40 protein-coding genes and 5 pseudogenes are annotated in these 42,618 nt (G+C 51.8%); 24 read left to right on the top strand and 21 right to left on the bottom strand.

Annotation, left to right across the window (positions count from 1 at the left end; genetic code table 11):
• Window positions 1-96: transposase domain-containing protein (locus F7Q90_RS13965; RefSeq protein ID WP_151160719.1), on the top strand; the 96-nt coding region annotated here is incomplete at its 5' end.
• Between the two features lie 98 nt (window positions 97-194).
• Here the strand turns inward: F7Q90_RS13965 and F7Q90_RS13970 are convergent.
• A complete protein-coding gene (locus F7Q90_RS13970) occupies window positions 195-2,627 on the bottom strand; it encodes a bifunctional aspartate kinase/homoserine dehydrogenase II (RefSeq protein ID WP_006121312.1) in 2,433 nt (810 codons plus the stop codon).
• A gap of 2 nt (window positions 2,628-2,629) precedes the next feature.
• Window positions 2,630-3,790 carry a cystathionine gamma-synthase gene (metB, locus tag F7Q90_RS13975; protein ID WP_006121311.1) on the bottom strand — a complete coding sequence of 387 codons (1,161 nt, stop codon included), beginning with the start codon at window positions 3,788-3,790 and terminating at the stop codon, window positions 2,630-2,632.
• 269 nt (window positions 3,791-4,059) lie between these two features.
• On the opposite strand from metB, the gene metJ reads away from it, so the two are divergent.
• Window positions 4,060-4,377: a met regulon transcriptional regulator MetJ gene (gene metJ, locus F7Q90_RS13980; protein ID WP_006121309.1), complete on the top strand. Its 318-nt coding sequence runs from the start codon at window positions 4,060-4,062 to the stop codon at window positions 4,375-4,377.
• 74 nt (window positions 4,378-4,451) lie between these two features.
• Here metJ and rpmE read toward each other — a convergent pair whose 3' ends face one another.
• Window positions 4,452-4,667, bottom strand: coding sequence for a 50S ribosomal protein L31 (gene rpmE, locus F7Q90_RS13985; RefSeq protein WP_006121308.1), 216 nt, complete (start codon window positions 4,665-4,667; stop codon window positions 4,452-4,454).
• Window positions 4,668-4,891: 224 nt separating this feature from the next.
• Here rpmE and priA point away from each other — a divergent pair, with 224 nt between their 5' ends.
• The 6 genes from priA (at window position 4,892) to rraA (ending at window position 11,997) form a co-directional block, all read left to right on the top strand.
• Complete coding sequence (gene priA, locus F7Q90_RS13990) at window positions 4,892-7,087, top strand: primosomal protein N' (protein WP_006121307.1); 2,196 nt, start codon at window positions 4,892-4,894, stop codon at window positions 7,085-7,087.
• Between the two features lie 164 nt (window positions 7,088-7,251).
• Window positions 7,252-8,286, top strand: coding sequence for a DNA-binding transcriptional regulator CytR (cytR, locus tag F7Q90_RS13995; protein ID WP_006121306.1), 1,035 nt, complete (start codon window positions 7,252-7,254; stop codon window positions 8,284-8,286).
• A 156-nt stretch (window positions 8,287-8,442) separates the two neighbouring features.
• Window positions 8,443-9,384: a cell division protein FtsN gene (ftsN, locus tag F7Q90_RS14000; RefSeq protein ID WP_006121304.1), complete on the top strand. Its 942-nt coding sequence runs from the start codon at window positions 8,443-8,445 to the stop codon at window positions 9,382-9,384.
• 88 nt (window positions 9,385-9,472) lie between these two features.
• Window positions 9,473-10,003 (top strand): ATP-dependent protease subunit HslV, encoded by a 531-nt coding sequence (gene hslV, locus F7Q90_RS14005; RefSeq protein ID WP_006121303.1) that lies wholly within the window; start codon window positions 9,473-9,475, stop codon window positions 10,001-10,003.
• A 10-nt stretch (window positions 10,004-10,013) separates the two neighbouring features.
• Window positions 10,014-11,351: an HslU--HslV peptidase ATPase subunit gene (hslU, locus tag F7Q90_RS14010; protein ID WP_006121302.1), complete on the top strand. Its 1,338-nt coding sequence runs from the start codon at window positions 10,014-10,016 to the stop codon at window positions 11,349-11,351.
• Between the two features lie 160 nt (window positions 11,352-11,511).
• Window positions 11,512-11,997 (top strand): ribonuclease E activity regulator RraA, encoded by a 486-nt coding sequence (gene rraA / locus F7Q90_RS14015; RefSeq protein WP_006121301.1) that lies wholly within the window; start codon window positions 11,512-11,514, stop codon window positions 11,995-11,997.
• 54 nt (window positions 11,998-12,051) lie between these two features.
• On the opposite strand, the gene zapB is transcribed toward rraA, so the two are convergent.
• A complete protein-coding gene (gene zapB, locus F7Q90_RS14020; RefSeq protein WP_006121300.1) occupies window positions 12,052-12,291 on the bottom strand; it encodes a cell division protein ZapB in 240 nt (79 codons plus the stop codon).
• A gap of 419 nt (window positions 12,292-12,710) precedes the next feature.
• On the opposite strand from zapB, the gene F7Q90_RS14025 reads away from it, so the two are divergent.
• The 3 genes from F7Q90_RS14025 (at window position 12,711) to glpX (ending at window position 16,205) form a co-directional block, all read left to right on the top strand.
• Window positions 12,711-13,559, top strand: a complete 849-nt coding sequence (locus F7Q90_RS14025) for an MIP/aquaporin family protein (protein ID WP_006121298.1) — start codon at window positions 12,711-12,713, stop codon at window positions 13,557-13,559.
• Window positions 13,560-13,588: 29 nt separating this feature from the next.
• Window positions 13,589-15,100, top strand: a complete 1,512-nt coding sequence (gene glpK / locus F7Q90_RS14030) for a glycerol kinase GlpK (RefSeq protein WP_006121297.1) — start codon at window positions 13,589-13,591, stop codon at window positions 15,098-15,100.
• Window positions 15,101-15,194: 94 nt separating this feature from the next.
• The gene (gene glpX / locus F7Q90_RS14035) at window positions 15,195-16,205 is read left to right on the top strand and encodes a class II fructose-bisphosphatase (RefSeq protein WP_006121296.1); all 1,011 of its coding nucleotides are present in this window, start codon (window positions 15,195-15,197) and stop codon (window positions 16,203-16,205) included.
• Here glpX and emrD read toward each other — a convergent pair.
• Window positions 16,195-17,388 carry a multidrug efflux MFS transporter EmrD gene (gene emrD / locus F7Q90_RS14040; protein WP_269466941.1) on the bottom strand — a complete coding sequence of 398 codons (1,194 nt, stop codon included), beginning with the start codon at window positions 17,386-17,388 and terminating at the stop codon, window positions 16,195-16,197. The genes glpX and emrD overlap by 11 nt on opposite strands.
• 270 nt (window positions 17,389-17,658) lie before the next feature.
• Here emrD and fpr point away from each other — a divergent pair, with 270 nt between their 5' ends.
• Entirely contained in the window at window positions 17,659-18,405 is a 747-nt protein-coding gene (gene fpr / locus F7Q90_RS14045; RefSeq protein ID WP_006121294.1) for a ferredoxin--NADP(+) reductase, read from the top strand.
• Here the strand turns inward: fpr and F7Q90_RS14050 are convergent.
• Window positions 18,396-18,830 carry a DUF805 domain-containing protein gene (locus F7Q90_RS14050; protein WP_006121293.1) on the bottom strand — a complete coding sequence of 145 codons (435 nt, stop codon included), beginning with the start codon at window positions 18,828-18,830 and terminating at the stop codon, window positions 18,396-18,398. The two genes, fpr and F7Q90_RS14050, sit on opposite strands and share 10 nt — an antisense overlap.
• A 98-nt stretch (window positions 18,831-18,928) precedes the next feature.
• Here F7Q90_RS14050 and F7Q90_RS14055 point away from each other — a divergent pair, with 98 nt between their 5' ends.
• Entirely contained in the window at window positions 18,929-19,519 is a 591-nt protein-coding gene (locus F7Q90_RS14055) for a DUF1454 family protein (RefSeq protein WP_006121292.1), read from the top strand.
• A 120-nt stretch (window positions 19,520-19,639) separates the two neighbouring features.
• Window positions 19,640-20,407: a triose-phosphate isomerase gene (tpiA, locus tag F7Q90_RS14060; RefSeq protein WP_006121290.1), complete on the top strand. Its 768-nt coding sequence runs from the start codon at window positions 19,640-19,642 to the stop codon at window positions 20,405-20,407.
• 31 nt (window positions 20,408-20,438) lie between these two features.
• On the opposite strand, the pseudogene F7Q90_RS14065 reads toward tpiA, so the two are convergent.
• From F7Q90_RS14065 to cpxP, 6 genes and pseudogenes are all read right to left on the bottom strand, one after another.
• Window positions 20,439-21,252 (bottom strand): annotated as a pseudogene (locus tag F7Q90_RS14065) (CDP-diacylglycerol diphosphatase).
• Window positions 21,253-21,360: 108 nt separating this feature from the next.
• Complete coding sequence (locus tag F7Q90_RS14070) at window positions 21,361-22,350, bottom strand: sulfate ABC transporter substrate-binding protein (protein WP_006121289.1); 990 nt, start codon at window positions 22,348-22,350, stop codon at window positions 21,361-21,363.
• Window positions 22,351-22,488: 138 nt separating this feature from the next.
• Window positions 22,489-23,451 (bottom strand): 6-phosphofructokinase, encoded by a 963-nt coding sequence (pfkA, locus tag F7Q90_RS14075; RefSeq protein ID WP_006121288.1) that lies wholly within the window; start codon window positions 23,449-23,451, stop codon window positions 22,489-22,491.
• 205 nt (window positions 23,452-23,656) lie between these two features.
• The gene (gene fieF, locus F7Q90_RS14080; protein WP_006121287.1) at window positions 23,657-24,559 is read right to left on the bottom strand and encodes a CDF family cation-efflux transporter FieF; all 903 of its coding nucleotides are present in this window, start codon (window positions 24,557-24,559) and stop codon (window positions 23,657-23,659) included.
• A gap of 231 nt (window positions 24,560-24,790) precedes the next feature.
• Complete coding sequence (locus tag F7Q90_RS14085) at window positions 24,791-24,955, bottom strand: KGG domain-containing protein (RefSeq protein WP_006121285.1); 165 nt, start codon at window positions 24,953-24,955, stop codon at window positions 24,791-24,793.
• A 627-nt stretch (window positions 24,956-25,582) separates the two neighbouring features.
• On the bottom strand, window positions 25,583-26,092 hold the full coding sequence (cpxP, locus tag F7Q90_RS14090) for a cell-envelope stress modulator CpxP (RefSeq protein ID WP_006121284.1): 510 nt from the start codon (window positions 26,090-26,092) through the stop codon (window positions 25,583-25,585).
• A gap of 148 nt (window positions 26,093-26,240) precedes the next feature.
• On the opposite strand from cpxP, the gene cpxR reads away from it, so the two are divergent.
• Genes cpxR through trmL form a run of 3 tightly spaced genes read left to right on the top strand, consistent with a single transcriptional unit; the run spans window position 26,241 to window position 28,824 of the window.
• Complete coding sequence (cpxR, locus tag F7Q90_RS14095) at window positions 26,241-26,939, top strand: envelope stress response regulator transcription factor CpxR (protein ID WP_006121283.1); 699 nt, start codon at window positions 26,241-26,243, stop codon at window positions 26,937-26,939.
• The gene (cpxA, locus tag F7Q90_RS14100) at window positions 26,936-28,315 is read left to right on the top strand and encodes an envelope stress sensor histidine kinase CpxA (RefSeq protein WP_006121282.1); all 1,380 of its coding nucleotides are present in this window, start codon (window positions 26,936-26,938) and stop codon (window positions 28,313-28,315) included. The genes cpxR and cpxA overlap by 4 nt, the downstream gene beginning before the upstream one ends.
• Window positions 28,316-28,350: 35 nt before the next feature.
• Window positions 28,351-28,824 (top strand): tRNA (uridine(34)/cytosine(34)/5-carboxymethylaminomethyluridine(34)-2'-O)-methyltransferase TrmL, encoded by a 474-nt coding sequence (trmL, locus tag F7Q90_RS14105; protein WP_006121281.1) that lies wholly within the window; start codon window positions 28,351-28,353, stop codon window positions 28,822-28,824.
• On the opposite strand, the gene cysE is transcribed toward trmL, so the two are convergent.
• The 5 genes from cysE to F7Q90_RS14130 form a co-directional block, all read right to left on the bottom strand.
• Window positions 28,821-29,642 (bottom strand): serine O-acetyltransferase, encoded by an 822-nt coding sequence (cysE, locus tag F7Q90_RS14110; RefSeq protein ID WP_006121280.1) that lies wholly within the window; start codon window positions 29,640-29,642, stop codon window positions 28,821-28,823. The genes trmL and cysE overlap by 4 nt on opposite strands.
• Before the next feature lie 66 nt (window positions 29,643-29,708).
• Window positions 29,709-30,725, bottom strand: coding sequence for an NAD(P)H-dependent glycerol-3-phosphate dehydrogenase (gene gpsA / locus F7Q90_RS14115; RefSeq protein WP_006121279.1), 1,017 nt, complete (start codon window positions 30,723-30,725; stop codon window positions 29,709-29,711).
• Window positions 30,725-31,189, bottom strand: coding sequence for a protein-export chaperone SecB (gene secB, locus F7Q90_RS14120; RefSeq protein ID WP_006121277.1), 465 nt, complete (start codon window positions 31,187-31,189; stop codon window positions 30,725-30,727). The genes gpsA and secB overlap by 1 nt, the downstream gene beginning before the upstream one ends.
• Window positions 31,190-31,227: 38 nt before the next feature.
• Window positions 31,228-31,482: a glutaredoxin 3 gene (gene grxC, locus F7Q90_RS14125; protein ID WP_006121276.1), complete on the bottom strand. Its 255-nt coding sequence runs from the start codon at window positions 31,480-31,482 to the stop codon at window positions 31,228-31,230.
• Window positions 31,483-31,498: 16 nt separating this feature from the next.
• Window positions 31,499-31,930, bottom strand: coding sequence for a rhodanese-like domain-containing protein (locus F7Q90_RS14130; protein WP_006121275.1), 432 nt, complete (start codon window positions 31,928-31,930; stop codon window positions 31,499-31,501).
• A gap of 252 nt (window positions 31,931-32,182) precedes the next feature.
• Here F7Q90_RS14130 and envC point away from each other — a divergent pair, with 252 nt between their 5' ends.
• Genes envC through F7Q90_RS14145 form a run of 3 tightly spaced genes read left to right on the top strand, consistent with a single transcriptional unit; the run spans window position 32,183 to window position 35,542 of the window.
• Window positions 32,183-33,484 (top strand): murein hydrolase activator EnvC, encoded by a 1,302-nt coding sequence (gene envC / locus F7Q90_RS14135; RefSeq protein WP_006121274.1) that lies wholly within the window; start codon window positions 32,183-32,185, stop codon window positions 33,482-33,484.
• Window positions 33,485-34,396: a divergent polysaccharide deacetylase family protein gene (locus F7Q90_RS14140; RefSeq protein WP_006121273.1), complete on the top strand. Its 912-nt coding sequence runs from the start codon at window positions 33,485-33,487 to the stop codon at window positions 34,394-34,396.
• 45 nt (window positions 34,397-34,441) lie between these two features.
• Window positions 34,442-35,542: a glycosyltransferase family 9 protein gene (locus F7Q90_RS14145; protein ID WP_006121272.1), complete on the top strand. Its 1,101-nt coding sequence runs from the start codon at window positions 34,442-34,444 to the stop codon at window positions 35,540-35,542.
• 110 nt (window positions 35,543-35,652) lie between these two features.
• Here the strand turns inward: F7Q90_RS14145 and F7Q90_RS14150 are convergent, their stop codons facing one another.
• The 4 genes from F7Q90_RS14150 to rfaD are packed head-to-tail and all read right to left on the bottom strand — an operon-like array spanning window position 35,653 to window position 39,715.
• A complete protein-coding gene (locus tag F7Q90_RS14150) occupies window positions 35,653-36,732 on the bottom strand; it encodes a glycosyltransferase family 9 protein (RefSeq protein ID WP_006121271.1) in 1,080 nt (359 codons plus the stop codon).
• Between the two features lie 13 nt (window positions 36,733-36,745).
• On the bottom strand, window positions 36,746-37,720 hold the full coding sequence (gene rfaC / locus F7Q90_RS14155) for a lipopolysaccharide heptosyltransferase RfaC (RefSeq protein WP_006121270.1): 975 nt from the start codon (window positions 37,718-37,720) through the stop codon (window positions 36,746-36,748).
• Window positions 37,708-38,766 carry an ADP-heptose--LPS heptosyltransferase RfaF gene (rfaF, locus tag F7Q90_RS14160; protein WP_006121269.1) on the bottom strand — a complete coding sequence of 353 codons (1,059 nt, stop codon included), beginning with the start codon at window positions 38,764-38,766 and terminating at the stop codon, window positions 37,708-37,710. Before rfaF ends, rfaC begins: the two co-directional genes overlap by 13 nt.
• A gap of 16 nt (window positions 38,767-38,782) precedes the next feature.
• Window positions 38,783-39,715: an ADP-glyceromanno-heptose 6-epimerase gene (rfaD, locus tag F7Q90_RS14165; RefSeq protein ID WP_006121268.1), complete on the bottom strand. Its 933-nt coding sequence runs from the start codon at window positions 39,713-39,715 to the stop codon at window positions 38,783-38,785.
• Between the two features lie 227 nt (window positions 39,716-39,942).
• Here rfaD and F7Q90_RS14170 point away from each other — a divergent pair.
• The 4 pseudogenes from F7Q90_RS14170 to F7Q90_RS14185 all read left to right on the top strand — a co-directional run.
• Window positions 39,943-40,465 (top strand): annotated as a pseudogene (locus tag F7Q90_RS14170) (aminotransferase class I/II-fold pyridoxal phosphate-dependent enzyme); the annotation flags it as partial.
• 183 nt (window positions 40,466-40,648) lie between these two features.
• Window positions 40,649-41,325 (top strand): annotated as a pseudogene (locus F7Q90_RS14175) (aminotransferase class I/II-fold pyridoxal phosphate-dependent enzyme); the annotation flags it as partial.
• Between the two features lie 9 nt (window positions 41,326-41,334).
• Window positions 41,335-42,335, top strand: a pseudogene (tdh, locus tag F7Q90_RS14180) (L-threonine 3-dehydrogenase).
• A gap of 109 nt (window positions 42,336-42,444) precedes the next feature.
• Window positions 42,445-42,618 (top strand): annotated as a pseudogene (locus F7Q90_RS14185) (IS630 family transposase); the annotation flags it as partial.

Here is a 42,618-nt window from a genome sequence, read left to right on the forward strand (position 1 = left end):
ACGTGGTTGCGTTACGTCATCGGTCATATACAGGACTGGCCGGTGAACCGGGTCCGCGATCTGCTGCCATGGAAGGTCGAGCTTCCCTCTGCCTGAACGTCAATACGGTCTGAATGCGACGCTTACCGTTATGACATCGGCGAGCAGAAACAGGGCAAAAAAACAGGTGCCGGAGCACCTGTGTTGAAACCTGTTTAGAGGAGTTGCGCGAGGCGATTGATATCAGACTGTATCACGCCTGCCGTGACGTCACGACCCGCGCCAGGTCCGCGAATCACCAGAGGATTATCGCGGTACCAGCGGCTGTCGATGGCAAACACATTATCGCAGGGCAGTAAGGCTGCCAGAGGATGCTCAGGACGAACGGCTTCCACACCCACACGTGCTTTGCCATTGGCATCAAACCGTGCCACGTAACGCAGGACCAGCCCCATTTCCTGAGCGGCTTCAAACCGTTGCAGCATCTGCTCGTTAAGTTCGTCACCGTTCTCGAAGAAATGGTCGACGGATTCATCACAGTTCTGGGGCACCAGTGACTCGACGCGTACCTGATCGGGTTCAATGTTATAGCCCGCTTCACGGGCCAAAATGACCAGCTTACGCATCACATCCTCGCCAGACAGATCAACACGCGGATCCGGCTCGGTTAAGCCCTGCTGCCATGCCTGATCCACCAGTTCGGTAAAGGGCACCGACCCGTCAAACTGCAGGAACAGCCAGGACAATGTGCCAGAGAAAATACCGCTAATCGACAGAATGGTATCGCCACTTTCACGCAGATCCCGCACCGTATGGTTGATGGGTAAACCTGCGCCTACGGTGGCGTTATATAACCAGTGACGCCCGGTTTTTTCGAAGGCATCGCGAATCTCACGCCAGGTTTGCGTATCGGACGCGCCCGCAATCTTATTAGCGCTAATCACGTGGAAGCCATGACTGGCAAAATCCAGATACTGCTGTGCCAGTGGTTTACTGGCGGTGACGTCCAGCACCACAAGATCATCGTAAGGATGCGCCCGCATCCACAGAAACAGCGATTCTTCATCACGTGTTTCCGCTTCATCGTCAAAGAAGGCCAGCGCGCGGCTGGCATCAAGCCCGTCATAGTTCAGCAGGCTGCGTTGACTGTCGACCACACCCGCCAGCACAAATTCAAAACCGGTTCGTGCTGACAAGGTTTCCTGCTCACGCGCAAACAGTTCCAGCCAGCGTGAGCCGATATTGCCTTTGCCAAACAGCATCAGGCCAATTCGCTTTTCGGCACGAAACAGGGAGCTGTGTAAGCCCTGAATTAAATGCTGCGTCGGCCCCACGCGCAGGACCGCCACCACGCTGATATGTTCTGGCGACTGACAAACAAACTCAACCGGCTGATCTTTCAACTGCTGCCAGAAACGGTGCGTATGCAACGGATTACGAGTTACGCCTGCTCCGACCAGCGCCACCAGCGCTAAGCCATCACGTAACTGTAAATGCCCGGGTAAGCCTGCGTCCTGTAACAATGTGAAGGCGCTGTTAACCACTTCAGAGGTGTAACAGAGTTGCAGCAGCTGACGATCAGGATGAACGCCCATTGCCAGTGGGCGCATCTGCGCGCGCGTGAGCAACTGATCGATCTCTTTGCGCAGGAGCGTAAAATCGTGCTGCCCGGGAAGCTGGATTTCGACCAGACACACATCATCGTGACTGGTCACAATGCGTGCGCCCGTTCCGGAAGCGAGGACGCGCTCAATACGGGTTGAGCCCTGTTCTGGCTGATAGCTACAGCGCAACTGCAAATCGATGTCGCTGCCGGAAACGGGCTGTAAGGTGCGGGTATGCAGCACCGGTGCGGCGAGACGCGCCAGTTCACTGGCCTCATCAAGACGCAACAGCGGCAGCAGACAGGCATCAGAAACTTTACGTGGATCGGCACTGTAAACACCCGCCACATCACTCCAGATAGTGACGCGTCCCACACCGGCCAGCGCACCAATTTGTGTGGCGGAGTAATCAGAGCCATTACGCCCCAGCAACACGGTTTCACCCGCATCGTTGGCGCAGATAAAGCCCGTCACCACGATACGTTTATGGGGATGCTGGGCCAGCAGCGTTTGTAACAACGGCCAGGATTTTCCTTCATCAACCTGAGGCTGCGCGGCACGTTCTGCACGCAGAAAATCGCGCGCATCCAGCCAGCAGGCCTGCAGGTCGTGTTGATTCAGCACAGCGGACATTAAACGTGCCGACCAGACTTCACCATGGCCCACGACTTCCGCATAAACCGCGTCGGTAACGGTACCATCGAGTAATCCGGCAAGCTTCTCAAGATCGCGAATAAAGGCCGATATTAAAGGTTCGGCGATTTCGGCAGGCAACAGGGCACTGATGAGCTCACTCTGATAACGACGTAATGTCTGCTGCACCTGATGCGCGGACAAGCGGTCACTCTGGCTCAGTTTCAGCCAGCTAATCAGCTGATTGGTCGTTGAACCTGCGGCTGAGACCACCATCATGTCGCCTGGCTGGCTGTAATCCGCCATGATGCTGGCAACACGCTGGTAGCAGCGTGCATCGGCAAGGCTGCTGCCACCAAACTTGTGGAGCTGTCTGTTGTTTGGCGTTCCTGCGCCTGCTGAAATCGTCATGGTTAATCCTCTGCTGCGATCCGGAATGCATTATCCAAATCGGCAATTAAATCTTCGTGGTCTTCAATCCCCACAGAAATACGGAGCAATGTTTCAGAAATACCTGCTGCGGCACGGGCTTCTGCAGACATGCCAGCGTGCGTCATGGTCGCGGTATGCGAGATTAAGCTCTCAACGCCACCCAGTGATTCAGCCAGCGTAAACAGTTCAAGCGCTTTCAGGAAACGACGCAAACGCGCTTCATCGCCATCGAGTTCGAAACTGAGCATGGCGCCAAACCCACGCTGCTGACGCGCAGCGACTTCATGCCCGGCATTTTCTGGCAGAGAAGGATGATACAACTTTTTCACCAGGGGCTGCTGCTTCAGATAAGCAACAATTTCTAACGCATTACGCTGAGCAGCGGCCATACGCGGCCCCAGCGTACGCATACCACGTAACAGCAGGTAGCTGTCAAAAGCGGAACCGGTCACGCCAATATTATTCGCCCACCACGCCAGATCGGTCGCGACCTGAGGATCTTTGGCAATGACAGCGCCAGCCACGACATCGGAGTGCCCGTTTAAATATTTGGTACAGGAGTGAATAACCAGATCTGCGCCCAGCGCCAGCGGGTTTTGCAGCGTCGGACTCATAAAGGTGTTGTCCACAACGCTTACTGCGCCTACTTTGCGCGCGGCGTCGCAGATGGCCGCGATATCGACGACACGCAGCAGCGGGTTACTGGGGCTTTCTACTAATACGAGCTGAGGTTTCTCGTCCAGCGCAGCCTGTAGCGCGGCACTGTCGCCTTGATCGACAAACTTCACCCGATAAGCACCGCGCTTGCTTAAACTATCGAACAGACGGTAGCTGCCGCCATAGCAGTCGTGCGGTGCCACCAGCAAATCGCCAGGCTTCAGGAAAACCGTTGTGACCAGATGAATGGCGGACATGCCGGTATTAGTCAATACCGCGCCCGCCCCGCCTTCCAGCTCTGCCAGCGCGCGTTGCACAACGTCGCGCGTAGGATTACCACGACGAGAATAATCGTGGGCTCGCGGCTCATTGAAATCATGGAAGTTATAGGTGCTGGAAAGGTGGATGGGCGGGACAACGCATCCATATTGCTCGTCGTCATTCAAACCGCTGCGCACTGCGATGGTTGCCTGTTTACGCGTCATAGGGCTAACTGTTCCTGAAGTGAGAAATAAACTGACCACAGGATATCAGCTTACATTTAGACGTCAATACATCTGGACATCCAAATGTCTTTGCGTATAGATTGAGCATGGCCGCAATAACCGCTAAAATTATGCGCCCATGCTGGCGTTCAACCCATTTTCTTCCTGTGTTGGACGAAGAAACCCGCCAGAGAAGGGGTCCGGTAGAAGAAAATCAGGCATAATCGGCTGATTTCGTAACTTTTAACTTTTATTGATTAAGGTATCCCATGGCTGAATGGAACGGCGAATATATCAGCCCGTACGCTGAGCACGGCAAGAAGAGCGAACAGGTTAAAAAAATCACGGTTTCTATTCCGTTGAGCGTGTTAAAGATTTTGACTGACGAACGGACACGTCGTCAGGTGAATAACCTGCGCCATGCGACCAACAGTGAGCTCCTGTGCGAAGCCTTCTTGCATGCTTTTACCGGACAACCGTTACCAAATGATGTCGATTTGCGTAAAGAACGTAACGACGAAATCCCGGAAGAAGCGAAGAAAATTATGCGCGAGATGGGCATTGACCCGGACACCTGGGAATACTGAGTCAGCCAGACATAAAAAAACCCAGCCTGAGCTGGGTTTTTCTTGCCGCCGAACAAATGTTCGAATGCCGTTTCTTATTTTTTGGTGCCTGGCACGCTGAAACGCTTGTTGAAGCGGTCAACGCGGCCACCAGTGGCAACTTCACGCTGCTTACCGGTGTAGAACGGGTGGCACTTACCACAAACGTCCAGGTTCAGTTCGTGAGTCAGCGTAGAGCGAGTGTGAATCACGTTACCGCAAGTACAGTTGATGGTAACTGCTTCGTATTTAGGGTGAATACCTTGTTTCATGGGAAACCTCATAGAAGGCCGTGTCGCTCTCCGCGCTAGGACGAAACCTGCGCAGCACCACACGCGATTGAACATTAATGGTGTACTCCGGTAAGGTCTTTCCTACCGAAGGCGGCATATTATACAGGCTAATGTTTGCTGCTGCAAATGTCGCCTGAGATATCCGTCCTGTGCGCCAGCGTGTACACTAATCGCCCTGTCAGATGAACCGGAAAGAGAAAGTTATGCCCGTTGTTCAGGTTGCCCTGCCCGTTCCCCTTCCCCGCCTTTTTGACTATCTGCCGCCTGAGGGTGTGCAGCCGGTGACTGGCGGTCGCGTGATCGTGCCGTTTGGTAACCGGAAAATGATCGGCATTGTGGTGGCGTTCTCTGACAGCAGCGATCTGGCGACCTCACAGCTTAAACAGGTGCTTACCGTCCTGGACAGGGAATCCCTGTTTCCGTCCTCTCTGTGGCGCATTCTTCACTGGGCAGCCGACTATTATCACTCTCCGCTGGGTGAGGTGCTCAGCCATGCCATTCCGGTACTCCTCAGACAAGGTAAACCGGCTCAGGATGATCCCCTGTGGCGCTGGGAAATCACGGAACAGGGCCGCGCGACGTCCCCGGAAAGTCTTAAACGCGCGCCCAGGCAGCAGCAAGGTCTGGCGGTGCTGCGCCAGCAACCGCTCTATCGTCATGAAGTCAGTGAACATGACCTGACCGAGGCGGCTATGCAGGCGTTGCGCGCGAAAGGGCTTTGCGAATTGCACGAACACCAGCCGCAAATGCATGACTGGCGAACCGCGTTTGCGGTAAAGGGTGAGCGTCTGCGCCTGAACACCGATCAGGCGACTGCGGTGGGCGCCATTCGGGGAGAAGATGAGCACTACGCCGCCTGGCTGCTGGCAGGAATTACAGGTTCCGGTAAAACCGAGGTGTATCTCAGCGTACTGGAAAATGTGCTGGCGCGGGGGAAACAGGCACTGGTGCTGGTACCGGAAATTGGCCTGACGCCACAAACTATTGCCCGTTTCCGTGAACGTTTTGACGCGCCGGTGGATGTCCTGCATTCGGGACTTAATGACAGCGAGCGTCTGTCCGTGTGGCTGCGGGCGCGACGGGGGGAAAACGCCATCATTATTGGTACGCGTTCCGCGCTCTTTACCCCCATGGCGCGACCGGGCGTGATCATTATTGATGAAGAGCACGACAGTTCCTATAAGCAACAGGAAGGCTGGCGCTATCAGGCACGGGATCTGGCTGTCTTCCGCGCGCATGAAGAAGACATTCCTGTTGTCATGGGATCCGCAACGCCGGCACTGGAAACTCTGCATAACGTGCGTAACGGTAAATATCGCCAGCTTGATCTGATGAAGCGTGCCGGCAATGCTAAACCGGCACTGCAGCAGTTGATCGACCTGAAAGGGGCACAACTTACTGGTGGCCTGGCACCCGCCCTGATCTTCAAAATGCGTCAGCACCTGAAAGCCGATAACCAGGTTCTGCTGTTTCTGAACCGCCGCGGTTTTTCGCCGGCTCTGCTCTGTCACGATTGCGGCTGGATCGCCGAATGCCAGCGCTGCGACCGTTATTACACGCTGCATCAGCATCACCGCCAGTTGCGTTGCCACCACTGTGACAGTCAACGACCGTTGCCGCATCAGTGCCCGCAATGTGGTTCAACACATTTACTGCCGGTCGGTGTGGGCACGGAACAGCTGGAGCAACAGCTCGGCACCCTTTTTCCCGGCGTCCCTGTCTCACGCATTGACCGTGATACCACCAGCCGAAAAGGCGCTCTTGAACAGCACCTCGCCGACGTTCATCGCGGGGGCGCGCGTATTCTGGTTGGCACGCAGATGCTGGCAAAAGGTCATCATTTCCCAGATGTCACCTTAGTGTCGCTGCTGGATGTAGACGGTGCCTTGTTCTCAGCCGATTTCCGTGCTGCGGAGCGCTTTGCTCAACTGTATACCCAGGTGGCCGGACGTGCCGGACGTGCCGGTAAGCAAGGTGAGGTTTTACTGCAAACCCATCATCCTGATCATCCCCTGCTGCAAACGCTGCTGCATCAGGGCTACTTCGCTTTCGCACAACAAACGTTGCTGGAACGCCAGTCGGTCTTTTTACCTCCCTGGACGCACCATGCCTTATTCCGGGCAGAAGACATGGATAATCATCAGGCTGCAGAATTTCTGCAACAGCTACGCAATATGCTGGAAGCCAGCCCGCATAACGATGCGTCAATGTGGTTTATGGGCCCGTTACCTGCCTTGCAGCCCAAACGCAGTGGCCGCTGGCGCTGGCAGTTACTGGTTCAGCATCCCTCGCGTAAACGCCTGCAACAGTTGCTGAGCAGTTCGTTACCGCTGGTCACAACCTTGCCTGCCTCACGAAAGGTGAAGTGGACGCTGGATGTCGATCCTACCGAAAGTTAAGGCCGGCCAGGTTGCGAGCGGGATCGAAATACGTCGCATAAGTCACAATTTTTATGCAAATTAAGTAACAGCCTTGTTGGCCAATCGATAACAATAGTGCCCGGCTTGTTTTTATACCCGTCGATACGAACGTTGAATGCGCGATTACGCATCAGGAGCATGTGTTGGATCAGAATCAACCGCCGGCCGCCGCCACCATGAAAGACGTCGCAGAAAAAGCCGGCGTCTCCACTGCTACCGTGTCGCGTGCGCTGATGAATCCCGAAAAAGTCTCTTCGGCCACCCGTCAAAAGGTGGAACAGGCCGTCGCGGCCGTAGGCTATGCGTCGCAAAGCATGACACGACATTCCCGGCGCAACGACACACAAACGATTTTGTTGATCGTCCCCAATATCTGCGATCCCTTTTTCAGCGACATTATTCGCGGCGTTGAAGTCGCCGCCTCAGAAGCCGGTTATCTCGTGCTTATCGGCGATTGTGCGCATCAGAAACCGCAGGCGTGGACATTTCTCAACCTGATACTGACACGTCAGATTGATGGCATGGTGCTGCTGGGCGCGCAGTTGCCTTTTGACGTCAGCCCGGACGAACAACGTAATCTTCCGCCCATGGTGATGGCGATTGAGTTCGATCCCGAGATGTCGTTGCCGACGGTGAATATCGACAATCTTACCGCCTCATTTGTTGCCGTTAACCATCTGCTGGAGTTAGGCCATAAACGCATCGCCTGCCTGGCCGGTCCGGAAGATGTCGCCCTGTGTCAGTATCGTCTGCAGGGCTACGTACAGGCGTTACGACGCAGCGGGATTAGCGTCGATCCGACCTGTATTGTTCGGGGAGATTTCACTTTCGAATCAGGTGTGGCCGCGATCAATCAGCTCATGACCTTAGCCGAGCCCCCGCAGGCCCTGTTTTGTCACAGCGATATCATGGCCATCGGTGCCATCAGTCAGGCAAAAAAACTGGGCTTACGTGTGCCGGAAGACCTGTCCGTGGTGGGATTCGATGACATCGAGCTGTCGCGCTACTGCGAACCGCCGCTGACCACGGTGAAACAACCCTGTTTTGACATTGGCCGGGAAGCGGTGCTGCTACTGCTGAACGAACTTCAGGGGAAAGGCACGCGGAGCGGGTCAAAGTTACTCGACGCAGAATTAGTGATACGCGGTAGCACAACATTGGCAAAAATGGGGCGTTGATACAGAAAATGTTCCGCTATTTTCAGGAGATTCTTAGGGCTATCATTGCTGGTCAAAGTTCCAGCCCTTAAGTAACATGGCGGGCTCCTTGCCGGGCGTGTGGTAACAACGGATTCGCCCACATGGCATCATATTTTGAAGGGTATCAGGACGAGAGTGGCACAAAAAGATTATGTAGGCCGCGGGCGTTCAACAGGGACGCGTCGCAAGAAAAGCCCCAGCCGTGGTAAAAAAACGAAAAGCGGTTCAGGCACCTCTAAACTTATGATTGTACTGGCGGTGGCTGTATTAGTGACCTTTGCCGGTGGTTTATGGTTCCTTGCGCATCATAAGAAGGAAGATGTGCCGGTCATTACGGATCATAAAGCCAACGGTAATGGCTTGCCGCCCAAGCCTGAAGAACGCTGGAAATACATAAAAGAGCTTGAAAATCGTCAGGTTACCGTTCCAACGCCCAGCGAACCAACCTCGGGTGGCGAAGTCCAGTCACATACCCAGTTGACGGATGAGCAACGTCAGTTGCTGGAACAAATGCAGGCAGATATGCGCCAACAGCCTACCCAGTTGAACGAAGTCCCGTGGAACGAGCAAACCCCGGCACAGCGGCAGCAAACGCTGCAACATCAACAACAGGTTCAGCAATACCAGCATCAACAACAGGTGCAACAATTCCAGCGTCAGCAACAGCAGGTGCAGCAACGTCAGCAACAGGTACAACAGCCGCGTCAGCAGATTCAGGAACAACATACGCAGCGCCAGCAACAGCAGAATACCCAGCAGCAGTCACAACCTGCGCCGGTGACACGCGAACCTACCGCCCAGCCTAAGACACAGGATACGGCAAAAACGAAACCTGCTGAAAAAGCGGCATCGCAACGCTGGATGGTGCAGTGCGGTTCGTTCAAGGGAACAGAACAGGCTGAATCCGTGCGTGCTGCCCTGGCGTTCGAAGGTTTTGAAAGTCGCCTCACCTCCGGCGGCGGCTGGAACCGTGTGGTGGTCGGGCCCTTTAAAGATCGGGCCAGTGCCGACAGTACGCTGAAACGTCTGCGTGCGTCAGGCCATTCCGGCTGCATTCCGCTCGCCATTGGGGGTTGAAACCCGTCAAACCCGCCCCATATCTGTCTGCATGATCCTCCGCGCCTTGTGCGCGGAGCTTTTTTCCGACAGTAAAAGGGGTCTGCCCGTGACAACAATAGTAAGTGTTCGACGCAACGGCCAGGTAGTGATTGGCGGTGATGGCCAGGCTACGCTCGGTAATACCGTAATGAAAGGCAACGTTAAAAAAGTGCGTCGTCTTTACAACGATAAAGTCATTGCTGGCTTCGCTGGCGGTACCGCCGATGCCTTTACCCTGTTTGAACTCTTCGAACGTAAACTTGAAATGCATCAGGGCCATCTGGTGAAAGCGGCCGTTGAGCTGGCGAAAGACTGGCGCACCGATCGGATGTTGCGCCGTCTTGAAGCGCTACTGGCGGTGGCCGATGAATCCGCCTCGCTGATTATCAGTGGTAATGGTGACGTCATTCAGCCTGAAAACGATCTTATTGCCATCGGTTCAGGCGGTCCCTTCGCTCAGGCGGCGGCGCGCGCACTCCTAGAGAATACAGAGCTGGGCGCACGTGACATCGTTGAGAAATCGCTGAATATCGCTGGCGATATTTGTATCTACACTAACCACAACGTTAATTTTGAAGAATTAACGTCTAAGTCGTAAGGATTTAACCATGTCTGAAATGACTCCACGCGAAATCGTCAGCGAACTGAACCGCTTTATCATTGGTCAGGACAGCGCCAAGCGCGCCGTGGCCATCGCGCTGCGTAATCGCTGGCGCCGTATGCAGCTTGATGAAGAGTTGCGTCACGAAGTGACACCGAAAAACATTCTCATGATCGGCCCGACCGGTGTAGGTAAAACGGAAATTGCTCGCCGACTGGCAAAACTGGCTAACGCCCCCTTCATCAAGGTGGAAGCCACCAAGTTCACCGAAGTGGGTTATGTCGGTAAAGAAGTCGACTCCATCATTCGCGACCTGACGGACTCCGCGATTAAAATGGTGCGCAGCCAGGCCATTGAGAAGAACAAATACCGCGCAGAAGAAATGGCGGAAGAGCGCATCCTGGATGTCCTCATCCCGCCGGCAAAAAATAACTGGGGACAGGCTGAACACACCAGTGAGCCCTCATCTGCGCGTCAGTCTTTCCGTAAGAAGCTGCGTGAAGGCCAGCTTGATGATAAAGAAATCGAGATCGACTTAGCCGTAACAGGGCCGGGTGTAGAAATCATGGCACCGCCGGGCATGGAAGAGATGACCAGCCAGCTACAGTCCATGTTCCAGAATCTGGGTGGTCAAAAGCAAAAGCCACGCAAACTCAAAATCAAAGAAGCGATGAAGCTGTTGATTGAAGAGGAAGCGGCTAAGCTGGTTAACCCGGAAGAACTGAAACAGGATGCCATCGACGCGGTTGAACAGCACGGCATCGTCTTCATCGATGAGATCGATAAGATCTGTAAACGCGGCGGCCAGAACGCCGGTGGCCCCGATGTTTCGCGCGAAGGTGTCCAGCGCGACCTGCTGCCACTGGTAGAGGGCTGTACCGTGTCGACAAAGCATGGCATGGTTAAAACTGACCATATCCTGTTTATCGCCTCGGGCGCATTCCAGGTGGCCAGCCCGTCTGATTTGATTCCTGAGCTACAGGGCCGTTTACCGATTCGCGTTGAACTGCAGGCGCTGACGGTCAATGATTTCGAGCGCATTCTGACTGAACCGAATGCCTCCGTCACCGTACAGTACAAAGCGCTGATGAATACCGAAGGCGTGAACATTCACTTCACCGACGATGGTATTCGCCGTATCGCGGAAGCGGCCTGGCAGGTCAACGAAACGACCGAAAACATCGGTGCGCGTCGTCTGCATACCGTGCTGGAGCGCCTGATGGAAGATATTTCTTACGATGCCAGCGATCGCAGTGGAGAGTCCGTAACCATTGATGCTGATTACGTCGGCAAGCATCTGGATGAACTGGTTGCAGATGAAGATTTAAGCCGCTTTATTCTGTAACACTCCGCGTCCATGCGTTGTATCAAAGCCCAGACATTACGTCTGGGCTTTTTTCTGCATGCGCTTGATGCAGGACCGTTTTTTTACGGTTGATGATTTTGCCAACAATTAGCATAAAGCGATATACTTAGCGCTCCTGTGGCAAACAGACGAAACCCTTATGAAATACGATACTTCTGAACTCTGCGACATCTACCACGAAGAAGTGAATGTTGTTGAACCGCTTTTCTCAAATTTCGGTGGGCGGACCTCATTCGGCGGTCAGATAACCACAGTGAAATGCTTTGAAGATAACGGCCTGCTTTACGATCTGTTGGAAGAGAATGGCCGGGGTCGCGTACTGTTAATTGATGGCGGCGGTTCAGTGCGCCGTGCGTTAGTGGATGCACAACTTGCGCGTCTGGCAGCACAGAATGAGTGGGAAGGCATCGTCGTTTACGGTTCAGTTCGTCAGGTTGACGAACTGGAAGAGCTGGAAATTGGTATCCAGGCCATTGCAGCCATTCCGGTGGGCGCAGCGGGCGAAGGGATTGGTGAAAGCGATGTGCGCGTGAATTTTGGTGGCGTCACTTTTTTCTCAGGCGATCACCTGTATGCAGACAACACCGGTATGATTTTGTCGGAAGACCCGCTTGATATTGAATAATGTCTGCAAACGAAAACGGGTGCCAGTGGCACCCGTTTTTGTATCAGCAGAGGCTTAAACCTCTTCCATTTTTCCCAACAAGGCACGCAGGCGTTCTTGCCAGACATGCTGCTCCTCTTTCAGATGCTGATTTTCACGCATCAGAGCTTCGTGGTTGCCGGCTGCGTTCTGCGCCTCATTGCGCAGGTTGTTGTTCTGCTCTTTCAGCTCTTCAATTTCCATTTGCAGCAAGGTGATAGTATCAATCGCCTGCTGTACTTTCGCTTCCAGTTTCTCAAACACTTCAAATGACATCTTTCTGACCTCTCCTAAAATCCTGCAAGGCGTTGATGATGCCAGCTTTCGCACACAAGGCGTTTACCAGCAACGTTGTCCCGATTGTATGTAGCCTCATCCCGCAAGTCCAGCAACGCAGGCCTGCAGTCCACTGTCAGTACCACTTTTCAGCCTATCCCTAAAAACCACTTTTTGCTGCGCGCATTACTGTCAGAGCCTGAAGAAAGCCCGCAGAAAGGCACTCAATGGCGCTTAAAGAAAACTGAAACACGCGAAAACGCGCATTTTTTTTGACGCGCCACACAAAAATCAATTTCGCTATTTCTCGTTTATGCTCGTTAACGATAAATTAACATCAGCCCTACAACGAAGATGGGTGACTCACGGACTGAGAACAAAAACTGATAAAATTTAACCTCGCTTCAGGAACAACTATCATGAGTCAGACTACAACCACACTCAAAGGTCAGTGTATTGCCGAATTTCTGGGTACCGGTTTGATCCTGTTTTTCGGCGCGGGTTGTGTTGCCGCGCTTAAGCTGGCTGGCGCCTCTTTTGGCCAATGGGAAATCTGTATCGTCTGGGGTTTAGCCGTTTCAATGGCGGTCTACCTCAGTGCTGGCGTATCAGGCGCCCACCTCAATCCAGCCGTTACGATTGCACTTTGTCTTTTCGCTAATTTTGAAGGCCGTAAAGTCGTGCCTTATATCCTGTCTCAGGTCGCAGGCGCATTCTGTGGCGCAGCGCTGGTATATGGTCTTTACTACAGCTTGTTTATCAATTTCGAACAAAGTCATAACATAGTGCGCGGTTCAGTTGAAAGCCTGAGTCTGGCCGGCATTTTCTCTACCTATCCAAATCCACAGATTTCCGTGGGCCAGGCGTTCCTGGTAGAAATGGTCATCACCGCGGTATTGATGTCTGTGATTATGGCGCTGACGGATGACGGCAACGGCGTTCCACGTGGTCCAATGGCACCCCTGTTGATTGGCCTGCTGGTAGCGGTGATTGGCGGTTCAATGGGTCCACTGACCGGTTTTGCGCTGAACCCGGCTCGTGATTTCGGACCTAAAGTTTTCGAATGGCTGGCTGGCTGGGGCTCCGTTGCCTTTACGGGCGGCTATCAGATCCCTTATTTCCTTGTGCCAATTTTTGGTCCACTGGTCGGTGCTTGCCTGGGTGCCTTTGGTTATCGCGCCCTGATTGGTCGCCATTTACCCGGCGCGGTGATTGCCTCACCCAGCACTGACAAACCGATTGCGTCCGCGCATGAACGTAAAGCGTAAGTTCCACTTTTATCATCAGGAATGAATTTATGACTACCACCGATAAAAAATACATCGTCGCTCTGGATCAGGGCACAACCAGTTCACGCGCTGTTGTGCTGGATCATGACGCTAACATTGTGGCGGTATCGCAACGCGAATTTACTCAAATCTATCCCAAAGCGGGCTGGGTAGAACATGACCCTATGGATATTTGGGCGTCCCAGAGTTCAACGCTCGTAGAAGTGCTGGCCCATGCTGATATTCGTTCTGATGAAATCGCCGCTATCGGCATTACGAACCAGCGTGAAACGACCATCGTCTGGGATAAAGAAACGGGCAAACCGGTTTATAATGCCATTGTCTGGCAGGATCCCCGTACCGCTGACTACTGTCACAAGCTGAAGAGTGAGGGGCTGGAAGAATACATTCAGCACACCACGGGTCTGGTGATTAACCCCTACTTCTCCGGCACCAAAGTGAAATGGATTCTTGATAACGTTGAAGGTGCGCGTGAGCGTGCAAAACGTGGCGAATTGCTGTTCGGTACTGTGGATACCTGGCTGGTCTGGAAAATGACTCAGGGACGTGTGCATATCTCCGATTACACGAATGCCTCACGTACCATGTTGTTCAACATCCACACACTTGAGTGGGATCAACGCCTGTTGGATGTTCTTGATATCCCGCGTGAAATGTTACCAGAAGTGAAATCTTCGTCTGAAGTATACGGACAGACTAACATCGGTGGTAAAGGCGGTACGCGTATTCCTATCGCCGGTATTGCAGGCGACCAGCAGGCTGCGCTTTACGGTCAAATGTGCGTGCAGCCGGGAATGGCGAAAAACACCTACGGCACCGGCTGCTTTATGCTGATGAACACCGGTACCGAAGCGGTGACTTCAACGCACGGTCTGCTGACGACTATTGCCTGCGGCCCGCGTGGAGAAGTGAACTACGCGCTGGAAGGTGCCATCTTTATCGGTGGCGCAGCCATTCAGTGGTTACGCGATGAGATGAAGTTGATTAGCGATGCGGCTGACTCTGAATACTTCGCGATGAAAGTGAAAGATTCTAACGGCGTATATATGGTGCCAGCCTTTACCGGTCTGGGCGCACCTTACTGGGATCCCTATGCGCGTGGTGCGCTGTTCGGTCTGACACGTGGTGCGAATGCAAACCACATCATCCGTGCAACGCTGGAGTCCATCGCTTACCAGACGCGTGACGTCCTGGAAGCCATGCAAAACGATGCTAACACACGTCTTCAGTCACTCCGTGTCGACGGTGGTGCGGTTGCCAATAACTTCCTGATGCAGTTCCAGTCTGACATTCTGGGTACGCGCGTTGAGCGTCCTGAAGTGCGCGAAGTCACAGCACTAGGTGCCGCGTATCTGGCGGGTCTGGCCGTTGGCTTCTGGAAAGACCTGGATGAAGTCCGTGCTAAGGCTGTCGTTGAGCGCGAATTCCGTCCAACGCTTGAAACCACAGAGCGTAACTTCCGCTACGCCGGCTGGAAAAAAGCCGTTGCGCGCGCGCAAGCGTGGGAAGAAAAAGAGTAATCTGCCCTATGCCCGTGACCTCGGCTGTCACGGGCCTTTTCCCCGCCTTCTCCCTCCGCTACACTGCCTGCCTGTTTTTTGTCAGGTGCCTACAATGAAACGAGAACTTGCCATTGAATTTTCCCGCGTAACCGAAGCTGCCGCGCTGGCAGGCTATAAATGGTTAGGACGCGGCGACAAAAACGCGGCCGACGGTGCGGCGGTCCATGCCATGCGTCACGTCTTAAATACCATCCAGATCGATGGCCAGATTGTGATTGGCGAAGGGGAAATCGACGAAGCCCCGATGCTTTATATCGGCGAGAAAGTGGGAACCGGCCAGGGTGACGCGGTAGATATTGCGGTCGATCCCATTGAAGGCACACGCATGACGGCGATGGGACAAGCCAATGCGCTTGCCGTCATGGCCGTAGGCGATAAAGGCACCTTTCTTCATGCGCCTGACATGTATATGGAGAAGCTTATCGTGGGTCCGGCGGCGCGCGGCCATATAAATCTGGACCAACCGCTTGAGCTTAACCTGCGTAATATCGCGATCGCCATGAATAAACCGTTGTCAGAGCTCACCGTATCGATTCTGGCCAAGCCGCGCCATGACGCTGTCATCCAACAGCTTAAAGCGCTGGGCGTACGCATTTTTGCCTTTCCCGATGGCGACGTTGCGGCATCCATACTGACCTGTATGCCGGACAGTGAAGTTGACGTGATGTACGGGATTGGCGGCGCGCCTGAAGGCGTGGTTTCAGCCGCCGTTATCCGTGCGCTGGATGGTGATATGCAAGGCAGATTACTGGCACGTCACCATGTGAAAGGTGACACGGAGGAAAACCGCCGCATTGGCGAATATGAGCTTAAACGGTGTGCTGGTATGGGAATCGAAGCAGGAAAGGTCCTGCCACTTCAGACGATGGCGCGCAATGATAATGTCGTTTTTGCGGCTACCGGCATCACCAGCGGCGACCTGCTGAAAGGTATTACTCGTCAGGGCAATATGGCCACCAGCGAAACGCTGTTAATACGCGGCAAATCGCGCACGATTCGCCGCATTCAGTCTGTACATTATCTCGACCGTAAAGATCCAGCTCTGCACCCTTTTATCCTGTAACCGCCTGATTGTCACCTGCTGGCTGGCGCGAAAGCGGTAGCCAGCAGAGCAGCATCACCAGCGCCGTGACGAACATCAGCATGCCAAGACTGAACTGATCGCGCTGTGGCATCAACGCCGACAAAGAAGCGACCAGCCCGGACCCCAGGTTCTGCATACCACCAATCAATGCACCCGCGCTTCCTGCCAGCCAGGCATAGGGTTCCATGGCACCCGATGTCGCCAGGGGAAACAGCATCCCCGCGCCAAAGAAGAACAGCGATGCCGGTATCAATAACGTCCAGATAGTCATGATGCCAAACCAGGCAGGCACCCACATCAGCACTGCTGCCAGCAGGCAACTGTTGACGCCAAACCACATCAGGCTGTGCCAGGAACGCTGCTCACGCCCGGCAAACCATGCCCCAAAGAAGGCGGCCGGGATGGGCAGAATGAACAAGATACTGACGGTAAAACTGTTCAGATCCAGTACGCCGCCCAGCAGCACACCACAGCTGGCCTCAAAGACGGCAATACCTGACAGCGCACCAATCAGCAGTACCAGATAGCGGACAAAATTCGCATCGCGTAACAAACGAATGTAACGTTTAAGGAACGGCGTTACTTCGGCGCTGACCGGGCGTGTTTCCGGCAACCAGCACGCCATAGTCACCGTCACGATCATGCATAACAGCAGTAAAAAAGCGAAACAGGCATGCCAGCCAAACAGTTGTGTCAACGCTGCGCCAATCACTGGCGCGACTAACGGGCTGGCAAGCACGCCCATGTTGAGCCAGCTGTTCGCCTGACGTAACGCATGGCCATTATAGAGGTCGCGCGGCATGGTCCGTGCCATCACCCCGGCCACGCCAGTGCCCGCGCCCTGAATCGCACTGCCAATGACCAGCATATCCAGTGATGAGGCCAGTAAGGCAATTATTGATCCGATCATAAAGATCGCCATGCCCGCCAGGATCACCGGACGGCGTCCTACGCTGTCAGACAACGGGCCATAGATCAGCTGCGATCCACCATAGGTCATTAAATAGGCCGCCATGACATGTTGCATCATGCCGTTACGCACCTGCAGTGCGTCCGCCATTGCCGCCATTGCCGGCACATAAATGGTCTGAGCCATCTGCCCTACTGCGACCAATGCGATGAGCATGATCAACAACGGGCGATTTTCTATCTTCTTCATCATCATTGAACAAAAATTCTGTATGAAAAGGAACGTTTAAACAGCACAACTAACGGCTGAAACAGGTTGTGGCAGGAAAATATCAGGATTACGTGACAAAGCGAGTGATTCACACAAAGTGGGTGCGCCATTCACGTCAATAAATGCAACCAGGATGTAAACTTAATATTACAGTTTGTCGATTAGAGCCTTTGCCCCGTTACCGACTGGTAATCTGTCAGAGCAGTAGCGAAGATGTTTATCCGCCTGACTATCAACGCTTAAGGAGTCACTATGGCCGAGTGGATCAATGCGCAAGTGAAGGAAGTGAAAAACTGGACCGATGCGCTGTTTAGCCTGCGGGTTAAGGCACCGATTGCCCCCTTCCATGCCGGACAGTACGCAAAACTGGCACTCGAAATTGAGGGCGAACGTGTGCAGCGAGCTTACTCTTACGTCAATGCACCCAATGACGACCTGCTTGAGTTCTACTTAGTCACCGTACCCGACGGCAAATTAAGCCCGCATCTGCAGGCGCTGCGCCCCGGTGAGCAGGTGATGATCACCAAAGATGCGGCGGGCTTTTTTATTCTGGATGAAGTCCCTGAGTGTCAAACATTATGGATGCTGGCGACCGGTACCGCCGTGGGTCCTTACCTGTCGATCCTGCAACAGGGCGAAGGCCTGGATCGCTTCGATAATATCGTCCTGGTCCATGCCGCCCGTTATGCCGCCGACCTGAGCTTTTTACCGCTGATGCAGCAACTCCAGCAAATCTATAACGGTAAGTTGCAGATCATCACGGTTGTCAGCCGTGAGGAAAGTCTGGGGTCGCTGACGGGACGCATTCCGGCCCTGATTGAGAATGGCAAGCTGGAGCAGGCAGCAGGGTTAGCCATTGACGCAGAGACCAGCCATGTCATGGTTTGTGGTAATCCACAGATGGTACGTGATACGCAGCAGTTACTGAAAGAGACGCGCGGTATGCGTAAGCACCTTAAGCGCAAACCCGGCCATATCACCAGCGAAAACTACTGGTAAGGGGCGCGTTTCAGACGCAAGGGCACCGGCGCGGCACCAAAGCGGTTGTCGCCGACGGTGCCACGAAACACCCCCAGATCCAGAATCAATCCGGCCAGGATAATAAAGGGCAGTACGCGCCCGATGAGCCACTGTAACACTTCTCCCGTCATGCTCCAGTTGCCTGCCATCAGTAGCCAGGCGGCAATCAGCAGCAGAGCCCAGTAGCCCCGGCGATCGCGATCGTGCAGGCGTTTAACCACAATCGCGCTGGCAGGCCACAATAAGCAGACGATGCCAAACGCAGCCATCTGTGTGTCCAGCAGATCGTTACCTGCCAGGAAAAACAGCAGGCTGGTTAGCAGTACCCAGATTGCCTGCCAGAGCCAAAAATCCCGACGCCCTACGCGCCCGCGAAAAGAGAAAAACCATTGCTGGATTATCATGCACTTTCCTTAGACAAAATTTTACGCTGCACACTTTTGACCTTGAAGATAAAAACCGTTCTAATTTGGCATCGAGTTTATTGGTCAGAGCCGACAAAATGAAGAATTTGCCAGGCGTACTGTTGCTGAGCGTCGCGCTGACGGTTCCGGTATTTGCCGCCGATCCGCAACCCCTCGACAAGGCTGAACACATGCCAACCGCACCCTATCTGTTACCGGGCGCACCCACGCTGGACATGACCATCGGCCAGTTTCGTGAAAAATACAATCTGGCCAATCCCCAATTGCCGCTCAGGGAATACAGTGCCATTGATACGCGCGATGAAAAGAGCGATCTGACACGCGCCGCCACCAAAATTAATGAAACCCTTTATTCTTCTACGGCGCTTGAGCCGGGCACGGGCAAAATCAAAACGTTGCAGATCACATGGCTGCCGATTCCGGGGCCTGACCAGAGCGCCTCGCAGGCTAAGGCGCTTGATTATATGACCGCCATGTTACGTTTTTTTGTGCCGGGACTCACGCAGGAAGAAGGGCGAAAAAAGCTGGAAACGCTGCTTAAAGCCGGTAAAGGCTCACGATACTATGAGCACGTTGAAGGCGCACTGCGTTTCGTGGTTTCAGATAACGGGGATAAAGGACTCACCTTTGCCATTGAGCCGGTAAAACTGGCGCTGGCTACGCCCTGATGGACGGGGCAAAAATGACGAAAAGCAAAGCCATGGCATTATTTGATCTCTATACTGTCTGGCAGACAACGTTGCCCCAGGGCAGCGCCATTTCATGTATCGCGTTATGCGGAGGATAGAATGCGACATCCACTGGTTATGGGTAACTGGAAGTTGAATGGCAGCAAGCATATGACAGCCGAACTGATCGACGGTCTGCGCAAAGAACTGTCGGGCGTGGAAGGCTGTGGCGTTGCTATTGCCCCCCCTGCGCTCTATCTTGATCAGGCTAAACATGCTGTCTCCGGTAGCCATATTGCACTGGGTGCTCAAAACGTTGATGTAAACCTGTCTGGCGCATTTACCGGCGAGATTTCCGCTGAGATGCTGAAAGATATTGGCGCGAAGTACATCATCATTGGTCACTCAGAACGCCGCACTTACCATAAAGAAAGCGATGAATTCATTGCGAAAAAATTTGCCGTCTTAAAAGCAGCGGGTCTGGTGCCGGTTCTGTGCATCGGCGAAACCGAAGCCGAAAATGAAGCAGGCAAAACCGAAGAAGTGTGTGCACGTCAGCTTGATGCTGTACTGACCACTCAGGGTGCCGAAGCATTTAAAGATGCGGTTATCGCCTACGAACCCGTCTGGGCGATTGGCACGGGTAAATCAGCCACCCCAGCGCAGGCGCAGGCCGTTCACAAATTCATTCGTGACCATATCGCGAAAAAAGATGCTGCTGTCGCTGAGCAAGCGATTATTCAGTACGGTGGTTCAGTCAACGATAAAAATGCAGCCGAGCTGTTTACGCAGCCGGACATTGACGGTGCCCTGGTTGGCGGTGCGTCACTGAAAGCCGATGCATTTGCGGTCATCGTTAAAGCAGCCGCGGCAGCCAAACAAGGCTGACCTGGCGCTTAGTCCATTCTGAGCGGCCAAATCAGGCCGCTTTTTTTATGGGTTGCAGTAACGCGCAGTCGTGATCCTGCACTTCCTCAGCGGAACCTTTATTTAACAACAGCCAGTTGCGCTCCACTGCCATCAGTATCAACCGCCCATCAGACAAGCGCGCTAACGCGAGTCCGTAGCGGCCCATCTGATCGCGTGCATGCGGTATCTCAGCGGCCAGACGGATAAATACGCTTTGCTCTGCCAGCTCGGCTTCACTCAGCGTACGCACGTGATAAGGATGACTGAGAAAGGTGACGGCTTTCCATTCCGGTGTGAACGTGGGTGTCAGCGCATCCAGTTGCTTTCTCACATCAGGCCGAAGGCATGAAAGATGAATATGAAGCTGATTCTGGGTACGGCCGTACTGGGAATTGATGGCCAGTGACAGCACACTGTCTTTGATGGGCTTGCCATATTTTTGCGCCACGACGCCTCTGTCCTGCCAGGCCAGGCCAGGCCAGGCCAGGCCAGGCCAGGCCAGGCCAGGCCAGGTCAAAATAATTCGGCGTGTCTGAACGGAGCAACTGTGGGCTTTCGATTCCGGTGATTTTATCAATGGGGATGAGCAGATACTGAAGGGGGCCGTTTCGGTCTTTCAACAGCGCGTAGCGGTGCTGCAGATCAACGCGCTGACACGGCGCGGGTTGACCATGCGTGAGCTGATCGGGCAGACACTTTTCACTGACGATTTGCCAAAGCGCATCCGCATTCGTTTTAACATGCGTAGCCGCAACCAGGATCCCTGCGCCGATCAATACCAGCAGAAGCGCAATGATGATGAAGGCCCGACGATTTGCCTGCATTGTTATCTTCCCCTGACTGTTTTCATTCGCATCCTCACGTGACAGCGCGTAAATGTCACGCATAAAAAAACCAGCGTTTCCGCTGGTTTCAAGAATAACCGGTAAGGATTACGGCTTCATGATCTGATCATAGGTGCCGCCATCAGCGAAGTGCGTTTTTTGCGCCTTCGCCCAGCCGCCAAACTTGTCGTCGATGGTAAACAGTTTTACCGGCGCAAACGTACTGGCGAACTTCTTCGCGACCTCTTCATTGCGCGGACGATAATAGTTTTCAGCCACAATAGTCTGCCCTTCCGTCGAGTAGAGATATTTCAGATAGGCTTCCGCCACCTGACGCGTTCCCTTCTCATCGACCACCTTATCCACGACGGACACAGTTGGCTCCGCGAGAATCGATTCACTTGGCGTCACAATTTCAAATTTGTCTTTACCCAGTTTATTGACCGCCAGGTAGGCTTCGTTTTCCCAGGCGATCAGGACATCACCAATACCACGCTCTACAAAGGTATTGGTTGCGCCGCGCGCACCGGAATCCTGCACTTCAACATGCTTAAACAGATCTTTCACGTAACGCTGTGCTTTTGCCTGATCGCCGTTGTTATGATCCAGTGCCCAGCCCCAGGCAGCCAGGTAATTCCAGCGAGCGCCGCCTGACGTTTTAGGATTTGGAGTAATCACCGAAACGCCGGGCTTGATAAGATCGCTCCAGTCATGGATGCCTTTAGGATTGCCTTTACGCACCAAAAAGACAATCGTGGAGGTATAAGGCGCGGAGTTGTCGGGCAGACGTTTAATCCAGTCTTTATCAATGCGACCGCGATCAGCAATTGCATCAACGTCCGACTGCAGCGCCAGCGTCACCACATCAGCACGAATACCGTTGATGACAGAAGTCGCCTGTTTACCTGAACCGCCGTGCGACTGGCGGATGACCACGTTGTCGCCCGTTTCCTGTTTGTAGTGCGCGCTAAAGGCCTTGTTGTACTGCTCGTAGAGTTCCCGGGTAGGATCATAAGAAACGTTTAGCAGCTGAATATCCTTCGCCAGAACACTGCCAGATGCCAGTAACAATCCTAAACCCACGGCCCATTTATTCATTGCGCACTCTCCCCATTCATGATGAGACAAGCGTGACATAAACGTGATTATAGCTAAAAGAATTAAAAATAAGCGGTTATAACTTTGGGGAATATGAGGAAGGCATAAGGGCATGCCGTTAAGCATGCCCGGTAATACTTAGTACAGCTGCTTAGCCGTATCCATCCAGTCACGCTTAAATGGACGTTTCATATTTTCAATGGCATCAATGATATCGTGATGGACCATCTTGTCATTCTGGATACCTACACACCGGCCACCGTAGCCCTGCATCAGCAACTCAATCGAATAGGCACCCATGCGCGACGCAAGAATGCGGTCATAAGCGCAGGGCGCGCCGCCGCGCTGAATGTGACCAAGTACCGTGGCGCGCGTTTCGCGTTTGGTTTCTGTTTCGATGAAACGCGCCAGGTCGTCGATATCACAGATGTGCTCCGTAATAGCTACGATCGCGTGCTTTTTACCTTTCGCAATACCGGCTTTAATCTCTGCCACCAGCTCCTCACGAGTGTAAGGAATCTCAGGTAACACGATAAATTCACATCCCCCGGCAATAGCCGCAGCCAGCGTCAGGTCGCCACAGTAACGGCCCATGACTTCAACAATCGAGATGCGCTGATGCGATGACGACGTATCACGCAGGCGGTCAATGGCTTCGACGACCGTTTCCAGCGCCGTAAAGTAGCCGATGGTGTAATCTGTCCCGGCCACGTCGTTGTCAATCGTGCCTGGCAGACCGATACACGGAAAGCCCATTTCGGTGAGCCGCTTGGCCCCCATATACGAACCGTCGCCACCGATCACTACTAAGGCATCAATGCCCCGCTTTTTCAGGTTCTCGATTGCTACCTGGCGGACATCATCATTACGAAACTCAGGAAAACGTGCAGAACCCAGGAACGTGCCGCCGCGATTGATCATATCTGACACGCTGTAGCGGTCGAGGTTGATCATGCGATCTTCATATAAACCCTGATAGCCGTCATAGATACCAAAAACTTCCAGCCCTTCGCTTAATGCGGAGCGAACTACACCGCGAATGGCTGCGTTCATGCCTGGGGCGTCACCGCCGCTGGTCAGTACACCAATTTTTTTGATCATGACAACCTCTGGATTGTTCAAAACTAAGGGTTAATCCGGCCTGTGCAACGCTGATGAACACTGATGTGGTAAGCGCGACATATGATGGCAGATAGTATATCAAAGGCCTGATGCTGAATTGATTCAGGTCAGACAACTTTTCACTAATTTTTTTAGCAATGTTAGCTGCATGTCATTTTCATCTTTCTAACGTCTTTCCTGTGCGTCAGAAATTGAATGCATCCTGTTTCTCTGACGGTACCACAGAACAGGGATCCTGATGAATAATGACGTCCGACCCGGGAAAGGCCTCGCGTAATGCTTTTTCAACCTGATCGGCGATTCGGTGTGCCTGCACTAACGGTAATTGATCTTCCAGCTCTACGTGAAGCTGAATAAATTTCGTCGGGCCAGACTGACGCGTCCGCACATCATGAACGCCTTGCACACCGGGCCAGTTTGATGAAATCGCAATAATATGTTGTCGTTCTTCATCGGGTAAGGCTCTGTCCAACAGGGACTGAACGGCTTCATAGCCCATCCGAAGTGCGCTGACGAGAATATACACGCCAATGCCCAGCGCAAACAGGGCATCGGCGCGAGCGAATCCGTAGCTGGTTAACACCAGCGCGACCAAAATTGCCCCGTTCATGAAAACATCGGATTGATAATGCAGCATATCGGCCCGAATCGCCTGACTGCGTGTTTTTCGTACGACCCAGCGCTGGAAAGCCACCAACAGTAATGTCGAAATGAGAGCCAGCACCGTCACGATAATGCCCATACCGGGCGATCGCAGTTCATTCGGGGAAGCGAGATGCTGAATACCCGTCAGAAAGAGGAAAAGTGCCGAACCTGAAATGAACATGCTTTGCGCCAGGGCGGCCAGCGATTCCGCTTTACCGTGGCCAAAGGTGTGATCGGCGTCAGCGGGCTGAAGGGAATAGCGCACCACCAGCAGGTTTGTCAGGGAAGCGGCAATGTCCACCAGCGAATCAACCATGGCAGCCAGCAGGCTAACCGATCCGGTATACCACCAGGCAAAAATCTTGATAATTAACAAGGTTGTCGCCAGCAGCGTCGCCGCAATCGCCGCAGATTTAACCCACTTTCCATACGAAGCCTGCATGCCACACTCCATGAACATCATGACTGAAGAGGTAAAATAACAGCAGAGAAGGGCTAAGTTTAACACTGACGCAGGCGATGCGCCCGACTGATACCGTTCGGACAGCGTGATGAGGGATAAGATGGGAAGAGATAATACGACTTCGCCCCATCGGGTAACGATGGGGCGAAGGATTGCTTACCTAAGTAAGCGCCAAATCAACGTGCAGATTTGGTTCAGTGCTCAGCAAAATTATTTTTTGCCGCCTTTCTTGCCCGCTTCGGAGGCTTTTTCGGGGTTATTTTTGAAATTACCGCCGCCGCCGTTGCCGCTGCTCTTTCCGCCTTTTTTACCGGCTTCAGAGGCTTTTTGCGGGTTGTCTGCGAAATTACCTGAATCACCACGATGCTCTGCCATAATTTACTCCATTAATAGATTAATTCGGACTACATGATGTGGTTGCTGCTCTCCGTTAATTTCAGAAGTGCATCGGCTTCCTTGCTGAGACAATATAAGTGTAGGCGAGGCCGGATAAGGTGCAAGCGGAGCGGGATATTTACAGCCCCTTGAAAAGAAAGGAAAATGCATAAATAAATTAATGTAATCTTTATATTTATCAATCGATTGGAAATAACTCACGACCTGTAAAACAGATCGGCAAGACAGTAATAACAGACAGGAAAGCGTGCGTAAGAAAAAGGCTTTGTTGAATAATAGGTAATCATTCTGTTTTGTCTGCACTGTTTTGGTAGAAAACGCTGATGCCAGACAGAACACCGTCATACGCAAGCATGTAACGCATTGATTTTATGTTATCTGAAACAACCGTTTTCATAGTACCACAGCATAAAATCCATTTATTCAACAAAGCCTAAGAAAAATAAAAAAACGTTGCCATTCAATCGTCCAGATCATTTTTTCGCGCACTGTAAAACTACAGTAAATAATGGCGAAAAACAGATAAAAAAAAACCCCTCATCATGAGGGGGAAGACAGGGATGTGTCTATGGCAAGGAAAACAGGGATACTATTTACTACTGGTTACTACTGGTTACTACTGGTACGACTTACGGGTTGCAGCGTCGAAGCTGGCTGCAAACTTGAGAGCTTACGCATGGCATTCAGGCGCTGCTCATAATTCTTCTGTAACGCGGCCTGCTGCTCGGGCGTTAACAGGTGGTACATCTGATTACGCACTCTCGCCATCTCAACTTGCTGTTCAACCTGAACTTTGGCGAGGGCCTCTGCCTTATCACGTATGGCCGCTTCGTTAAATTTATCTGCCGTCACCAAATCGTGCATGGCTGCGATATCATCAATATTCGTTGCCGGACGGTCATGTCGGGCTTGCTGCATAAGGTCACGCATTTGTTGTCGTTGATGTTCCGTCAACTCAATGACGTCGAACATGTGACTTTGCGAATTTTGCGTCATACTGCCTGTCGTAAATCCGCCGTGATGCACCTCGTCAAGCGCCATCGACTCTGCTGCTCCTGCGCTGGCGTGACTGAGAACCATCGCTGAGGCAAGAACGACGGCGGTTAATTTGCGCATCGTTTACTCCAGTTCGTTCTGTTTTGCGATTCAACGATAGCCAGTGTACGGCGATAGCTGCAAACATCCGTCAGGGGGTGTAAAAGTACGTAAAGCGATGGATTGGTATCATAGGAACACGCTATTTTGCCTGCGGAGGGCTACAAAAATGAATAAAATCCTGTTGGTAGATGATGACCGCGAATTGACTTCGCTTTTAAAAGAACTGTTAGAAATGGAAGGGTTTGAAGTGGTGGTTGCCAGCGATGGTGAGCAAGCACTGAATCTGCTCGATAACTCAATTGATTTGCTTTTACTGGATGTCATGATGCCCAAGAAAAACGGTATCGACACCCTAAAAGAATTACGCCAGCAGTATCAAACACCTGTGATTATGCTTACCGCCCGCGGAAGCGAGCTTGATCGTGTGCTGGGCCTTGAGCTGGGCGCCGATGACTATCTGCCTAAGCCCTTTAACGATCGGGAGCTGGTTGCGCGCATACGCGCTATCCTGCGCCGTTCGAACTGGAGCGAACAACAGCAGCAGCACGATAACAGCTCACCTACGCTGGAAGTGGACTGCCTGCGCCTGAACCCGGGCCGTCAGGAAGCCAGTTTCGATAACGAAACGTTGGATCTCACCGGCACAGAATTCACCCTGTTGTACCTTTTGGCTCAGCATTTAGGTCAGGTTGTCTCGCGCGAGCATCTTAGCCAGGAGGTGCTGGGTAAACGCCTGACGCCTTTTGACCGTGCCATCGATATGCACATCTCGAACCTGCGCCGTAAACTCCCTGAACGTCGCGATGGGCATCCGTGGTTCAAGACCTTACGTGGCCGCGGCTATTTGATGGTTTCGGCATCATGATAGGCAGTTTGACTACCCGCATCTTTGCTATTTTCTGGCTGACGCTGGCACTGGTATTGATGCTGGTGCTCATGGTACCCAAGCTTGATTCACGCCAGATGACGGCGCTGCTGGAAAGCGAGCAGCGCCAGGGCACGATGATCGAGCAGCACGTTGAAGCCGAGCTGTCACGCGATCCGCCTAATGATTTGATGTGGTGGCGGCGCTTATTTCGCGCTATTGAGAAGTGGGCTCCACCCGGCCAACGTTTGCTCCTGGTCACCAGTGAAGGCCGGGTCATCGGCGCACAGCATAATGAAATGCAGGTCATTCGTAACTTCATCGGTCAGTCAGATAACGCCGATCACCCACAGAAGAAGAAATATGGCCGGGTAGAGATGGTAGGTCCTTTCGCCGTCCGGGACGGAGAGGATAACTATCAGCTGTATCTGATCCGCCCCGCCAGCAGCTCTCAGCTGGATTTTATTAATCTGTTGTTTGATCGCCCTTTGCTGCTGCTCATTGTTACCATGCTGATCAGCTCACCGCTTCTGTTGTGGCTGGCATGGAGCCTGGCGCGTCCTGCACGGAAACTTAAATATGCCGCGGACGAAGTCGCCAGCGGTAATCTGCGCCAGCATCCTGAACTGGAATCAGGCCCACAGGAATTTCTGGCGGCAGGTTCCAGCTTTAACCAGATGGTCAGTGCGCTGGAACGGATGATGAACGGTCAGCAGCGCTTACTGTCTGATATCAGCCACGAATTACGCACGCCATTAACGCGATTACAGCTGGCGACTGCCCTGCTGCGCCGCCGTCATGGTGAAGGCAAAGAGCTGGAACGTATAGAGACGGAAGCACAACGCCTCGATGGCATGATTAATGACCTACTGGTGCTGTCGAGGACCCAGCATAAGAACGCGCTGGTCAGCGAGGCCATGAAGGCAAATCAGCTGTGGAACGGCGTGCTGGAAGACGCCCGATTTGAAGCGGAACAAATGGGTAAGACACTGGAGATCCCTTATCCTCCGGGGCCATGGCCTTTGTATGGTAACCCCCATGCGCTTGAAAGTGCGCTGGAGAATATCGTGCGGAATGCGTTGCGCTACTCTCATACTCATATCAGCGTCAGTTTTTCCGTTGATATTTCAGGCATTACCGTTCACGTTGACGACGATGGTCCCGGCGTGAGCCCGGAAGACCGTGAGCAGATATTCCGACCGTTTTATCGCACTGACGAGGCGCGCGACCGAGAGTCCGGCGGCACCGGCCTGGGGCTGGCCATTGTGGAAACGGCCATTCAGCAGCACCGTGGCTGGGTAAAAGCAGATGACAGCCCACTGGGTGGTCTGCGTCTGACAATCTGGCTGCCACTTTACTCCTCTGGCAGACAATAATTTGCTATGCTTCGGCCCTCGTTACCGGGGGCCTTATGCTTAACATCGTACTCTTTGAACCAGAAATTCCACCCAATACAGGTAATATTATTCGCCTGTGCGCCAATACCGGCTTCCAGCTTCACCTTATCGAACCGCTGGGTTTTGCCTGGGACGACAAGCGCCTTCGTCGCGCGGGACTGGATTACCACGAGTTCACCGCCATTAAGTTCCATGCTGATTTTCAGGCGTTCATGACGACCGAGCAACCTGCGCGGCTGTTTGCGTTGACAACGAAGGGGACGCCCGCGCACAGTGCCGTTGCCTGGCAGCAGGGTGATTATCTGCTGTTTGGTCCAGAGAGTCGGGGCTTGCCCGCAGAGGTGCTACAGACGCTGCCTGCAGAGCAAAAAATACGGATTCCCATGCGGGCGGAAAGCCGCAGTATGAATTTATCAAATGCGGTATCCGTGGTGGTATACGAAGCCTGGCGCCAACTCGACTACGCTGGCGCGTTGATTAAGTCCTAAATTCCGTCACCAAACTGAAAACCTGCGCCATTGCCGCTGAAATGCTGGTCCATATCCATGGACGGCTTTTCACTGCCGGGCTTGCCAACGATGCGCGCAGGCACGCCAGCGGCGGTGGTGTGAGGCGGAATGGGTTGCAGCACAACAGAGCCAGCACCAATCTTGGCACCGCGACCAACTTCAATATTGCCCAGAATTTTTGCACCTGCGCCAATCATGACGCCTTCGCGAATTTTCGGATGACGGTCGCCGCTGGTTTTACCGGTCCCGCCGAGCGTCACCGACTGCAGGATGGACACATCGTTTTCCACGACGGCCGTTTCACCGATCACAATACCCGTAGCGTGATCCAGCATGATCCCGTGTCCAATTTTTGCGGCCGGATGAATGTCCACAGCAAAGGAAACGGACACTTCATTTTGCAGGTAAACGGCTAAGGCGCGTCGGCCTTCATTCCAAAGCCAGTGCCCGATACGATGGGCCTGGAGCGCATGAAAACCTTTCAGATACAGCAGCGGCGTCGAATATTTATCAACCGCAGGATCGCGCTGGCGTACGGCCTGAATATCGCAGGCAGCGGAAGCAATCATTGAGGGATCTTTTCGGTAGGCCTCTTCGACAACTTCACGAATCGCGATAGCAGGCATGATTGGATTCGCCAGCTTATTGGCCAGCATATAGCTCAGGGCGCTGCCCAGATTCTCATGCTTAAGCAATGTCGCATGATAAAAGCTGGCCAGCATTGGCTCGCAGTCTGCCAGCGCGCGTGCTTCTGCCTTAATGTTGTTCCAGACCAGTTCTAACTCATCAGACGACATGCTGTTTTCTCCCGATAAAAAAGCGCCTTGACCGGCGCTACAAGTGATGACGCTTGGCTTCCTGCTTTAGTTTGTGCTGTTTTCGTCCTTCCGTGAACGCCCCAGCAGGCTTAATGCTGCATCTCGTGCCGGTTTTCCGCAATAGAGCACCTGATAAATCTGTTCGGTGATAGGCATTTCAACCCCTGTGCGTGCCGCCAGCGCTTTGACTTCTTTGGTATTTCTGTAGCCTTCTACAACTTGTCCGATAATGCGTTGTGCGCTATCGACATCTTCACCCTGCCCGAGCATCATGCCAAAACGACGATTGCGCGATTGGTTATCAGTACAGGTCAGCACCAGATCGCCCAAACCGGCCATGCCCATAAATGTTGTGGCATCTGCGCCTAATGCCGCACCCAGACGACTCATCTCGGCCAGCCCGCGCGTAATTAACGCCGTGCGTGCATTCGCACCAAAGCCGATGCCATCAGACATGCCAGCACCGATAGCAATGACGTTTTTCACCGCGCCGCCCAGTTGAACCCCAATAAAATCGGGATTGTTATAGACGCGAAAGCTTTTGCCGCAGTGCAGTCGCTGTTGTAAATCGTCTGCGAACTGCGCGTCAGTAGCCGCCAGCGCAATCGCTGTCGGTAAACCCGCTGCCAGTTCTTTTGCAAAAGTGGGGCCGGAGATGACGGCCAGTGGAATCGTTTCGCCCAAAATGTCGCGGGCAACATCCTGCAGCAGACGACCCGTTTCCTTCTCCAGTCCTTTCGTTGCCCAGACGATGCGTGAGTCATCACGTAAACCGGGCTTTATCTGCGTCAGCACATCGCCGAAAACATGGCTCGGTACAACAACCAACAAATCGCGGCTGGCGGCTATAACGGTATTCAGGTCAGGTTCAACAGTCAGATTATCGGGAAACGTTACATCTGGCAGGAAAGCACGGTTGCAGCGGTCGGACTGAAGTTGTGCCATATGGGCAGGATTGTGCCCCCACAGCAGCACCGGGTGGCCATTGCGGGCCAGCGTAATCGCCAAAGCGGTGCCGTATGAACCGGCACCGATGACGCTAATCGAAGCGTGAGTGGTCATCAGGCATCCTGATGTTGCGCTTCTTCGCCTTGCTGCTGCTGCAGATAATTCATAAACAGCGCATCAAAGTTCACTGGCGCAAGGTTAAGCTGCGGGAAGGTACCACGTGAAACCAGGCTGGTGATGCATTCGCGGGCATAAGGGAACAGGATATTTGGGCAGTAAGCGCCAAGGCAATGCGCCATCTGGGTACCTTCAATGCCACCGATGGTGAAAATACCTGCCTGCTGAACTTCACACAGGAAAGCGGTATCTTCGCCAACGGTTGCCGTAACGGTCACACGCAGCACCACTTCATACACTTCATCAGCCAGCTGCGAAGAGGCAGTATCCAGATCCAGCTTAACGTCTGGCTCCCACTCTTTCTGAAACACCTGCGGCGCATTGGGCGCTTCAAAAGAAATATCCTTCGTGTAAACGCGCTGAATCTGGAATTGCATTTCGTTAGTGTTATGTTCTGACATGTGACTAAGTCCTGTAAGTTAAAATGTCTGGCGTAAAACTACGCCTGAAGTAACGGATCTAAACCCTGACGATCGTTAAGTGCCATCAAATCGTCGCAGCCACCAATATGCTGGCCATCAATAAAGATCTGAGGCACTGTCGTGCGGCCGCTGCGCTTAATCATCTCTTCACGTTTTGCCATGTCCCCATCAATGAGGATCTCCTGGAACGCCGCGCCTTTCTCATTCAGCAGCGCTTTTGCGCGATGACAATACGGACAGGTTGGTTTGATATAAATCTCAACGTTTGCCATAGGGACCTCAGGATGGTTATTTACCGCGAACTAACGGCAGATTTTCGCCGCTCCAACCGCTAATACCGTCTTTGAGCACGCTCACCTGATTGAAACCTGCCGCGCTCAGATGTGCAGCAGGATCGGCCGCGCTCTGCCCGGTAGCGCATACCACAATTATGGGCTGTGTTTTATGCTTTTCCAGCTCGCCAAAACTGCCTTTCTTGATATCAGCTGCAGCGACGTTGACCGCGCCCGAAATATGCCCCTTGCGGTAATCGTCGCGCGAACGCACGTCTACCACCACCGCATCCTCTTTGTTAATAAGTCGGGTTGCTTCGCCTCGACTGATCGTTTTTACTTTAGAGAACATCCCTTTAACGGTGGTCACAATCACCAGTATAAGTAAAACGACCCATGCCAGACTCAGGATGGGGTGATTGCTTGCAAACTGCATAATTTCTTGCATGAGGGGTAACGACTCCAGACCGGGCTAATAAGCTAAAACAAGGCTTCTGAGTATACCTGCGCCACTTCGCATGTACAGACGCTAAGCGGGCAGAGTGATAATTTGTGCGTCATTTTCCAAAAAAATTCACCGAATGGCAAAAATGTCGTGACGCTTATGCCTTGTACTGTTGAAAATGGTCACATTTAGGGAAGCAAAAGCCGGTCGGCAATGCTGGTAAGCAACTGTTCATCGTGGAATAATCATCGACCTATGAAGGGAAAGACACCTGCTCTGCCAAAATGGACCCGTCACAACGGCGTTACCGTGCCGCTGTTTACACGCTTGTCCGTTCTGTCTTTTAGCCTGCTTTATGCGGGCCTGTTGTCATTGCCCTTACCCGGGCTGGCCGCTGATGATAACAAAGCGCAACTGAAATCCATTCAGCAGGAAATTGCTGAAAAAGAAAAAAGCGTTAAGGCGCAAAAAGCCCAGCGCAGCCAGTTGCTTAATCAGCTGCAAAGTCAGGAAAAAATCATTGCGCAGGCCAGCCGGCAGTTGCGTGAAACGCGCAATAGTCTGTCCGCCTTAAACAATGACATCGCGCAGGTCACCGCCTCCGTTGCCCACCTTGAGAAACAACAGGCTCAGCAGGAAAAACTGCTGGCAGAGCAACTGGATGCCGCTTTTCGTCAGGGCCAGCACAAGGGCCTGCAACTGCTGTTAGGTGGCGAAGAAAGTCAGCGCAGCGAGCGCATCCTGGCCTACTTTGGTTACCTGAACACGGCACGTCAGGAAAATATCACCGCCCTGCAAACTACCCGCAAGGAACTGGCTCAACAGCGCGCATCGCTGGAACAAAAACAGCAGCAGCAAAAATCGTTGTTAACTCAGCAGCAAGCACAGCAGGACAAACTTCAGCAAGCCAGTGCCGCCCGCAAAAAAACGCTAACCTCTCTGGAAAGTGCGCTGCAGAAAGATCAGGCTGATTTGGTCGAGATGCGGCAGAACGAAAGCCGCCTGCAAGACAAAATTGCCCGTGCCGAGCGAGAAGCGCGTGAACGCGCCGCACGGGAAGCGCGTGAGGCTGAAAAAGTCCGCCAGCGTCAGGTGCAGGCAAAAGCGAAAGGCTCCAGCTATCAGCCAACCCAGAGTGAACGCGAACTGATGGCGCGCACAGGCGGGCTTGGGCGGCCAAATGGTCAGGACATCTGGCCAGTAAGAGGACGGATTGAGCATCGCTTCGGTGAGGAGCTTCAGGGCGAATTACGCTGGAAAGGGCTGGTCATTAACGCGCCTGAGGGCACAGAAGTTAAAGCCATTGCCGATGGTCGCGTGTTAATGGCTGACTGGTTACAGGGTTATGGCCTCGTCGTCGTGATTGAACATGGCAAAGGGGATATGAGCCTCTATGGTTACAACCAAAGCGCACTGGTCAGCGTCGGCGCTCAGGTAAAAGCAGGTCAGCCTATTGCCCTGGTCGGCACCAGCGGTGGCCGTGGTACACCTTCGCTCTACTTTGAAATCCGGCGTCAGGGTAAAGCGGTTAATCCACTTCCGTGGTTAGGAAAATAAGTGTTACGTCAGCGAAAGACCCTGGTTGCGCTGCTGAGTGGATTGCTGCTCAGTTTCGCAGCCCAGGCCGGTAAACTCGCCATTGTTATTGATGATGTCGGCTACCGGCCTACAGAAGAGAATAAAGTGTTGCAGATGCCGCAGGCGATATCGGTTGCCGTCCTCCCCGATGCGCCCTATGCACGTCAAATGGCAATCAAAGCGCATCAGGGCGGACACGAAGTCCTGATCCATCTGCCCATGGCCCCTCTCAGTAAGCAACCCCTTGAAAAAAACACGTTAACGCCCGAGATGAGCAGCGCCGAGATTGATCGCATCATCCGGAGTGCAGTAAATAACGTGCCTTATGCGGTGGGGCTGAATAACCATATGGGCAGCAAAATGACGTCCAGTCTGCCGGGTATGCAAAAAGTCATGCAGGCCCTTAACCAGTACAATCTGTACTTCCTTGACAGCATGACGATTGGCAACAGCCAGTCTGTACCCGCCGCCCAGGGCACGCATGTCAGAGTGCTAAAGCGCAGGGTCTTTCTGGACGACAGCCAGGACATCAACGCCATCCGTCAGCAATTTAGTCGGGCAGTGAAACTGGCCGAGCGGGATGGCTATGCGATTGCGATTGGTCACCCGCACCCGAACACTGTGCGCGTGTTGCAACAAATGCTGCCCACTTTGCCTGCGGATATTACGCTGGTGACACCGGGTCAGTTATTAAATGAGCCGCTGCGTAACGGCAGTGCTACGCTGGCAAAAACCCTGCCGCGCAATAAACCAGCGCAAGGCTTCCAGCCGCCAGGCGAATGTAAAGTAAAGCAACCACTGTCACCTGTGCCTGCTACACGCGCACTCCAAGTATTGAATGAGAGTATTGTAAAAAGCCGGCTTTATAAAAGGCTTGATCAGTTATTTTAAAATAGGGTAAAAGCATATAAAACTTTTAATAAACGGGGAGAATTCATGAGCAAACGCTGGAAAATTAATGGGATAAATATATTTATTAAGCTTTTTCTTTTCTTGACGCAGAAAAAACTCGAAACCTCGTTCATCAAAGAGAATTTTAAGCCTGGCCATATCGTTATATATTCCACAACTGCTTTAGGTGATTTTTTATTCAACACCCCAGCTATTAAATCAGTCAGACGTCGTTTTCCAGATGCAAAAATCACTTTAATTGCCCATAGAAAATTTTCAGAAATATTACAGTATGGTGAGGACTGGAATGATATTGTCTACTGGAACAACAAAATTGCGACTATTCCACGTATTTTACGGCAACTAAAGAAAAAACCTAATATTGATTTATCACTTATTCTTCACTCGCATGAACCCTATGATTACTTATGTGCCATATTGTCAGGATCACGTTTAGTTATCAGAGATAATTATAATGATAATGTTCCCCAACGTGACAAATGGCTTGCTGACTATATGATTGCTTTCAAAGGCCATATCATTGAAAGAAAGTTGAAACTCGTCGAAGGATTAGGGTGCGATATAACTGACATCGAAATGAAATTCCCTTACAAAGTTAAGGAAAAAATCACTACAGATAATCCCATCATTGGATTTCAGCTTGGAGCTTCAAAACCTGATCGCTGTTGGCCTCCAGAATATTTTTCTGAGACAGCTCAAAAAATTTTGGAACATCATTCCGATGCAGTTATCATCCTAACAGGTGGGCCTGATGATAAAGATAAGGCTTCTGATTTTTATTCATTTTTACCTGAAAGTTACCACAATAATATTATTAACAAGGTAGCATCAACCAACCTTATTGAATTAGCATCCATCATTAACGAAATGGATATACTACTGACAGGCGACACTGGCCCTTTACATGTTGCCATTTCTGTCAAAACACCGACTTTGGGACTTTTTGTAACCGCAAATCCTTATTCAACAGGCGCATATCAAGATCTGGATCTTCATGACTTCATTTATATTCCTCAAAGAAAATCCAGCCTCAGCAATAGATATATTATGGGGCAAATCACTCCTGAAATGGTAGTGGACAGAATAGAGAAAAAAATAATGAAAAAATCTGAAAAATCACAATAAACAAAGGCTCATACGATTGCAATGTGCCAGACCACACTGGCACATTTAGTATTTAAGGTTTCTTTTAGTACTGAAAAAAAATTAATACGTAATCGCATAAACATGATCATTCATAGTTTCTCCATAACGGCTTTAATAATTTGATTAACACTTATAGATGAAATTGAGTGATATTTATCATGCGTGAAAATTTGCGTTGCTTCAGGATATCCGGGGCCCCATAAAATACTATTAATATAATCTCCATGCATATCATGGCCATATAAACTCACCAGAGGTTTGTGCCAGGCCGCAGCAATATGCACAATCGAGGTGTCAGGGGTAATGATGAGATCTGCCAAATAAATAAATTTACATGAACTTGATAAACTAGTAAAAGGGCTTATTATAGCATGATCATTTTTTATTTTTTTGATGACAGATGGGTCACCGATTATTATAATAGCACAATTTGGAATATTCCTTTTTAACTCTTCTATCAATTGATTAAGTTGCGGTAAGGACATATCCCTACGGGAATCCGCTGTAAAAGGATTAATTACAATCATTTTATCATAAGATAAATTTTCTATGAAATTTTCCACGTCATTAATGACAGCATCGGATAAATGTAAATCATATGCTGTACTATAATTTTCAAGGCCCATATCTTCCATAAGAAACTTGTAACGCTCAGTTATATGTTTATCGAAACCTGTAAATGTAATAGAGTGGTTATAGATATTAAAAGCAGCCTTGTTAAAACCGATAACGTTTTTAGCATTTATTGCTCTTAAAAACTTTAGACTAAAAGGTGATAACTTATCTCCCATATCAATCAAAAGATCATAGTTTCTTAGCCTTAATTTTTTAGCAACCTTCATCTTTTCACACTTTGATTCACCTGAGATATGAAGATTCTTAATATATGGATTGTACTCTAAAACAGACGCATTTTTTTTCCCAGCCAATACATCTACTTGATAACCAGAATGATAAAAATCTCTATAAAGACAAGTTGACACCACCATATCGCCGATTTTATCGTCATCACGTAAAAAGAGCACTGTTTTACATTCTGAAAGATCAAAAGGCCTTGGCTTATTATAATCAAAGAAAATTCGTGCTATATAAAGCCTCAACTTTTTTATGAAAAAATTACGCTTTCGATTTAAGGCGCGCACTTTAGCAAAACGTTTTTTCTTATTCATCCATTACTTTCCATTAGAAACCATTACCCAAAACTTCGATAATTTCTTTCCACACTTGTGAGCCATGAATAGTCTTGAGCTCATTATTTGACGCTTTAATAATATATTGGTTTTTTCCGTAACCACCAATTAATCCCGGATCTGTTGGGCCATACAAGGTGATATTTGGCCTGTCCAGAGCGGCCGTAAGATGGCTCAAACCTGTATCTACTGAGACAACAGCTTTCGCACCTGCCAGCTGCTGAGCAACCGCTTCAAGAGTGAGCCTGGGCAATATCTCTACATGCTCAAAACCCTCAGCCAGCCGGATCGCACGCTGATGCTCATGCTCAGCGCCCCAGGGCAGTTTTACGCGCAAACCTGTCGGCTGGAGCCGTTCAATTAACTCGCGCCAGTGGGATTCTGGCCAGTGCTTGTTATCACGGGTCGTGGCATGCAGGAAGACCAGATAAGCGTTTTCACCCTGTAATGCCACATTGCGGAAATGGCCAGCAATAGCATAGTCTCCCTGCGTTTGCGGCTTCTCATAACCCAGGCTTTTCGCGAACAGTTCCCGGGTCCTCTCTACTGCGTGTTGCTGCTTACTGACCTCGTGCTTTTTGTCGTACCACCAACTGGCAAAGGGTTCACGCGCACTGCGGCTGTCCAGACCGTGCTTGACACCTTTAGCCAGACGCGTCACGAGTGCGGCACTCTTAATCAGCCCCTGAGTATCAATCACCACATCATAGTGGCGAGACTGTAAATCGCGTTTAAATCGAACACGTTCTTCACGCTGCTCGCTGCCGAACCAGTGCTTACGCCAGCGACGGATTGCAACGGGCAAAACCTTATCAACGGCGGGATGCCATGCAGGAATCTGGGCAAAATTTTCTTCTACCACCCAATCAAAACGAATACCGGGAAGGGCATGCATAGCATCAGTCAGGGCAGGTAACGTATGGAGCACATCCCCCATTGACGAGGTTTTAACAATCAGGACGTGCATGAACTCTCCTGGGCTTCACGCAACAAACTGCGTAATGTTTCATGGACTTGTGAAGGCTGGATGTCAATCAGGCTTTGATGGTAGCCCTGCTCAGCATCCCCTTTACGGACGCGATGGTAACCGCTGATTAAACGGATGATACGCGCCTGATCCGACAGCGGCGGGGTGAAGTCCGGGCTACTGGGACCATATAAAGCCACCAGTGGGCGGTTCAACGCGGCGGCAATGTGCATGAGACCAGAGTCATTGCTCACTACCGCCCGGCACTGGGCCAGCAGGATGACAGCCTGTTCCAGCTGGGTTTGACCTGCCAGATTGCGGCAATGCTCACGATTTGTCTCGGGCAGCGACGCGATGATTTCTTCTCCAGTGGGGCCATCTTTTACTGAACCGAACAGCAGGATCTGAAACCCTTCGCGAATTAACTGTTCTGCCAGTGCGGCGTAGTGAAAATGCGGCCAGCGTTTTGCCGGACCAAATTCGGCCCCGGGGCAAAAGCCAATAGCCGGGCGCTCAGAGGAAAGTTGAAACTGCGCAGCCATTACGCTTTTTTCCGCTTCGCTGACCTGTAACTGCGGTTTCAGCAAGGGTTGTGGCAGTTGACGGGCTGAACGGAAAGGCGTGTCATAGGCCAGCGCAACATAACGCTCTACCATTAAAGGAAACGCGGCCTTATCCAGTACCCGCACATCATTCAACAGACCATAGCGCATTTCTCCGCGCCAGCCGACGCGGCGAGGAATACCCGCAAAAAAGGGCACCAATGCCGATTTGAATGAGTTGGGCAACACGTAGGCGCGATCATAACCCTGATCGCGCAGTGATTTACCCAAACGGCGGCGCTCGCCTATCGCCAGCGCACCATGGCCGAGTGGCATGGCCAGCGCCTGATTCACTTCAGGCATTCGGGAAAGTAAAGGACGGCACCATTCAGGCGCCATCACATCAATCACCGCATCAGGATGTTCGGCCTTGAGCGTACGATAGAGACTTTGCGACATCATCATATCGCCGACCCACGACGGGCCGATCACCAGAATTTTCATTACCGGTATCCGTTCCTTAGACGTTGCGGTTTAACCAGGCCATATATTCAGACACGCCCTGTGCCACTGTTTTAAAAGGCTTGTCGTAGCCTGCCTCACGCAGTTTCGTCAGATCAGCCTGGGTATAAGCCTGATAACGGCCTTTCAGTTTTTCCGGGAAAGGAATGTATTCAATTTCACCTTTCTGATGGAAATTAAGCACGGCGTCCGCAACTTCCTGGAACGATTCGGCGCGGCCTGTGCCGCAGTTATAAATCCCGGAAATGCCGTTCTCCCAGCACCACAGATTGACTGACACAACATCATCAACATGAATAAAATCGCGTTTAAAGCTGTAGCTGCCCTCGAACAGTTTTGGATTTTCGTCATTACTGATCTGCGTATTCAGATGGAAGGCAACGCTCGCCATACTGCCTTTGTGGCCTTCGCGCGGTCCGTAAACGTTGAAGTAACGGAAACCACAGACTGGTGACGTTGCTTCTGGCAGAATCTGGCGTACATAGTGGTCAAACAGCATTTTTGAGTAGCCGTAAACGTTTAGCGGCTGCTCGTACTGACGCTCTTCGATGAAATTCTCATTGCGTCCACCATAGGTGGCTGCCGAAGAGGCATACAGGAAGGGGATTTCACGCTCAAGGCAAAAGTGCAGCAGGTCTTTTGAGTACTGATAGTTATTATCCATCATGTACTTACCATCCCACTCCGTTGTGGCTGAGCAGGCACCTTCATGGAACACCGCTTCAATCGGACCCAGATCTTCACCCGACATGATGTAGGTTAAGAACTCTTCTTTATCCATGTAATCTGTGATGTCCAGATCGGCAAGATTCACGAACTTGGTGCCATCTTTCAGATTATCTACGACCAGAATATCTGTATGGCCACGATCGTTCAGCGTCTTAACGATATTGCTGCCGATCATACCTGCGCCACCGGTTACGATAATCATATTGCTACCTTTAACGTTTTGTGGTGAAACGGGACGTCTCACGCGTAATGTCACCATCATAACATTTCATCCCGCCACAGACAGCCAGATGACTCCGTAAGGTCAGGGCCCAAAATGCCTGTGACGTGAACTGTGCTACATAATTCACATTATTTTGGTCGATTAGGCGTTAAAAGGCGATATGTTCAGTCGTATTTGCCCCTTCCTACTTTTTCAGGAGTGTAATAATGTCAGCGCATTTTTATCAGCATATTCGTCAGCAACTGGCTATCGCCCAGCAAGAAGGGTTGTTCAAAAAAGAACGTACATATTATCACTTCCGCGCAGCAGGCTGAAATCGACGTTGGGCATCATCACGCTGTCATTAATTTCTGTGCAAATAATTACCTTGGGCTGGCTAACCATCCTGCTTTAATTCAGGCCGCGAAAGAGGGAGTGGATTCGCACGGTTTTGGGATGGCATCGGTGCGCTTTATCTGTGGCACGCAGGATAAGCACAAACAACTGGAAAGAAAACTGGCTGATTTTCTGGGTATGGAAGACGCCATACTTTACTCCTCCTGCTTCGATGCGAATGGCGGATTATTTGAAACACTGCTGGGGGCTGAGGATGCCATCATTTCTGACGCACTTAATCACGCGTCGATTATTGATGGTGTGCGTCTGTGTAAAGCACAACGCTACCGTTACGCCAATAATGACATGACCGAGTTACGTGCCCGCCTGCAGGAAGCCAAAGATAACGGCGCAAAGAGGCTTTGTTGAATAATAGGTAATCATTCTGTTTTGTCTGCACTGTTTTGGTAGAAAACGCTGATGCCAGACAGAACACCGTCATACGCAAGCATGTAATGCATTGATTTTATGTTATCTGAAACAACCGTTTTCATAGTACCACAGCATAAAATCCATTTATTCAACAAAGCCGCGCAAAGACCATTATGATTGCAACCGATGGCGTCTTCTCTATGGATGGCGTAATTGCCAATCTGAAAGGCATTTGCGATTTGGCAGACGAATACTCTGCCCTGGTCATGGTCGATGATTCCCATGCGGTGGGTTTTGTGGGAAAGGCAGGGCGGGGAACGCATGAGTATTGTGATGTCATGGGGCGGGTAGACATCATCACCGGCACCCTGGGTAAGGCGCTGGGGGGGGCTTCCGGTGGCTATACGGCAGCCAAAGCCGAGGTTATAGAATGGCTACGTCAGCGTTCAAGACCTTATCTGTTCTCTAATTCACTGGCACCCGCAATCGTGGCTGCCTCATTGCGCGTTCTGGATCTGTTAAGCGAAGGCGACGGACTGCGTCAGCGCCTCTGGGAAAACGCACGCCTGTTCCGCGAAAAAATGACGGCAGCGGGCTTTACGCTGGCGGGGGCCGATCACGCCATCATTCCGGTCATGCTGGGCGAAGCCAGCGTAGCGCAGGCGTTTGCACATCTGCTTCAGCAGGAGGGGATTTATGTGACCGGATTTTTCTATCCGGTAGTGCCAAAAGGTCAGGCACGTATTCGCACACAAATTTCAGCCGCGCACAGCCAGCAGCAGCTCGATACCGCTGTGGCCGCTTTCACGCGGATTGGTAAGCAACTTGGCGTGATCGCCTGAGGACAGACCATGAAAGCACTTGCGAAACTGAAAAAAGAGCAGGGTATCTGGATGGTTAACGATGCGCCCATTCCGGAGCCTGGCCACAACGATTTGCTGATCAAAATCCGCAAAACCGCGATCTGCGGCACCGATGTACATATTTACAACTGGGACGACTGGTCCCGTAAAACGATCCCCGTGCCCATGATTGTTGGCCATGAATATGTAGGCGAAGTGGTGGCTGTGGGGCAGGAAGTGAAAGGGTTTCAGATTGGCGATCGCGTTTCGGGTGAAGGTCACATTACCTGCGGACACATTTATGCCGCAATACGCAAGGTGTAGGTGTCAACCGGCAGGGATGCTTTGCTGAATATCTGGTGATCCCTGCCTTTAATGCCTTCAAAATTCCCGACAATATTTCAGACGAACTGGCGTCGATTTTTGACCCGTTTGGCAACGCAGTTCATACCGCTTTGTCCTTCGATCTGGTGGGAGAAGACGTTCTGATCTCTGGGGCAGGGCCGATTGGAATCATGGCGGCGGCGGTATGTCGTCATGTGGGTGCACGAAATGTCGTCATCACAGACATTAATGATTATCGCCTTGAACTGGCCCGTAAAATGGGCGTGACCTGTGCGGTCAACGTGGCGAAACAGGACTTGCGTGAGGTCATGCATACGCTCGATATGCGAGAGGGCTTTGACGTGGGCTTAGAAATGTCGGGCGCACCGCCTGCTTTTCGGACCCTGCTTGACGTCATGAATCACGGCGGCCGTATCGCCTTACTGGGCATTCCGCCCGGTGAAATGGCCATCGACTGGAATCAGGTGATTTTTAAAGGGCTGTTTATTAAGGGCATTTACGGGCGGGAGATGTTTGAAACCTGGTACAAGATGGCCGCACTGATACAGTCAGGTCTGGATCTCACCCCGATCATTACACATCGCTACGATATAGATGACTTTCAGCGAGGTTTTGATGATATGCGGTCGGGGCAATCAGGAAAGGTGATTTTGAGCTGGGACTGAACCTGACTAAATAACTGCTCGGAATAGTAGATCACTTAGAGGGAACTCAGTCCGGTTTATGCGATCTGATCAATCGCTGAATATCCCAAATCACCAGCCGGACTGAGCAATGTCGATCATAGCACCAATACCCAGAACCGAACGACGCCTGATGCAGAAAACTATCCATAAAACAAAGGACAAAAACCACGCCCGGCGGCTCACCGCCATGCTGATGCTGCATCGTGGTGACACCGTCAGTCATGTTGCCAGAACACTCTGCTGTGCCCGCTCATCGATTGGT

Origin of the sequence: Pantoea stewartii subsp. stewartii, from assembly GCF_008801695.1 — a bacterium.
Lineage (GTDB): Bacteria > Pseudomonadota > Gammaproteobacteria > Enterobacterales > Enterobacteriaceae > Pantoea > Pantoea stewartii.

Bases quoted from the DNA above. Each gene is read 5' to 3' on its own strand.
- F7Q90_RS13970 (WP_006121312.1), bottom strand. From the start codon at position 2,627: ATGACGATTTCAGCAGGCGCAGGAACGCCAAACAACAGACAGCTCCAC.
- metB (WP_006121311.1), bottom strand. From the start codon at position 3,790: ATGACGCGTAAACAGGCAACCATCGCAGTGCGCAGCGGTTTGAATGAC.
- metJ (WP_006121309.1), top strand. From the start codon at position 4,060: ATGGCTGAATGGAACGGCGAATATATCAGCCCGTACGCTGAGCACGGC.
- rpmE (WP_006121308.1), bottom strand. From the start codon at position 4,667: ATGAAACAAGGTATTCACCCTAAATACGAAGCAGTTACCATCAACTGT.
- priA (WP_006121307.1), top strand. From the start codon at position 4,892: ATGCCCGTTGTTCAGGTTGCCCTGCCCGTTCCCCTTCCCCGCCTTTTT.
- hslU (WP_006121302.1), top strand. From the start codon at position 10,014: ATGTCTGAAATGACTCCACGCGAAATCGTCAGCGAACTGAACCGCTTT.
- rraA (WP_006121301.1), top strand. From the start codon at position 11,512: ATGAAATACGATACTTCTGAACTCTGCGACATCTACCACGAAGAAGTG.
- zapB (WP_006121300.1), bottom strand. From the start codon at position 12,291: ATGTCATTTGAAGTGTTTGAGAAACTGGAAGCGAAAGTACAGCAGGCG.
- F7Q90_RS14025 (WP_006121298.1), top strand. From the start codon at position 12,711: ATGAGTCAGACTACAACCACACTCAAAGGTCAGTGTATTGCCGAATTT.
- glpK (WP_006121297.1), top strand. From the start codon at position 13,589: ATGACTACCACCGATAAAAAATACATCGTCGCTCTGGATCAGGGCACA.
- glpX (WP_006121296.1), top strand. From the start codon at position 15,195: ATGAAACGAGAACTTGCCATTGAATTTTCCCGCGTAACCGAAGCTGCC.
- emrD (WP_269466941.1), bottom strand. From the start codon at position 17,388: ATGATGAAGAAGATAGAAAATCGCCCGTTGTTGATCATGCTCATCGCA.
- fpr (WP_006121294.1), top strand. From the start codon at position 17,659: ATGGCCGAGTGGATCAATGCGCAAGTGAAGGAAGTGAAAAACTGGACC.
- F7Q90_RS14050 (WP_006121293.1), bottom strand. From the start codon at position 18,830: ATGATAATCCAGCAATGGTTTTTCTCTTTTCGCGGGCGCGTAGGGCGT.
- F7Q90_RS14055 (WP_006121292.1), top strand. From the start codon at position 18,929: ATGAAGAATTTGCCAGGCGTACTGTTGCTGAGCGTCGCGCTGACGGTT.
- tpiA (WP_006121290.1), top strand. From the start codon at position 19,640: ATGCGACATCCACTGGTTATGGGTAACTGGAAGTTGAATGGCAGCAAG.
- F7Q90_RS14070 (WP_006121289.1), bottom strand. From the start codon at position 22,350: ATGAATAAATGGGCCGTGGGTTTAGGATTGTTACTGGCATCTGGCAGT.
- pfkA (WP_006121288.1), bottom strand. From the start codon at position 23,451: ATGATCAAAAAAATTGGTGTACTGACCAGCGGCGGTGACGCCCCAGGC.
- fieF (WP_006121287.1), bottom strand. From the start codon at position 24,559: ATGCAGGCTTCGTATGGAAAGTGGGTTAAATCTGCGGCGATTGCGGCG.
- F7Q90_RS14085 (WP_006121285.1), bottom strand. From the start codon at position 24,955: ATGGCAGAGCATCGTGGTGATTCAGGTAATTTCGCAGACAACCCGCAA.
- cpxP (WP_006121284.1), bottom strand. From the start codon at position 26,092: ATGCGCAAATTAACCGCCGTCGTTCTTGCCTCAGCGATGGTTCTCAGT.
- cpxR (WP_006121283.1), top strand. From the start codon at position 26,241: ATGAATAAAATCCTGTTGGTAGATGATGACCGCGAATTGACTTCGCTT.
- cpxA (WP_006121282.1), top strand. From the start codon at position 26,936: ATGATAGGCAGTTTGACTACCCGCATCTTTGCTATTTTCTGGCTGACG.
- trmL (WP_006121281.1), top strand. From the start codon at position 28,351: ATGCTTAACATCGTACTCTTTGAACCAGAAATTCCACCCAATACAGGT.
- cysE (WP_006121280.1), bottom strand. From the start codon at position 29,642: ATGTCGTCTGATGAGTTAGAACTGGTCTGGAACAACATTAAGGCAGAA.
- gpsA (WP_006121279.1), bottom strand. From the start codon at position 30,725: ATGACCACTCACGCTTCGATTAGCGTCATCGGTGCCGGTTCATACGGC.
- secB (WP_006121277.1), bottom strand. From the start codon at position 31,189: ATGTCAGAACATAACACTAACGAAATGCAATTCCAGATTCAGCGCGTT.
- grxC (WP_006121276.1), bottom strand. From the start codon at position 31,482: ATGGCAAACGTTGAGATTTATATCAAACCAACCTGTCCGTATTGTCAT.
- F7Q90_RS14130 (WP_006121275.1), bottom strand. From the start codon at position 31,930: ATGCAAGAAATTATGCAGTTTGCAAGCAATCACCCCATCCTGAGTCTG.
- envC (WP_006121274.1), top strand. From the start codon at position 32,183: ATGAAGGGAAAGACACCTGCTCTGCCAAAATGGACCCGTCACAACGGC.
- F7Q90_RS14145 (WP_006121272.1), top strand. From the start codon at position 34,442: ATGAGCAAACGCTGGAAAATTAATGGGATAAATATATTTATTAAGCTT.
- F7Q90_RS14150 (WP_006121271.1), bottom strand. From the start codon at position 36,732: ATGAATAAGAAAAAACGTTTTGCTAAAGTGCGCGCCTTAAATCGAAAG.
- rfaC (WP_006121270.1), bottom strand. From the start codon at position 37,720: ATGCACGTCCTGATTGTTAAAACCTCGTCAATGGGGGATGTGCTCCAT.
- rfaF (WP_006121269.1), bottom strand. From the start codon at position 38,766: ATGAAAATTCTGGTGATCGGCCCGTCGTGGGTCGGCGATATGATGATG.
- rfaD (WP_006121268.1), bottom strand. From the start codon at position 39,715: ATGATTATCGTAACCGGTGGCGCAGGTATGATCGGCAGCAATATCGTT.